This window comes from Pseudorhodoplanes sp. (assembly GCF_050250235.1).
GTDB lineage: Bacteria > Pseudomonadota > Alphaproteobacteria > Rhizobiales > Xanthobacteraceae > Pseudorhodoplanes.
Map to the genome: position 1 here is coordinate 1 of NZ_JBFWPA010000018.1, position 55849 is coordinate 55849.

General features: G+C 64.0%; 61 protein-coding genes (1 of these 61 cut by a window edge). 39 read left to right on the plus strand and 22 right to left on the minus strand.

Going from position 1 to position 55849, the window contains the following annotated elements:
- The 13 genes from AB7F49_RS10615 to AB7F49_RS10675 form a co-directional block, all read left to right on the plus strand.
- Positions 1-182, plus strand: a 182-nt coding sequence (locus tag AB7F49_RS10615; protein ID WP_428522064.1) for a helix-turn-helix domain-containing protein, incomplete at its 5' end; no start/stop codon positions are given.
- A 117-nt stretch (positions 183-299) separates the two neighbouring features.
- Positions 300-1202, plus strand: a complete 903-nt coding sequence (locus AB7F49_RS10620) for a helix-turn-helix domain-containing protein (protein WP_428522066.1) — start codon at positions 300-302, stop codon at positions 1200-1202.
- Positions 1203-1437: 235 nt separating this feature from the next.
- Positions 1438-1662: a hypothetical protein gene (locus AB7F49_RS10625; protein WP_428522068.1), complete on the plus strand. Its 225-nt coding sequence runs from the start codon at positions 1438-1440 to the stop codon at positions 1660-1662.
- Between the two features lie 37 nt (positions 1663-1699).
- Entirely contained in the window at positions 1700-2524 is an 825-nt protein-coding gene (locus tag AB7F49_RS10630; RefSeq protein WP_428522070.1) for a hypothetical protein, read from the plus strand.
- Positions 2521-2886 carry a hypothetical protein gene (locus tag AB7F49_RS10635; protein ID WP_428522072.1) on the plus strand — a complete coding sequence of 122 codons (366 nt, stop codon included), beginning with the start codon at positions 2521-2523 and terminating at the stop codon, positions 2884-2886. Before AB7F49_RS10630 ends, AB7F49_RS10635 begins: the two co-directional genes overlap by 4 nt.
- Positions 2887-3121: 235 nt before the next feature.
- Positions 3122-3640, plus strand: a complete 519-nt coding sequence (locus AB7F49_RS10640) for a hypothetical protein (RefSeq protein ID WP_428522074.1) — start codon at positions 3122-3124, stop codon at positions 3638-3640.
- Between the two features lie 5 nt (positions 3641-3645).
- Positions 3646-3957 carry a hypothetical protein gene (locus AB7F49_RS10645; RefSeq protein WP_428522076.1) on the plus strand — a complete coding sequence of 104 codons (312 nt, stop codon included), beginning with the start codon at positions 3646-3648 and terminating at the stop codon, positions 3955-3957.
- The gene (locus tag AB7F49_RS10650) at positions 3951-4217 is read left to right on the plus strand and encodes a hypothetical protein (protein ID WP_428522078.1); all 267 of its coding nucleotides are present in this window, start codon (positions 3951-3953) and stop codon (positions 4215-4217) included. The genes AB7F49_RS10645 and AB7F49_RS10650 overlap by 7 nt, the downstream gene beginning before the upstream one ends.
- Positions 4214-6091, plus strand: coding sequence for a hypothetical protein (locus tag AB7F49_RS10655; protein ID WP_428522080.1), 1878 nt, complete (start codon positions 4214-4216; stop codon positions 6089-6091). The genes AB7F49_RS10650 and AB7F49_RS10655 overlap by 4 nt, the downstream gene beginning before the upstream one ends.
- A complete protein-coding gene (locus AB7F49_RS10660) occupies positions 6060-6893 on the plus strand; it encodes a hypothetical protein (protein ID WP_428522081.1) in 834 nt (277 codons plus the stop codon). Before AB7F49_RS10655 ends, AB7F49_RS10660 begins: the two co-directional genes overlap by 32 nt.
- Positions 6890-7189 carry a hypothetical protein gene (locus tag AB7F49_RS10665; protein ID WP_428522082.1) on the plus strand — a complete coding sequence of 100 codons (300 nt, stop codon included), beginning with the start codon at positions 6890-6892 and terminating at the stop codon, positions 7187-7189. Before AB7F49_RS10660 ends, AB7F49_RS10665 begins: the two co-directional genes overlap by 4 nt.
- 976 nt (positions 7190-8165) lie before the next feature.
- Positions 8166-8396, plus strand: a complete 231-nt coding sequence (locus tag AB7F49_RS10670; protein ID WP_428522084.1) for a hypothetical protein — start codon at positions 8166-8168, stop codon at positions 8394-8396.
- Positions 8393-8668 (plus strand): hypothetical protein, encoded by a 276-nt coding sequence (locus tag AB7F49_RS10675; protein ID WP_428522086.1) that lies wholly within the window; start codon positions 8393-8395, stop codon positions 8666-8668. The genes AB7F49_RS10670 and AB7F49_RS10675 overlap by 4 nt, the downstream gene beginning before the upstream one ends.
- A 288-nt stretch (positions 8669-8956) precedes the next feature.
- Here AB7F49_RS10675 and AB7F49_RS10680 read toward each other — a convergent pair whose 3' ends face one another.
- Positions 8957-9217 carry a hypothetical protein gene (locus tag AB7F49_RS10680; RefSeq protein ID WP_428522087.1) on the minus strand — a complete coding sequence of 87 codons (261 nt, stop codon included), beginning with the start codon at positions 9215-9217 and terminating at the stop codon, positions 8957-8959.
- 198 nt (positions 9218-9415) lie between these two features.
- Between AB7F49_RS10680 and AB7F49_RS10685 the strand changes: the two genes are divergently transcribed.
- The gene (locus AB7F49_RS10685; RefSeq protein ID WP_428522235.1) at positions 9416-10699 is read left to right on the plus strand and encodes a ComEC/Rec2 family competence protein; all 1284 of its coding nucleotides are present in this window, start codon (positions 9416-9418) and stop codon (positions 10697-10699) included.
- Here the strand turns inward: AB7F49_RS10685 and lexA are convergent.
- The 9 genes from lexA to AB7F49_RS10730 all read right to left on the minus strand — a co-directional run bounded on the left by lexA (position 10682) and on the right by AB7F49_RS10730 (position 19655).
- A complete protein-coding gene (gene lexA / locus AB7F49_RS10690) occupies positions 10682-11377 on the minus strand; it encodes a transcriptional repressor LexA (RefSeq protein ID WP_428522089.1) in 696 nt (231 codons plus the stop codon). The two genes, AB7F49_RS10685 and lexA, sit on opposite strands and share 18 nt — an antisense overlap.
- A gap of 133 nt (positions 11378-11510) precedes the next feature.
- Positions 11511-12722, minus strand: coding sequence for a molybdopterin molybdotransferase MoeA (locus AB7F49_RS10695; RefSeq protein ID WP_428522091.1), 1212 nt, complete (start codon positions 12720-12722; stop codon positions 11511-11513).
- Between the two features lie 11 nt (positions 12723-12733).
- On the minus strand, positions 12734-13225 hold the full coding sequence (gene moaC, locus AB7F49_RS10700) for a cyclic pyranopterin monophosphate synthase MoaC (RefSeq protein WP_428522093.1): 492 nt from the start codon (positions 13223-13225) through the stop codon (positions 12734-12736).
- Between the two features lie 3 nt (positions 13226-13228).
- Positions 13229-14044, minus strand: a complete 816-nt coding sequence (gene trpC, locus AB7F49_RS10705; protein WP_428522095.1) for an indole-3-glycerol phosphate synthase TrpC — start codon at positions 14042-14044, stop codon at positions 13229-13231.
- A gap of 7 nt (positions 14045-14051) precedes the next feature.
- Entirely contained in the window at positions 14052-15068 is a 1017-nt protein-coding gene (gene trpD, locus AB7F49_RS10710; protein ID WP_428522097.1) for an anthranilate phosphoribosyltransferase, read from the minus strand.
- 8 nt (positions 15069-15076) lie between these two features.
- Positions 15077-15676, minus strand: a complete 600-nt coding sequence (locus AB7F49_RS10715; protein WP_428522099.1) for an anthranilate synthase component II — start codon at positions 15674-15676, stop codon at positions 15077-15079.
- A gap of 25 nt (positions 15677-15701) precedes the next feature.
- Positions 15702-16196, minus strand: a complete 495-nt coding sequence (locus AB7F49_RS10720) for a GNAT family N-acetyltransferase (protein ID WP_428522101.1) — start codon at positions 16194-16196, stop codon at positions 15702-15704.
- A 5-nt stretch (positions 16197-16201) separates the two neighbouring features.
- Entirely contained in the window at positions 16202-17719 is a 1518-nt protein-coding gene (gene trpE, locus AB7F49_RS10725; protein ID WP_428522103.1) for an anthranilate synthase component I, read from the minus strand.
- Positions 17720-17747: 28 nt separating this feature from the next.
- Positions 17748-19655: a peptidyl-prolyl cis-trans isomerase gene (locus AB7F49_RS10730; RefSeq protein ID WP_428522105.1), complete on the minus strand. Its 1908-nt coding sequence runs from the start codon at positions 19653-19655 to the stop codon at positions 17748-17750.
- A 173-nt stretch (positions 19656-19828) separates the two neighbouring features.
- On the opposite strand from AB7F49_RS10730, the gene tpiA reads away from it, so the two are divergent.
- The 8 genes from tpiA to AB7F49_RS10770 all read left to right on the plus strand — a co-directional run bounded on the left by tpiA (position 19829) and on the right by AB7F49_RS10770 (position 26506).
- Positions 19829-20578, plus strand: a complete 750-nt coding sequence (gene tpiA, locus AB7F49_RS10735) for a triose-phosphate isomerase (protein WP_428522107.1) — start codon at positions 19829-19831, stop codon at positions 20576-20578.
- Positions 20579-20687: 109 nt separating this feature from the next.
- Positions 20688-21077 (plus strand): preprotein translocase subunit SecG, encoded by a 390-nt coding sequence (gene secG / locus AB7F49_RS10740; RefSeq protein WP_428522109.1) that lies wholly within the window; start codon positions 20688-20690, stop codon positions 21075-21077.
- 131 nt (positions 21078-21208) lie between these two features.
- On the plus strand, positions 21209-22837 hold the full coding sequence (locus tag AB7F49_RS10745) for a CTP synthase (protein ID WP_428522111.1): 1629 nt from the start codon (positions 21209-21211) through the stop codon (positions 22835-22837).
- Between the two features lie 78 nt (positions 22838-22915).
- The gene (locus AB7F49_RS10750; protein ID WP_428522237.1) at positions 22916-23134 is read left to right on the plus strand and encodes an AbrB/MazE/SpoVT family DNA-binding domain-containing protein; all 219 of its coding nucleotides are present in this window, start codon (positions 22916-22918) and stop codon (positions 23132-23134) included.
- Positions 23134-23511, plus strand: coding sequence for a type II toxin-antitoxin system VapC family toxin (locus tag AB7F49_RS10755; RefSeq protein ID WP_428522113.1), 378 nt, complete (start codon positions 23134-23136; stop codon positions 23509-23511). The genes AB7F49_RS10750 and AB7F49_RS10755 overlap by 1 nt, the downstream gene beginning before the upstream one ends.
- A 57-nt stretch (positions 23512-23568) precedes the next feature.
- On the plus strand, positions 23569-24435 hold the full coding sequence (locus tag AB7F49_RS10760; protein ID WP_428522115.1) for a VOC family protein: 867 nt from the start codon (positions 23569-23571) through the stop codon (positions 24433-24435).
- A 34-nt stretch (positions 24436-24469) separates the two neighbouring features.
- Positions 24470-25309: a 3-deoxy-8-phosphooctulonate synthase gene (gene kdsA / locus AB7F49_RS10765; protein WP_428522117.1), complete on the plus strand. Its 840-nt coding sequence runs from the start codon at positions 24470-24472 to the stop codon at positions 25307-25309.
- A 30-nt stretch (positions 25310-25339) separates the two neighbouring features.
- Entirely contained in the window at positions 25340-26506 is a 1167-nt protein-coding gene (locus tag AB7F49_RS10770; protein WP_428522119.1) for an MFS transporter, read from the plus strand.
- 60 nt (positions 26507-26566) lie between these two features.
- Here the strand turns inward: AB7F49_RS10770 and queF are convergent, their stop codons facing one another.
- Positions 26567-27034: a preQ(1) synthase gene (queF, locus tag AB7F49_RS10775; RefSeq protein WP_428522121.1), complete on the minus strand. Its 468-nt coding sequence runs from the start codon at positions 27032-27034 to the stop codon at positions 26567-26569.
- A gap of 95 nt (positions 27035-27129) precedes the next feature.
- On the opposite strand from queF, the gene eno reads away from it, so the two are divergent.
- Complete coding sequence (gene eno, locus AB7F49_RS10780; protein ID WP_428522123.1) at positions 27130-28407, plus strand: phosphopyruvate hydratase; 1278 nt, start codon at positions 27130-27132, stop codon at positions 28405-28407.
- Between the two features lie 25 nt (positions 28408-28432).
- Here the strand turns inward: eno and AB7F49_RS10785 are convergent, their stop codons facing one another.
- Complete coding sequence (locus AB7F49_RS10785; RefSeq protein WP_428522125.1) at positions 28433-28648, minus strand: hypothetical protein; 216 nt, start codon at positions 28646-28648, stop codon at positions 28433-28435.
- Positions 28645-28971 (minus strand): DUF4258 domain-containing protein, encoded by a 327-nt coding sequence (locus AB7F49_RS10790; RefSeq protein ID WP_428522126.1) that lies wholly within the window; start codon positions 28969-28971, stop codon positions 28645-28647. The genes AB7F49_RS10785 and AB7F49_RS10790 overlap by 4 nt, the downstream gene beginning before the upstream one ends.
- Positions 28972-29163: 192 nt before the next feature.
- Between AB7F49_RS10790 and AB7F49_RS10795 the strand changes: the two genes are divergently transcribed.
- The 6 genes from AB7F49_RS10795 to lpdA all read left to right on the plus strand — a co-directional run bounded on the left by AB7F49_RS10795 (position 29164) and on the right by lpdA (position 35323).
- On the plus strand, positions 29164-29481 hold the full coding sequence (locus AB7F49_RS10795; RefSeq protein WP_428522128.1) for an FtsB family cell division protein: 318 nt from the start codon (positions 29164-29166) through the stop codon (positions 29479-29481).
- A 152-nt stretch (positions 29482-29633) separates the two neighbouring features.
- Entirely contained in the window at positions 29634-30656 is a 1023-nt protein-coding gene (pdhA, locus tag AB7F49_RS10800) for a pyruvate dehydrogenase (acetyl-transferring) E1 component subunit alpha (protein WP_428522130.1), read from the plus strand.
- A 13-nt stretch (positions 30657-30669) separates the two neighbouring features.
- Positions 30670-30966, plus strand: coding sequence for a hypothetical protein (locus tag AB7F49_RS10805; RefSeq protein WP_428522132.1), 297 nt, complete (start codon positions 30670-30672; stop codon positions 30964-30966).
- Positions 30967-30979: 13 nt separating this feature from the next.
- Positions 30980-32404, plus strand: coding sequence for a pyruvate dehydrogenase complex E1 component subunit beta (locus AB7F49_RS10810; protein ID WP_428522134.1), 1425 nt, complete (start codon positions 30980-30982; stop codon positions 32402-32404).
- Between the two features lie 13 nt (positions 32405-32417).
- Entirely contained in the window at positions 32418-33791 is a 1374-nt protein-coding gene (locus AB7F49_RS10815; protein ID WP_428522136.1) for a pyruvate dehydrogenase complex dihydrolipoamide acetyltransferase, read from the plus strand.
- 110 nt (positions 33792-33901) lie between these two features.
- Positions 33902-35323, plus strand: a complete 1422-nt coding sequence (gene lpdA, locus AB7F49_RS10820) for a dihydrolipoyl dehydrogenase (RefSeq protein ID WP_428522138.1) — start codon at positions 33902-33904, stop codon at positions 35321-35323.
- A 34-nt stretch (positions 35324-35357) separates the two neighbouring features.
- On the opposite strand, the gene AB7F49_RS10825 is transcribed toward lpdA, so the two are convergent.
- Together AB7F49_RS10825 and AB7F49_RS10830 are read right to left on the minus strand one after the other, a co-directional pair.
- A complete protein-coding gene (locus AB7F49_RS10825) occupies positions 35358-35672 on the minus strand; it encodes a hypothetical protein (RefSeq protein ID WP_428522140.1) in 315 nt (104 codons plus the stop codon).
- Positions 35673-35808: 136 nt separating this feature from the next.
- Positions 35809-37275, minus strand: coding sequence for a hypothetical protein (locus AB7F49_RS10830; RefSeq protein ID WP_428522142.1), 1467 nt, complete (start codon positions 37273-37275; stop codon positions 35809-35811).
- 120 nt (positions 37276-37395) lie between these two features.
- Between AB7F49_RS10830 and lipA the strand changes: the two genes are divergently transcribed.
- Together lipA and AB7F49_RS10840 are read left to right on the plus strand one after the other, a co-directional pair.
- On the plus strand, positions 37396-38346 hold the full coding sequence (lipA, locus tag AB7F49_RS10835; protein ID WP_428522143.1) for a lipoyl synthase: 951 nt from the start codon (positions 37396-37398) through the stop codon (positions 38344-38346).
- An 8-nt stretch (positions 38347-38354) separates the two neighbouring features.
- Positions 38355-38816 carry a type II toxin-antitoxin system RatA family toxin gene (locus AB7F49_RS10840; protein ID WP_428522145.1) on the plus strand — a complete coding sequence of 154 codons (462 nt, stop codon included), beginning with the start codon at positions 38355-38357 and terminating at the stop codon, positions 38814-38816.
- A gap of 11 nt (positions 38817-38827) precedes the next feature.
- Here the strand turns inward: AB7F49_RS10840 and AB7F49_RS10845 are convergent, their stop codons facing one another.
- Positions 38828-39346 carry a CinA family protein gene (locus AB7F49_RS10845; protein ID WP_428522147.1) on the minus strand — a complete coding sequence of 173 codons (519 nt, stop codon included), beginning with the start codon at positions 39344-39346 and terminating at the stop codon, positions 38828-38830.
- 4 nt (positions 39347-39350) lie between these two features.
- On the minus strand, positions 39351-40523 hold the full coding sequence (locus AB7F49_RS10850; protein ID WP_428522149.1) for a bifunctional 2-C-methyl-D-erythritol 4-phosphate cytidylyltransferase/2-C-methyl-D-erythritol 2,4-cyclodiphosphate synthase: 1173 nt from the start codon (positions 40521-40523) through the stop codon (positions 39351-39353).
- A 148-nt stretch (positions 40524-40671) separates the two neighbouring features.
- Here AB7F49_RS10850 and dusB point away from each other — a divergent pair, with 148 nt between their 5' ends.
- The 8 genes from dusB to hflX all read left to right on the plus strand — a co-directional run bounded on the left by dusB (position 40672) and on the right by hflX (position 50915).
- Entirely contained in the window at positions 40672-41727 is a 1056-nt protein-coding gene (gene dusB / locus AB7F49_RS10855) for a tRNA dihydrouridine synthase DusB (protein WP_428522151.1), read from the plus strand.
- A complete protein-coding gene (locus AB7F49_RS10860; RefSeq protein ID WP_428522153.1) occupies positions 41724-42881 on the plus strand; it encodes a two-component system sensor histidine kinase NtrB in 1158 nt (385 codons plus the stop codon). The genes dusB and AB7F49_RS10860 overlap by 4 nt, the downstream gene beginning before the upstream one ends.
- 20 nt (positions 42882-42901) lie before the next feature.
- Entirely contained in the window at positions 42902-44344 is a 1443-nt protein-coding gene (gene ntrC, locus AB7F49_RS10865) for a nitrogen regulation protein NR(I) (protein WP_428522239.1), read from the plus strand.
- A 100-nt stretch (positions 44345-44444) separates the two neighbouring features.
- On the plus strand, positions 44445-46715 hold the full coding sequence (locus AB7F49_RS10870; protein WP_428522155.1) for an ATP-binding protein: 2271 nt from the start codon (positions 44445-44447) through the stop codon (positions 46713-46715).
- Positions 46712-48082: a sigma-54-dependent transcriptional regulator gene (locus AB7F49_RS10875; RefSeq protein WP_428522157.1), complete on the plus strand. Its 1371-nt coding sequence runs from the start codon at positions 46712-46714 to the stop codon at positions 48080-48082. The genes AB7F49_RS10870 and AB7F49_RS10875 overlap by 4 nt, the downstream gene beginning before the upstream one ends.
- Before the next feature lie 19 nt (positions 48083-48101).
- Positions 48102-48959, plus strand: coding sequence for a D-amino-acid transaminase (locus AB7F49_RS10880; protein ID WP_428522159.1), 858 nt, complete (start codon positions 48102-48104; stop codon positions 48957-48959).
- Between the two features lie 178 nt (positions 48960-49137).
- Entirely contained in the window at positions 49138-49395 is a 258-nt protein-coding gene (gene hfq / locus AB7F49_RS10885) for an RNA chaperone Hfq (protein ID WP_428522161.1), read from the plus strand.
- Positions 49396-49553: 158 nt separating this feature from the next.
- A complete protein-coding gene (hflX, locus tag AB7F49_RS10890) occupies positions 49554-50915 on the plus strand; it encodes a GTPase HflX (RefSeq protein ID WP_428522163.1) in 1362 nt (453 codons plus the stop codon).
- On the opposite strand, the gene mazG is transcribed toward hflX, so the two are convergent.
- The 5 genes from mazG to metG form a co-directional block, all read right to left on the minus strand.
- The gene (mazG, locus tag AB7F49_RS10895) at positions 50873-51757 is read right to left on the minus strand and encodes a nucleoside triphosphate pyrophosphohydrolase (protein WP_428522165.1); all 885 of its coding nucleotides are present in this window, start codon (positions 51755-51757) and stop codon (positions 50873-50875) included. The genes hflX and mazG overlap by 43 nt on opposite strands.
- Positions 51758-52543: 786 nt before the next feature.
- Complete coding sequence (locus AB7F49_RS10900; RefSeq protein ID WP_428522167.1) at positions 52544-53338, minus strand: MBL fold metallo-hydrolase; 795 nt, start codon at positions 53336-53338, stop codon at positions 52544-52546.
- Positions 53335-54129 (minus strand): TatD family hydrolase, encoded by a 795-nt coding sequence (locus tag AB7F49_RS10905; RefSeq protein ID WP_428522169.1) that lies wholly within the window; start codon positions 54127-54129, stop codon positions 53335-53337. Before AB7F49_RS10905 ends, AB7F49_RS10900 begins: the two co-directional genes overlap by 4 nt.
- Before the next feature lie 5 nt (positions 54130-54134).
- Complete coding sequence (locus tag AB7F49_RS10910) at positions 54135-54572, minus strand: hypothetical protein (RefSeq protein WP_428522171.1); 438 nt, start codon at positions 54570-54572, stop codon at positions 54135-54137.
- 7 nt (positions 54573-54579) lie between these two features.
- Positions 54580-55849, minus strand: partial view of a methionine--tRNA ligase gene (gene metG, locus AB7F49_RS10915; protein ID WP_428522173.1) — the 3' portion only. The gene runs 308 nt beyond the window's last position; only the last 1270 of its 1578 coding nucleotides appear in the window; the start codon falls outside the window, past its right edge — the gene reads right to left on this strand; its stop codon occupies positions 54580-54582.

Sequence of the window (55849 nt, forward strand, 5' to 3'; positions counted from 1 at the left end):
TGGCTGTGCCCCCGCAGGTCTATGACAGTCCGGAAGCGGGCCGGATGCTAGGGCTAAGCCGCAATGCGGCTTACGCGGCGGCGGCCCGCGGTGAAATTCCGATAATCGAGATCGGCCGATTGAAGAAGGTGCCCAAGGCGGCGCTTCACAAGATGCTCGGTATCGAGACCGCGGTGGCCTGACATGGCCGCGTCGACAAGCCGGCGTCTGCCGCCGGCGCGGCCGATCGGGCGCCTGATCCCGGTTACCGACTGTGAGCTCTACATCGCTCTTGGCTGGCGTCTTTGCGATGAGCCTGTGTGCGGGTTCGTCCGCATGATCCCGCCGGCCTGCCTGCAGACCGCAGCAGACAACGCGAGGCGGCAGCGATAGTGGCCGCTCCGCAATACGATCGCCGCAAGTTCGGCTGGTTGGATCGCATGATGTTCGACATCACGCTGTCACCGGCTTCGCGGCTGGTCGGCTGGGCGATCTACAAGCACTTGAATTCCGTTAGCGGCGACGCCTGGCCATCGCAAGAGACGATGCGGCGGAAGCTCGGGCTCGGCAACATCAAGACGGTCCGACGCGGTATCAGGGCGCTTTACGAGAAAGACTACATCGAGATCGTGTTCGATCCGATCAGCCGCAGCAATTCCTACAAACCGATTTTTCAGCCGGGAGATGGGGGCAATAGTGCCCCTACCGATGGGGGCACAACTGCCCCTATCAATGGGGGCATAACTGCCCCCACCGACGCCCAATCCGCACCCCCGATGGGGGCAATAATGTCCCCATCGATGGGGGCAATTTTGTCCGGGGGTGGGCCCTTTAGTGCCCCACTAAATAATAGAATAAATAAACCAAGAGAAAAAAGCGCGCGCGGTTCGGTCACGGACACGACCAACGGCAATGTCGAGCGGTTCGACCGTCAGGCCGCCGAAGGCGACGGGGTGACGATCGAGGCAGACCCGATCGCCGACACCTGGTTGATGGTCAAGGCAACCGTGGTCGGAAGGCACGGCGACCGCGCCAAGTCCTTTCTCGATCGCCTGAGTGTCCGCAGAGACGGGCACGACATCGTGCATTCAGCGGCCGGCAGCTTCTTCGTCGACACGATACGCAACGACTACCTCGACACGCTGACAGCAGCGTGGCGGTCCGAACACGCGTGGGTGCGCACCGTGCGCTTGATCACCAGCATGCGCGAGGCCGCGCAATGATGGCGTCGCCACCATGGGGGGCACCCCGGAAACATCTGACCGGAAGACCAGCGGACCGCGTGGGTGTTTCAGTCTCAACGAGACGAAATCAAATTGAGAAAGCCCACTTGGGCTTTCTCATCGGTGAACCGGGGGGGTACGTCGAAACATACCGGCCGGGACCGTTCTACCGGCTAGGGGGCGCGCTCGTAATTACGCAAAAATCAGCCAACTTTTTTTTGTGGGGTTGTGCGCAATGAGCCGCCGCCGCGCCGACATGACGCCGGAACAGATTGCGCGCGCGCGCGAGCAGGAGCGGGAGCGGTCGGCGCGGCGGCGCGAGCGCTCAAGGCCTGGACACAAGCTTGTGCTTTTGCCCGCCGATGTTGTCGACGAACTCGGTGACGACGAGAACGTGGCCGCTCGGGCGATCGATATCCTGCGGCGATATCTGGTCAAATCCATGCGTGACCGTGCGTGACGCCACGGGAATTCGGAAAGCGATAGGGTGAATTCCCATGAATGACGAAAACACCCTCCTCCCAAGCGCCGTGCGCGAACACGTCAAGCGGGGCTGGACCGCTGAAAACGAGGCCGAGCTAGCCGATCTCGACTATCGGTGGAAATGCAATGCCTCCAGTTTGCTGCAGGCCGACAAAGATCGCTTTTTCGATCTTCAGCGACAGAAGCGGTTCTTCGAGAGCAAAAAACCGCCTGCCGCCGCCGTCACTCAAGCCGCGTTACCACGGCTGCCGCGCCAAAAGCTCGCCGACGCTGACGAATATCGAAAAGAGGTTGCCGAGATCGTCGCCGACATGTGTGAATTCGCAACCGACCTCACGAAAGATCAAATCCTCGACAGCCTCAAAGCGCGAGAGGATCTGCTCATACGGGTCTGGAACAACTGCTCGAAAAACATCCGCGATCCTTTCCGCGCTATCCTCTCCGTTCTGATCAACAACAACATGTCGCTGGAGTCCGATCGGCTTGCGGCACGCGCTAAGCGCGTCGCGCTTGAAGAGCGCGTTGCCGAGCTGGAGCGCGGCGGGGCCGGCATTTCCATCGAGGGGACTTTTGATGCCACCCGGCAATATGCGCGGCTCGCCGTCGTCGCGCTGGGCGGAGCATCCTTCATTGCGAAGTACAACAATCCCGGCCCGTGTCCCGGCGATGGATGGCAGTTGTTTTGTTCTCAGGGCAAGGCCGGCAAACCAGGCCCGCGCGGCGGCGTCCGGTCAATGCAGGTCGACGGCGAGGGCATGTTTTCGGTCGTCAACGCCGATGGCTCGATCGTGAAGTGCGATTTTTATTCGGTTCTGGCGAAGGTACAGGGCAGCCGATGACGAAGTACGCCGACAACTGCGCTGTCATTGCGATCCACCATGTCACTGGCGAGTCGCCCGATGACATCGTCGCGGGCATCGCGGCCTTTCCCATGCCAGACGGCCGCGCGGCGTTCGTTGGCGATGGCGTCAACGGGGACGCGCTGGGCGCCTATCTGGAATCGCGTGGATGGACCGAGTTGTTTTTCGAAGATCGCCCCGCCATTCCGTGGACATGCATCGTGTCTCTTTGTGATCCGTCACACTGTTTTTCGATCGTGGATGGCCGCATCTACGACCGTTTTAACGGCTGGTATCAGGGCTCGCCGATCATCTCGATCTATGTGCCACCGAAGGGCAGGGACGCAAAGGACCGACGATGACAGACGATCCCAAGCCTGAGATTCCGCCAGAACTGCGAGCCGCGATCATGGAGGTCGGCAACCTCGCAATACTCGCTGGCTGTACTGCCGATGAATTTATTGCGCTGTGCAAGGGGAAAGCCGCTCAATTCGGTTACGGCGTAAGGCACCGGTCTGAGACCGGGGGGGCACCTCCAAAAACCTGAAATCGAAGGACCAAGTAACCGCAGGGGTCTCACTCAGAGATTTTTTCCTTATGAGCGAAATTTTGGACCTGTTTGGTGATCCAATCCCGGAGGGGCATGGCAAGCGTGGCCGGCCACCTCACGTTGTCACCAACCAAAACCGCAACAAAGTCATCATGTTGCTAGCGCTCGGCTGGAGCAATGAGCGCATCGCGAGCGCGATCAGCGTCACGCTTCCCACTTTGCGGAAGCATTATTTTTCCCAGCTCAAGGTTCGCGACATTCAGCGCGACCGTTTGATGGCTTCGCTAGCGATGCGCCTCTGGACGCAGGTCGAGGCCGGCAACGTCACCGGCATGCGGGAATTCCAGCGGTTCCTCGATCGCAACGACGGTCCGATGAAGGCCGGCGATCAAGAAGACGAACTCGATGCGTCGGACTACTCGCACGGCAGAGAGGTCGCGTCTTGGGATGAGGATGATCTGTCGAAACTCGGCAAGAAGGCAGCGGCATCGATAGCTGCAGGCCGCCCGGATGTTGGCTCACCGCTCGGGGCGCTGATGGCGCGCCGCCAGAAACACGGGCACTGACAGCCATGACAGACAACCGCTGGGAAACTGCGACGGACGAAGAGAAGCGCACCATGGCGCGCGGTCTGCTCGAGCTAGCCATCGTCGGTCATACGAAGCTTGCGGCCGCACGCGATCGGCTGCGATGCCTGCCGGCCAGTGCGGAACGGCAGCGGGTGCTCGCCGCTATCGCGTTCCCCGTGGTCGATTTCAGTGACGCGATAGCAATGATCAATTCTGCCGGCCCGGATGTACGGTCGGCACGCAACGCGCGGGCGGCGAGCGGAGCGGATACGCTTGCCGCCCGCGATGATCTCGAAGGAGCGAAGACATGCTGACACCACAGCAACATGCGGCCATCGCGGTCGAAGTATCGGCGACGTACGCGAAGATGGGCCGAGAGCTCGGCGAGGGCGCAGCCAAGAGCCACCGCGCGGCCGGGTTGTCGCTGGGTCTGTCGGAACGGATGGCCTTCAAGACAATGCTGGACGACGCGATCGGCTTGCCGAACGGCATCGGCAGCAAGGCGACGCCTGATCAGGTCGAAGCTTACAAGGTCGCGTTCTGGAAAGCGTTGTCCGAAGGGATGCAGCCATGACGCAGGTCGTTACGCAAATTCGCGTTGATGCCTCCGCCGCAAAGCAAGGCATCGCCGATTATGAGGCCGCGATGCGGCGCGGCAAGGCCGTGACCGAAGCCAACACCGGCGCGCTGACCAGTTTCGAACAAGCGCAGCGGCGCTGGGCGCGATCCCAGACCGATCTGCACCGTCGGGTCGATGACCTGTCCTCCTCGCACGATCGTCTCAACCAGGCCATGCGGGCGGCGAACGACAATGCGAGGCAGGCTCATGCCTCGCATGCCGCGTGGGAAGTCGACATCGTCAAGGTCGCCAATGCGTTGAAGACGGCCGCGACGGCAGCCTATATCTATTCGCCCGCGGTCCGCGCGGCGGTCAATCCGGTGATCGTCACGGTGGCGACTGCGATGGGTGCGGCGCTGGCGACGATCGGGCCTGCGATCGTTGTGGCGGGCGCGGCGCTAGGACGCTTTGGCGTTGCGACCGCTGCGGCTGGCGGCGCCATGTCATCCTTCGCGCCGATGGCGATTGCCGCCGGCGCCGGGCTGACAAGCCTGGGCACGTCGCTCAGCACGGTGAGCGGCACCGCGGCGTTGCTGGCGCGGGTCTTCGCGCCGGTGCTGTGGACGATGGGCCGGCTGACGCTTCTGGGCGCCGCAGTCGGTGGCGTATTCTCTGCGGTCAACTCGGTTGTCGAGCGCGGCTCCGAACTTCTTGAGAAATACGCCAACGCGCATCGCATGGTCGACCGCTCCGATCTCGCGGCGAGCATGGAGGGCCTGACGAAGTATCAGCAAGACACGATCTCGGCAGACCAGGTCCAGCGCGCGGGCGAACTCGGCGCACGGCTCGAGGCCGCGAAGTTCACCATCGAGCAATTTTTCGCCGTGCAAATCGATATCAACGGCGCCGCGCTGCGGCTGCAAGGCATCTGGGTGGGAATTGTGGAATTGATCGCCCAGGCCGTGAATGCCGCGCCGGCCATCGGCGACAAGATCGAGAAGCGCCTTCAGAGCGGTGAGCATCAGGATTTCTTCGCGCGCCTTAACAAGCGCATGGGATGGGATCAGGTTTCCGCGGACGATCCGCGGTTCGTGTCGCCAGCGGTGCCGCCGGAAGCCGCGTCGCAGGTCGACGCGCTCGCGGCGGCTTACGGCCGGCTCGGCGCGGCGATGGGGGCCGCTGGGATCGGCAAGCCCGGCGCGCCGCTCGGCGGCAGCTTTGCCGCCACCTGGGGCGACTACATCAAGCAGCTTGACGAGGTGAACAACAAAGGCACCAGGGCTGCGGAGACGAACCAGAAGCTTGCGGCGAGCGCGCAAAAGGTGACGACGGAATTTGCTCGCGCCGTGCGCTCCGCAGAAAGGCGGGTCGATCTGCAGGAAGCGGAGGCGAAGGCATTCGGCCTTGGCGCCGCTGCCCAAGCCCGGTTCCGCGTGGAAGCCGAGCTGACCGGTGCGGCGCTGCGCTCAGAGCTCGATCCGGCAACGGACGATGTTGCCAAAAAGATCAAGGAGGCGGGCGACCGCGCGGAGGAGGCCGCCGGCAAACTCGAAAAGCTGCGCGAGGGCGAGCGCAGGATGAATGCTGTGCGCGATGCCGTGGTCGACTTCGGACAGACCTTCGCCAGCGCGATGATGGCCGGCAAATCGGCGACGGATGCCCTGATCGCGTCGCTCGACAATCTGGGCAAATCGATGATGAACGACGGCATCAAGAACGCGGTCAACGCAGCGTTCCGTCTCGATGGTCCGGGCGTGCTGATGGGCGCGGCGCAGGGTGGTGTCGGCTTTGGAGGATCGCTGTTCAAGAAGCCGAAGCCGGCCAACGATAACGACGGCGACAAGAAGGAAGCCAAAGATGAGCGCGGTCAATGTGATCGTGCAGCGTGATCGCGCTTGCATCGTCAGTGACGGTGCCAAGTACGATGCTGCCGGCATCCTGAAGGCGATCGGCCCGAAATGCGTGTCGCTGCCGCATCTGCCGGCGCTGATCGCGTCACGCGGCGCGTGCGAGGCACTGCCGATCCTGCAGTACCACGCGACATGGAGGTTCCCGACATTCGACCACCTGATCGCCGGCATCGAGGTGACCGTGGCCGAGATCATGGAGACCTATGATTTCGACAGCGGCATCTCTCCGGAACAACAGTTCACGTTCGTCGGGTGGTCGGAAGCCCGCGGCCGGTTCGCGGCGTTCGGCATGGTGACGCATGACATCACCGATGGCGTGCGCCAGTTCGCCGAAGATACCGGCGGCAACGTCGCAGCGGTGCTGGCGGCAGTGCCGGAGCCGATGAAGCTGATCGAATTCGGAGACGACATGTGCGCCCCGGTCCTGCCGGACGACGTCGCGGAAGCGATATTTTCCGGATGCGCCACGATCGATGATGTTGATCCGGCGGTCGACGGGCTGAAGATCCTCGAGGCGCAACGTCAGCTCAAGGTCAGCGGGCGGCCCGGCTGGCCGGCCGCGCATCATGTCGGCGGCTTCGCGCTGCTGTCGACCGTGACGCGCGATGGCGTGACGGAACGGATCATTCATCGCTGGAACGAGGATCGTATCGGCGAGCCGATCCGGCCGGCCGCGCCGTTCAAGCCCGCGATCGCGCCGGCGCGCGACCCGCTTGCCGGCATGAGCCGCCTGCAGCGCGACATTCTTCGGCGCAAACAACGAAAGGCCGCACGCCGATGACCGACGCCACGCAAGACGAACTGTTCCATCTCGTGCTGGCGCGCGAGACGGTGCGGATGCAGGCGGAAATTCTGAAGGCCACCGGGATGCCGCTGCCCACCATCGCGACCGAGATGATGGTCCAGGCGATCATGATGGTGATCCCGCTGGGCGTCGACGAGACGCGGTCGATGGTGCTGGGAATGTGGGAGACGTTCCTTGCCGATTACAAGGCGAGAACAGCGCCGGCCGCGGCGCTCGGTGGCGGCGTGCTGCCATTCGCGCGGCGCCCGGCGGCGAACGCTGGACCTGAGTAAAATTGACAGAGAGCGCCGCCGCGCGGTAAGTATCCACGAGCGGATAAAGACCCAGCCTGATTCTGAAACGAGCTGGTCACCGGGAGGATCAAGGGTGGTGGCGAGGGATGTAATCCCTTCTTTACCACATTCGGCCGACAATCGGTTCGACATCGAAATTCGACTTTGCGAACTACGGCGCGCCCTGCGCGTTGGTCGCATGTCAACGGTTCCCTGAAAGGGGAAAAAAGAGGAGCCCCCCTTTCGAGGGGCCCCAGTAGTGGCACTTAAATAAGTCCGGGGTTTGCCGTGTGATGACGGCGGCCCCGGCAGTGCTCGCAAACCTGCTCCCATTTGCCATTACGAAAACGGACGTAACGAACAACTGAGACCGGCTTGTTGAGCGGACACGACAGGGGGCGTTTCGTTAAGCGCTCCATGGCGTTTCTCCATCAACCGAAAGACGGACCAGGCCGTCGCCCCTTGGGCGCGGTTACGCGCCCAAACCTTGAAAGAAGGGACGCTGGCTGCCGAATCAGTCGAAGGCCGCTGTGAAATTCTTAGCACTTACTCAAACGGTTTGCCACGCTCGCACCTTACAGAGCGCCCCTCATTTCCATTTTCCGGGCCGTGGACTCGTTTCTCTTCGTCGGGCTTAACCCCGGGCGCTTCTATTCCACGGCGCTCACGGACGGCTGCAATACGATTCTTCGCATTCGTTTCAAGAGGTGCCTCAAGTTTCACTTTAACGATGCGCTTTGATCATGTGGCCGCGAAAGCTGCCCGGGTGAGGGCCCCGGCCATCGCATAGGGAAGCTTGAGTGCGGGCGGTATATGGGTCATCATTCCGATGCGCCCGCTCGGCTGCGCAAACAGCCGAGCGGACGACTTGCCATCCACGCCGTTACCGGGCGACAGATGACCGACACGAATCATATCAAAAAACTGACCGGCATTCCGCCTGGCTGCGGCTCCCTTCCACATAGGAGCATGCACCATGACGACTACCTCGACCGACCTGCACCTCAACGACAGGCTGGACGACATCGCGCGTGTGCGCCACCGCGTCTATGCCCTCAGGACGATGGCCGTCGGCATCGAACTCGAAGGCGACAAGCCCACGGGCCAAGCGCTTTGCGCGATCATCGAAGACATCGACGATCGGCTGAAGGATATCGCCGAACTTCTTGACGAGGCGCGGCCCAAGGGCCCGGAGGCGGTGTCATGAGCGCCGAGATCAGGGCGGCAAAGACCATCGGCGATATCACCGACCGGCTTGGCGAAGCCGAATCCTTCGCCCGCGGGCTTTGGGAGGCGATCAAGGGCCGGGCGGAGATCACCGGCGACGATCCGGAAGGGCTGTATGCCCTTGCGGACGTGCTGGCGGAGCGCCTGCAGGAAATCCGCGAGCGGCTGATCGAGATACACGAAGGCGAAAGCGAGGATGAGGGCGACGGAGGCGAACCGACTGGCGGCGTCACTTTGAAAGTCGTGACCTGAATGCGTTCCTCCGCCGGTCGCCGTTGATCCGCGCGGCCGGCGGGCAACACTCTGAAACACGAGCTTACGAAACCCGGGCCCGCCCACGCCGTTGGCCCAGTGTCCGTCTCGTAAAGAAGGCGCTCTACCCGAGGCCGTGTTGCGTTCTTCCGGCCTTCGGGGTGGGGTCCAACGCTTCACCACAGCCCCAACAGAATCGCGACGATGACGGCGGCCGCAACGGCGCTCGCGATGTAGGAGCCCCAGCCCGGAGGTGGCCCACCGTAGTCGTCGCTGCGCTCATAGCCACTAGCCACGCCACCGCTCCGCAAAAGCTCGCTTCGCTGCATCCTTGCTTTCGGCAAGCCCGTAGAACGGCTGCCGCGCATTCAGGGTGTGAGGGAAGGCCAGTCCCCACCACCAATCAGGATGGCCCATGCCGGCGCTGGTGCGGGCATAGATGCGGCCGATGCGCTCGCCGGAATCGACCAGCACAACGTCGAAGTCGTCAGCCGACCAGGAGCCGCCGGCGCGGCTTTCGGATGCGCGGATCAATTGCAGCGCGGACATAGTGGGATGATAGGCAGGGCGCGCCGGCACTCGCAAGCCGCGCGAACGAGCCGCGAACGCTTTGCTACCATTCTGCTACCCAACTGCCCAATACAGGCCGGTACGAGGCAGCACGGCCGAACCGCTGAAGCGCCGGAAATGCCGATAAATCGGGACTTCCGATAACCAGCCGGTACAGAACAAAACGACATTTCCCCAATCAAGAAATGGGCCGCGCTCCTGGCGCTGCTCGTCGCCGCCTTCTATCTCGTGCTGTCCGGCGCGGAGGTCGCGACCCAGCGCGCCTTCATCATGACCGCGATCGTGTTGATCGGGGTGATGTTCGACCGGCCGGCGCTCACGCTTCGCACCATCTGCGTTGCCGCGCTTGTCCTGCTCGCGATGGCGCCCGAGGCTATCGTGCACCCGAGTTTCCAGATGTCGTTTGCGGCGACGCTGGCTCTGGTCGCAGTCTATGAGGGCGGCATTCGCTGGCTCTCGGCGGAACCCGGTACACCATTCGCCGCACGCGTCGCGCTCTGGGGGGGACGCGAAATTGCGGCACTGGTTCTTGCCTCGGTGGTTGCAGGGCTCGCAACCACCCTATTTGCGGCCTATCACTTTCACCGGCTGGCCCCGTATGGCGTGCTGGCGAACCTGCTGGCGATGCCCGCCGTGTCGATCTGGGTGATGCCTGCCGGCCTTCTTGGCCTGATTGCCCTGCCGTTCGGATTCGACCGCGTGTTCTGGCAGTTGATGGGCGAGGGCATCGACTGGATGATCGTGGTGGCGACCTGGGTCGCCGGTTTGCCCGGTGCGGTGGGGCGGATTCCTGCGTTCGGGGTGGGGGCCCTTCTGCTAGGCACCGCGGGGCTTGTGGTCGTGTGCCTGCTGCGCTCGCCGCTGCGCTGGTGCGGGGCCGGACTTGTCGTACTCTGCCTGCTTGCGGCGTCGGCTGCTCCCCGGCCGGATATTCTCGTTTCGGCGGATGGCGGAATGGTGGCGGTGCGCGATACCGGCGGCGCCTTGCGGGTGATGGCGACCCGTCGCGACGCGTTCGCGCTGCGAGAATGGCTGGCGGCCGATGGCGACGCTCGTTCCGAGAACGACGAGTCGCTTGGTAAGGGTATTCGATGCGACCCAACCGGATGTGTGGCGCCGCTCGGAGACGGCCGGGTGGTCGCTCTTTCGATTGCCGCGGAAGCGATGATCGAGGATTGCGAGATCGCGGCCCTCGTGGTCACGGCGCGCAATGCCCCGACAGCCTGCGAGGCGCCCGTCATCGACAGGAACGCGGTACGGGCAGGCGGCGCGATGTCCGGGCGGTGGATCAACGATGCGCTTCTGGTCGAGGCCGCACGTCCGGAAAGCTACCGACGACCGTGGACGCCGGCACGCTCCGCCAACCCGCCTGCGCCGATCCGTCCGGTCGCGCCGCGAGATGCGACACCGCGGGCCACCGATCTCGATGCCGATGACGTGCCGTCAGTAGCGCCGGAATAGTCCGACCAGCTTGCCCTGAATGCGCACCCGCGTGGGTGGCAGAATGCGGACTTCATACGAGGTATTCGCCGGCTCAAGCGCAATGGAAGCCCCGCGCCGCCGGAAGCGCTTCAGCGTCGCCTCCTCATCGTCGATAAGAGCAACAACGATGTCTCCGGTATCGGCCGCGTCGGCTCTGCGGATCAGGACGGTATCCCCCTCCAGAATTCCGGCGTCGATCATCGAGTCACCACGCACTTCCAGCGCAAAATGCTCACCGGTCGACAGCATGTCCGGCGGAACGCTGATGGTGTGGCTCTTGGTCTGGATCGCTTCGATCGGCGTGCCGGCCGCGATCCGGCCCATGACAGGCACTGAAACCGGGCGGCCGCCATCGTCCTCGGACGCGGTGCGCACGCGGCCGAGATTGCCTTCGATCACGCTTGGGGTGAAGCCGCGGCGGACGGCGGCGTTGTGGTTCACCGAATCGGGCAGCTTGATCACCTCGATCGCGCGTGCACGATTGGGCAAGCGCCGGATGAATCCGCGTTCCTCCAGCGCGGTGATGAGCCGGTGAATGCCGGACTTGGACCGCAGGTCGAGCGCGTCCTTCATCTCATCGAAGGACGGCGGAACGCCGGCCTCCTTTAGACGTTCGTTGATAAATCGCAGCAGCTCGAATTGCTTGCGGGTCAGCATTTCACGTGTCTCCCCGGCGGCATGCTGGCTCGGGAACCAATCCCAGCGATGCGAAACAAATCATGAACGAACACTATATGTTCGATATGTGTTCCGCAACCCCTTAATTTGAAGTGAAGAAAGCGGCCGTTTCCTAAAGCGGAAGCTTTAGGATAACGCAGGCGGATCCTGCGGGAGCCTTGGGCGCATGCGGCTCGCGCACCAGAAGACAATCAGCATCGGCCAGCACCCGCGTCATCGACGAGTCCTGCAACGGGAACGGTGTGGCAACCAGTGCGCCACGGGAGGAACGGGACAGCCGCGCACGCAGGTAATCGGCGCGCTCGTCGTTTTCGGGCAGGTCCGCGCCAAGCAGGGCGTGTTCGGTCGCGTTCTCGACATCGGGCTGCCCGGAAAGCCTGCGAAGCAGCGGTGCCAGAAACAGCAGGGCGCAAACATAGGCTGAAACCGGATTGCCCGGAAGGCCGAGCACTTGAATCGCGCCGATTCGCCCATGCATCAGGGGACGGCCGGGCCGCATTGCGATTTTCCAGAACGACAATTCCATTCCTTCGGTCGTCAATGCCCGCTGCACGAGGTCATAGTCGCCCACCGAGGCGCCGCCCATGGTCACCAGCACGTCCACCTTTCGCATCCGCGCATTCTGGATCGCGGAGACGGTCTCGCTGACCGTGTCGCCCACGATCCCAAGATCGGTCACCTCGGCGCCTTCCTGTCGCGCCAGCGATGCGACCGAGTAGCCGTTCGAATAGACGATCTGACCGGGGCCCGGGTGCCGGCCTGGCGGTACCAGTTCGTCTCCGGTCGCAAGAAGCGCAACGCGCGGCCTGCGGTAGACGGGAAGTATCGGATGGTTCATCGCAGCCGCGAGCCCAAGATCGCGGCCGCTCAGACGTCGCCCGCGCGACAGCAGCGCCTCGCGCTCCCTGAAATCGAGGCCTGCTGGCCGGATGTGACGGCCCTTCTGCGGTACCGTTGTGACGATGACGTTGTCGCCTTCGCGTCTGGTATTTTCCTGGACGACAATGGTGTCCGCACCCGCGGGAATTTCGCCCCCGGTGAAAATGCGCACGGCCTGCCCGGGCCTGACCTGACCGGAGAATCGCCGCCCGGCCGCGACCTCGCCGATCACCCTCAGATCGGTCGGCACGCTGGTGACGTCCTCGGCACGCACGGCATAGCCGTCCATCGCCGACACGTCGGCGGGCGGCTGGGTGCGAGTCGCGTGCACATCCTCGGCGAGCACCCGGCGGTATGCTTCCGTGAGCGGCACGCGCTCCGCGGGAAGCGGGCTCGCGTGCGCCAGCACCTGCTGCAGGGCATCGGCGACGGGGAGCAGGACCATGGGCGGACCCCTCACGTCCGGTCCTTCGAGCGATACGGCCCGGACTTGCCGCCCGTCTTCTCGACCAGGTGCACGCCTTCGATCCGCATCCCCCGTTCGGCCGCCTTCACCATGTCGTAGATCGTCAGGCATGCAACCGAAACCGCCGTCAGCGCTTCCATCTCGACGCCGGTCTGGCCCGTGACCTTCACGGTCGCGCGCACTGCAATTCCAGGCAGCGCGGGGTCCGGCTCAAGGTCGACCGACACCTGGGACAAGGCCAGCGGATGGCAGAGCGGGATCAGTTCATGGGTCCGTTTGGCCGCCATGATTCCGGCGATGCGCGCGGTCCCCAGGACATCGCCTTTCTTCGCATTGCCGGAGAGCACGAGATCGAGTGTCGCCCTGGTCATCACAACGCGGCCTTCGGCCGTGGCCACTCGTTCGGTCGTGTCCTTGTCGGACACATCGACCATGCGCGCTTCGCCGGAAGCGCCGAGATGGGTCAGGACGTTGTCCGTCATTGCCTATCCAGCCGCAGCGCGGACCTGCGGCCGCGCCAGCAGCGTGCGGGTGGCATCTGAAATATCGCTTGCGCGCATCAGACTCTCGCCGATCAGGAAGCTGGAAATTCCAACCTCCGACAATAGCGCGAGATCGCCCGGCGAGAAAATCCCGCTCTCGCCGACGATCCGGCGGTCGCGTGGTACCTTTGGCGCCAGCTTGCGGCTGACCTCGATCGAGGTTTCGAAGGTGCGCAGATTGCGGTTGTTGATGCCGATCAACGGCGAGCGCAGCCTCAGCGCCCGGTCGAGTTCGGCCTCGTCGTGGATCTCGATCAGCACATCCATCCCGTACGACGACGCGGCGTCTTCCAGCTCCTGCGCGGCGGCATCGCCGATCGCGGCCATGATGATCAGAATGCAGTCGGCGCCCCAGGCGCGCGCCTGCGCCACCTGATAGGGCTCGAACATGAAATCCTTGCGGAGCGCGGGCAGGGCGGTTGCGCCGCGCGCCTGCGTCAGGAATTCCGGGCGGCCCTGGAACGACGGGGTGTCGGTGAGCACCGAAAGACAGGCGGCGCCGCCCCGCTCATAGGCCTTCGCGATCGCCACCGGATCGAAATCTGCGCGGATCAGACCCTTGGACGGGCTGGCCTTCTTCACTTCCGCGATCAGCGCATATTGGCCGGCGGCAATCTTTCGGTCGATCGCCGCAGCAAAGCCGCGGGGCGGTGACGCAGCTTTCGCATCGGCTTCCAGAGCCGCCAGTCCGCGCTCGCGCCTGGCGGCCGCGATCTCCTCGCGCTTGTATGCCTCGATCTTTGTCAGAATGTCGGCCATCGGCGTCTCACGCGTTGGACACGGCGATCAGACGGTCGAGCCGGGCCCGTGCGGCGCCGCTCGACAACGCCTTGCGCGCCTGCTCCGCGCCGTCCTTCATGTCCTTCGCCGCGCCCGCTACGACCAATGCCGCGGCCGCATTCATGACAGCCACGTCGCGATAGGCACCGGGTTTGTCTTCCAGCACGCCTTTCAGCGCAGCGGCATTGTGGTCGGCATCGGCACCGCGCAAGGACTCCGGCTTGACCGGGTCAATACCGATATCCCCCGGCGAGATTTCAAAGCTGCGGACCGTGCCGTTTTCCAGCGCGGCCACGGCGGTGGGCCCCGACGTCGTGATCTCGTCGAGTCCGTCGGAGCCGTGCACCACCCAGACCGCTTCGGATCCCAGATTCTTCAGAACGATCGCCAGCGGTTCGATCCATTGCCGCGAGAACACACCGACCAACTGGCGTCTGACATCGGCCGGATTCGAAAGCGGCCCGAGCAGATTGAAGATGGTGCGCGTGCCGAGCTCGACCCGCGTGGCGCCCACATTCTTCATTGCCGGATGATGGGCCGGCGCGAACATGAAGCCGATGCCGGCTTCATAGACGCAGCGGGTGATTTCGTCGGGCCGCAAGTCGATCCTGACGCCAAGCGCCGTCAGGACGTCGGCCGCGCCTGATTTCGACGACAGCGCACGGTTGCCGTGCTTGGCCACCGGCACGCCTGCGCCGGCGACGATGAAGGCCGCGCAGGTGGAAATGTTATAGGAGCCAGACGCGTCGCCGCCGGTCCCGACCACGTCGATCGCGCCCGGAGGTGCTGCGACCCTCGTCATCTTGGCCCGCATCGCGCTGACCGCACCGGTGATCTCGTCCACGGTCTCGCCACGCACCCGCAGCGCCATGAGCAGGCCGCCCATCTGCGATGGCGTCGCTTCACCCGACATCATGCGATCGAAGGCATGCGCCGCCTCCTCGCGCGTGAGCGCCGCGCCCGATGCGGTCTTGGCGATCAATGCCTTGAACTCGTCGGCCATGATGATCCTCAATGCAGGCGACGCTGCGCGCCGTTCCAGGCGGCGGCGAGGTCAAGGAAATTCTGCAGGATGCGATGACCGTGCTCGGAGGCGATGCTCTCGGGATGGAACTGCACGCCATGCAGCGGCAACGTCCTGTGAGACAGCCCCATCACGAGACCATCATCGGTGTCCGCTGTCACCTGAAGCTCCGCCGGCATGGTGTCGCGCTTGACCACCAGCGAGTGATAGCGGGTCGCCCTGAACGCTCCATTGATGCCGCGGAATACGCTCTGGCCGTCGTGGCGAATCTCGGACACCTTGCCATGAACGGGAGAGGGCGCGCGCACCACCTCGCCGCCGAAGGCCTGGCCGATCGACTGGTGGCCGAGGCAGACGCCGAGGACCGGGATGGTCTCCTTCGCGCGGGCGATCAGGTCGAGACAGATGCCGGCCTCGTTCGGGGTGCAGGGACCCGGCGACAGTACGATGGCCTCGGGCTGCGACTGGATGACAGCTTCCGCGCTGGTCGCGTCGTTGCGCTGCACGCGCACGTCCGCGCCGAGCCCGCCCAGGTAATGGACGAGGTTGAAAGTGAAGCTGTCGTAATTGTCGATCAGGACGATCATGCGGCAACCCGGGCGTGCCGCGGGTTTAGACGCGGGGTTCCGGGGGGTCAAGCGGAGCGGATTTCAGGCTAAGCGACATGAATATGCTGTTTGGATCGGGGAGATAGTCGCCGAAAGGCCCGCAAGGCGTGAAGCCAAACCGCCTGTAGAATGCGCGGGCCGGTTCGAAATACGGCCAGGCTCCCGTCTCAAGGCTCAGTCGCGAGAGGCCGCCGTCGCGGGCCGCAGCAATGATGTGCCGCAACATCTCGCTGCCGACGCCCCGACGTCGGCTGGCTTCAGCGGCATACATCGACTTTACCTCGCCGTGATCGGCAGTCAGACGCTTGAGTGCGCCGATGCCGACGAGATCGTTCCCCTCCCACGCCGTCCAGACCTGGACATCCGGGGACTTCAGACCAGACAGGCCGAGCGCATGCGCGCTGCCCGGTGCTGTCTCGGCGCGCGCACGGGTGATGTGCAGATCAAGCAAGTCGATGACGCGCGGATCGTCGAGATCGGCTGGAGCAATCGTCAGCATCCAACCTACTGCCCGCGTCCTGCCTTGCTCGCGAAGCGCCGGGCCTCTTCGGCGGCGCGAAACAGCGCTTTTGCCTTGTTGACGCATTCCTGCTGCTCGGACGCCGGATCGCTGTCGGCGACGATGCCGGCGCCGGCCTGCACATACATGGTGCCGTCCTTGATCACGGCAGTGCGCAGCACGATGCAGGTATCCATCTCGCCGGCGGCGGAGAAATAGCCGACGCTGCCGGCATAGATGCCGCGCTTGTCCTTTTCCAGTTCGTCGATGATCTGCATCGCGCGCACCTTCGGCGCGCCCGATACGGTGCCGGCCGGGAAGCCGGCGATCAGCGCGTCGAGTGCATCGAGGCCGTCGCTGAGTTCGCCCTCCACGTTCGACACGATGTGCATCACCTGGCTGTAGCGCTCGATGAAGAACTTGTCGGTGACCTCGACGGTGCCGATCTTGGCGACGCGGCCGACATCGTTGCGGCCAAGATCGAGCAGCATCAGATGCTCGGCGCATTCCTTGGGATCGGCCAGCAATTCGCGTTCGAGCGCCATGTCTTCATGCGGGCTTGCTCCGCGCGACCGCGTGCCGGCGATCGGCCGGATGGTGACGCGCCTCGCCCGCACACGCACCAGGATTTCCGGACTCGAGCCTGCGATCGCGAGGCCGTCGAGATCGAGGAAGTAGAGAAACGGCGCCGGGTTGACGCGACGCAGCGCGCGATAGAGCGAGAAGGGTGACAGCTCGAAGGGCGTCGAGAACCGCTGCGAAAGCACGACCTGAAAGATGTCGCCGGCCGCGATATAATCCTTGGCGCGCGCGACCATGGCCGCGTATTCGGCAGCGCTCGTGTTGGAGACGGCCTTCGCCGAGATGCTGCCGGCATGGTCCTCGTGCATCGATTTCGGCAGCGGCGCGTCCAGTCGGTCGAGGATCGCTGTCAGACGCTCGGTCGCACGCGCAAGCGCGGTCTTCGCCGGGACCCCGGGTTCCGGGCGCACCGGTGTGACGATGGCGATCTGGTCCTTCACCGAATCGAAAACCACCACAATGGTCGGTCGGATCAGGATCGCATCGGAAGCCCCCAGCGGGTCGGGATTGATCTCGGGCAGCCGTTCCATCTGGCGCACCATGTCGTAGCCCAGATAGCCGAACAGGCCTGCGGCCGGTGGCGGCAGCGCATCCGGTAGCGCGATCCGGCTTTCTGCGATCACGGCCCGCAGCGCCTCAAGCGGCGGCTGCGGACAGGGAAGGAATTCGTGCTCTCCTTGTGGTGCCGTGCGCTTGATTTCGGCCTGCGTACCGCGTGCGCGAAAGATCAGGTCCGGTGCGAGCCCGATAATCGAATAGCGGCCGCGAGACGCGCCCCCCTCGACCGACTCGAACAGGAAGCTCATCGGCCGGCCGGCCGCAATCTTGAGGAAAGCGGAAACCGGAGTTTCCAGATCGGCGACCAGATTTGTCCATACGACCTGCGGCACGCCCTCGGCATAGCGGGCCGCAAAATCGTCAGCTGCGGGTTCGATGATCATCGCATCCGGGACGGCTGTCCCGCGCTCGCTAATTGGTGCCGCCCACCACCTGGTTGAGGGCGGCTTCGTTGATCGAGACGCCGAGCGAGCTCTGCAGATTGGCGAGATATTGCGCGACGATATCCTCCGCCAGGACACTGGCGAGGCCATCACTGATCTTCTTGGCATCCGCGGAATTCGGATCAAGGCTCGGAACGGTTACGCCAGTGACTCGAAACACGATCCATTCGGCGGCGGACGAACCTTGCGCGGTGCCGATGCCGTCCTTCGGCGTCTGGAACACGGCATCGAGAGCACTGGCCGGGAAATCGCCCTGGGTGCGGTCGCGCCGAAGCGCCACGATGAATTGCGGCTTGACGCCGATCGCAGTGGCCGCTTCCGAAATGCTTGTGGTCCTGGCCTTGTCCGCCGTCTCCTTGGCGAGTTCCTTCAGCCGGGCGGCAACCTGGTCGTTGCGCCAGCGCTCGACGACCCGGTCGCGTACCTCGTCGAGGGGCCGCTCGCGCGACGGCGTGCTCGATATGACTTCGTACCACAGATAGCCTTCGCCATTCGCGAGCCGAACCGCGTCATTTTCCGTTCCGATCTCGGCGTTGAAAATCGCGCTGAAGAGATTGGCGCCTTCCGGCAATTGCGAGACCGGGTTGCCATCGGGCGCGCGTCCCGAGCGGTCGATCGCGTCGATGGTTCGCACCGGCAGCCCGACCTTTTTTGCGAGCTCCGCCAGTGTGCCGCCGGCACCTCGCTCGTCTTCAAGCTTGTCATAGAGGGATCGCACCTGGTTTCGGGCGCGATCAAGCGCGAGCTCGCGCCGGAGCTCGGCGGCGACGTCGTCAAACGGACGCACCTGTTCGGGTTCGACCTTTCCGACGTGAATCAGCACCGTCCCGAACCGGCCTTTGATCAGGTCGCTGGTCGAGTCGGGCTGGAGCGCGAAAGCGGCATCCGCGACCGCCGGATCGAGGAGTTGGGCCTTCGTCACCATGCCGAGATTGACATCGCTGCCCTTGTGCCCGGGTGAGGCGGCAAATTCTGCGAATGTCACGTCCGGCTGCTTCAGCTTTTCCAGCGCGGCACGGGCGTCGGCCTCGTCCTGGAACACGATCTGATGCACCTCGCGCCGTTCCGGCGTGACATATTTTGCGCGCGCCGCTTCGTAGGCTTTCTTCACGTCTTCGTCGGAAATCTCGATCGTTTTCGCGAGCGAATCCACCGAAAGCGTGACCACGTCGACTTTGCGATATTCGGGGGCGCGGAACAGCGCCTTGCGTTCGTCGTAGAATTTCGTGATCTGCTCGGGCGTGGGGTCTGCGATTTCACCGGCCTGTTCCGGACCGAGAACGACGTAGTCGAGCGCGCGAAGTTCGTTGGCGTAGCGATTCTGGGCGTCGATTGCGATCTCAGGTGCCTTCAGCTCGCTGGTCAGGCTGCGGATGATCTCCTGCTGCAGCATCTGCCTGCGACGTTCGGCGACGTAGCGCGCTTCGGTATAGCCAAGCTCACGTAGGATCGCGTTGAAGCGGTTGCGGTCGAACTGGCCGGAAATGCCGCGAAAGCTCGGGTCGTTGCGGATCCGCTGGGCGACCAGTTCGTCAGGCAGGTTGAGACCGAGCTGGCGGATGTTTTCGTCGAGTGCGGCTTCTGCGAGCATCTGGGCGAGCAATTGCCGGTGCAGCCCCAGCGCACGGGCCTGCTCGGCAGGGATCGGCTTGCCGACCTGTCGGATCAGCCGCTGCATCTGTTCGGTGTAGGATTGGCGGAAGCGTTCCACGCCGATTTCCGTTCCGCCGACTTTGGCAACGGTCGATGTGCCGAAACCGCGGAAAATGTCGCCGATGCCCCAGATCGCGAAGGAGATCGCGATCAGGCCAAGGACCAGCCCGGTGATGAGCCGGCCGAGCCAGTTGCGGGTAGCGTTCTGAATTCCGCGCAGCATGGTTGCTTAGGGTCTTTCGTGGTCGGCGATGCGGTGGAAAGGCGGCGCATCATAGAGACGGCGATGTGCCGCGGCAACACGCTGACAAGTCACGGGAAAGCTCTGGCACCGCGGGCGCGCCTCTGATAGCCGGGGCGATCTGGGAATCGCAACACCGGAAACACAGAGGGCCCATGGCGCAAGAACCGCGTCCGCTGGTCGCAGGCAACTGGAAGATGAACGGCCTGGCCGCGTCGGTGGCCGAATTGCAGGCTGTCGTCGCGAGGGCGTCGTCGCAGCCGCCCGGCGCCGACCTGCTGATCTGCCCGCCGGCGACTCTGATCGCGCGCTTCGCTGAGGCGGCGAAGGGTTCAATCGTCGCCATCGGCGCGCAGGACTGCCACACCGAGCCATCGGGCGCCTTTACCGGAGACCTGTCGGCAGAAATGCTGAAGGATGCCGGCGCAACGGCGGTGATCGTCGGCCATTCCGAACGCCGCAGCCTGCATGGCGAGACCGACGACACCGTGCGTGCCAAGGCCGAGGCCGCCAACCGCGCCGGGCTTACCGCCATCGTCTGCGTCGGCGAAACCCGGGAGGAGCGCGAGGCCGGCGCCACGATTGCCCGCATTCAGAGGCAGTTGGGCGGATCTCTGCCAGAGAAGCTTGATGGCATTGTTGTCGCTTATGAGCCGGTCTGGGCGATCGGCAGCGGGCTCACGCCGACCGCCTCGGACATCCGCGAGGTTCACGGCATGATCCGTAAATATCTGACTACCCAGGACGAATCGGCCGGGTCGAAAGTCCGCATTCTGTATGGTGGCTCGGTGAAGCCGCAAAATGCCAAGGAACTGATGGCGGTCGCCAATGTGAACGGCGCGCTGGTTGGCGGCGCCAGCCTCAAGGCGACGGATTTTCTTGGCATTGCAGCGGCTTACAGCTAATTCCCGGATGGGTGGAAATTTGCCCTTCGATCGTGTACAGACCCGCCCGCATCCCTATATGGCGGGTTGAACCAAGGCGGCCCAGCCGGGCGCAGCAGGACCTTCAAGCATGCAGACCGTGGTGATCGTCGTTCATCTGCTCATCGTCCTGACGATGATCGGGCTTGTTCTGCTGCAGCGTTCGGAAGGCGGCGGACTTGGCATGGGTGGGGGCGGCGGCTTCATGTCCACCCGTGGCACCACGAATCTCCTCAGCCGCTCGACCGCCTACCTCGCTGCCGGCTTCTTCGTGACGAGCCTGCTGCTGTCGTGGATGGCCGGCTATAGCCGCCAGCCGACCTCGATCCTCAATACCGGAGCGCCCGCGGGCCCCGCGGTCCCCGGACCCGGCGCGCCGGTGCCGCCGCTCGGCACCGGATCCGGCGGGGTGCTGGATCAGCTCCGGCCGCCGGCCCCGCCGGCTCAGCCCGCGGGACCACAGGTTCCGCAATCGCAGTAACCCTCAGTCAAGGGCCGGGAAACCGGCCCTTCGACGTTGTGGGGTCGATTATCCTGGTGGGGCAGTTATCCAGAAGTGGACAGGCCAGTCCCCTCGTCGAATCGAGTTTGGGTGTCTAAAGGTTAAATCCCATGGCGCGGTACGTATTCATCACCGGCGGCGTGGTATCCTCTCTGGGCAAGGGGCTTGCTTCAGCCGCGCTCGGCGCGCTGCTGCAGGCGCGCGGCTACAAGGTGCGGCTGCGCAAGCTCGATCCCTATCTCAACGTCGATCCCGGCACCATGTCGCCATACCAGCACGGCGAAGTCTTCGTCACCGATGACGGCGCCGAGACCGATCTCGATCTTGGCCATTACGAACGCTTCACCGGCCGTCCCGCCAACAAGCAGGACAACATCACCACCGGGCGCATCTATCAGGACATCATCGCCAAGGAGCGGCGCGGCGACTATCTCGGCGCCACGGTGCAGGTGGTCCCGCATGTCACCAACGCCATCAAGGATTTCATCCGGGACGGCAACGACGGCTACGACTTCGTGCTGTGCGAGATCGGCGGCACCGTCGGCGACATCGAGGGCCTGCCTTTCTTCGAGGCGATCCGGCAACTGGGCAACGACCTGCCGCGCGGCGACGCGCTCTACATTCATCTCACGCTGCTGCCATTCATTCCAAGTGCCGGCGAATTGAAGACCAAGCCGACCCAGCATTCCGTCAAGGAGCTGCGCTCGATCGGTATCCAGCCCGACATCCTGCTGTGCCGCACCGACCGTCCGATCCCGCCGGAGGAACGGCGGAAGCTCGCGCTGTTCTGCAATGTGCGCGAGACTGCGGTGATCGAGGCGCGCGACGTCGACAACATCTATGCGGTGCCGGAGGCCTATCACGCCGCCGGTCTCGACACCGAATTGCTGTCGATTTTCGGCATGGATGCGAAGAAGCAGCCGGACCTCAGCCGCTGGCAATCGATCAATGAGCGCATCCGCAATCCGGAAGGGCAGGTGACGATCGCGATCGTCGGCAAATATACCGGCCTCAAGGATGCCTATAAGTCGCTGATCGAGGCGCTGGCGCATGGCGGAATCGCCAACACCGTGAAGGTCAATCTCGACTGGATCGAATCTGAGGTGTTCGAGCACGAGGATCCGGCGCCGTTCCTCGAACACGTCAACGGCATCCTGGTGCCCGGCGGCTTCGGCCAGCGCGGGGCGGAAGGGAAAATCCGCGCGGCGCAGTTCGCGCGCGAGCGGGCGGTCCCGTATTTCGGCATCTGCTTCGGCATGCAGATGGCGGTGATCGAAGCCGCGCGCAATCTGTGCGGCATCGAGACCGCAAACTCGACCGAATTCGGCGCGACGTCCGAGCCGGTCGTCGGCCTGATGACGGAATGGCTGAAGGGCAACGAGCTGCAGCAGCGCGCGGCCGGCGGCGATCTCGGCGGCACCATGCGGCTCGGCGCCTACCCGGCGGCACTCGCGCGCGACAGCCGCGTCGCCGACATCTACGGGTCGACCGAGATTTCAGAACGCCATCGCCACCGCTACGAGGTCAACACCGCCTACAAGGACCGGCTCGAGCAGCACGGCCTGCGCTTCTCCGGCATGTCGCCGGACGGCATCCTGCCGGAGATCGTCGAGTATCAGGATCATCCCTGGTTCGTCGGCGTGCAGTTTCATCCCGAACTGAAGTCGCGGCCGCTGGAGCCGCATCCGCTGTTCGCGTCGTTCATCGAGGCGGCGGTGGAGCGGAGCCGGCTGGTGTAGGGATTTTTCCGCCGAGAGTTGAATCGGCGGCTAGGAATGTTATTTCCTTACCGATCTTCGATCGATGGGAGTTCGGTAATGGCGAGAGATACAGCCAAGCTGTCAGCCAAATTCCAGATCTCCATTCCGAAAGCCATTCGGACCGCGCGGCGTTGGCATGCTGGCCAAGTCTTTGCTTTCATTCCCAAAGGTGAGGGCATGTTGCTCGTGCCGGTGCCCAAGGTGGAGCAACTCGTCGGCTTGGCGCGCGGGGCGAAACCCAAAGATTATCGGGACCGGTCGGAGCGGGGCGTTTGATGCTCCTGGTGGACACGTCCGCTTGGATCGAGTGCCTCATCGACTCTCGACTTGGCGAAAGACTCACGGCAGACCTGCCGGACCGCGCACAATGGTTGGTACCGACCCTGGTCCAACTCGAATTGGCGAAATGGCTTACGCGCGAGATTGGCGAGGATAAGGCCGACAGCGTTATCGCTTTTACCGCAACCTGCGTCGTTGCCGATCTCGATACCGCCACAGTCTTGTCAGCGGCTGAGCTGTCCTCCAAACACAAGCTCGCGACGGCGGACGCCGTCATCTATGCGACCGCCTTGGCTTACGACGCAGAACTTTTAACCTGCGACAGGCATTTCGAAAACCTGCCAGGCGTTCGGCTTGTGTCCAAGGCTGACTGACAACGAAGTCATCCCTTGACTCGACCCACTGACGCACAAGACGGTTGGATATTTCCTATGCCCCGCGGTCTCGACCATATCGTTCATGCCGTGCGCGACCTCGATGTCGGCGCCGAGTTGTACCGTCGGCTGGGCTTCACAGTAGGGGCGCGCAACCGCCACCCGTGGGGCACGCATAACCACATCGTGCAATTGCCGGGTTTCTTCATCGAGGTGCTGACTGTCGCCGAGCCGGACAAGCTGACCGGCGAGGGCATCCCGCAATTGTTCGGTGACTACAACCGGCGCTTTCTGGAGGCAGGCGAGGGGTTCTCGCTGCTCATCCTCGAAAGCCATGACGCCGCGGCCGATGCGCGCGCCTTCGAGGCAGCGAAGATCGCTGCGTCCTCCGCGCTGCGGTTCGAGCGCGAGGGCCAGCGGCCGGACGGGTCGGCGGTGAAGGTCGCGTTCTCGCTCGCCTTCGCACATGATGCGCTTTCGCCGGCGAACGGCTTTGCGATCTGTCAGCAGCATTATCCCGAGAATTTCTGGAATCCGGCGTTTCAGCAGCACGCCAACGGAGTGACCGGGATCGCCGGCGCGGTGATGGTTGCGGACAATCCGAGCGACCATCACATCTTCATGTCGGCGTTCGCGGGAGAGCGGGAGTTGCAGTCGTCGTCGGCGGGGATCACGATCACCACGCCGCGCGGCGACATTCAGGTGATGGCGCCGACAGCGTATTCGGATCATTTCGGAATGGCGGTGCCCGACGTCACAGCGGGCGGGAGACTGGCGGCGCTGCGCCTGACGACGTCCGACCTGGCGGCCACGGACTCCGCCCTGTCCTCGGGCGGGTTTTCACCGGTCCGCCGCATGAGCCGGCTGGTGGTTCCTCCGGATCAGGCGCTCGGCGCGGCCCTCGTATTCGAGGCGGCGCATTGATTCCGCAGCCTGCGCGGCGCATGGTCGAAGGCAAATGGATATGCCTCTGATCCCAAACCCGGTCGTGGATGTCGGCACAGCGCGTTTCGGCAACGATCTGCCGCTCTCGCTGATCGCCGGGCCGTGCCAGCTCGAAAGCCGCGCCCATGCGCTGGAGATGGCCGCCGCACTGAAGGAGATCGCCGGGCGGCTCGGCATCGGGCTCGTCTACAAGACCTCGTTCGACAAGGCGAACCGCACCAGCGGCAACGCCGCGCGCGGTATCGGGCTCGACGCGGCGCTGCCGGTCTTCGCCGAGATCCGGTCCTCGCTCGGGCTGCCGGTGCTGACCGACGTGCATGACGCGGCGCAATGCGCGGCCGCGGCCGAGGCCGTGGACATCCTGCAGATACCGGCATTCCTGTGCCGTCAGACCGATCTCCTGGTCGCAGCGGCCAGAACCGGACGTGCGGTCAACGTCAAGAAGGGTCAGTTCCTCGCGCCCTGGGACATGAAGAATGTGGTCGCCAAAATCACCGGCGCCGGCAATGCGCGGGTGCTGGTGACCGAACGCGGCGTCTCGTTCGGATACAACACGCTGGTCTCCGACATGCGAGCGCTGCCGGAGCTGGCGAAGACCGGCGCACCGGTGATTTTCGACGCCACCCATTCGGTGCAGCAGCCGGGCGGGCAGGGCACGGCCTCGGGCGGGCAGCGCGAATATGTGGCCGTGCTGGCACGCGCCGCAGTCGCGGTCGGCGTGGCGGGGGTGTTCATCGAGACGCATCAGAACCCCGATCATGCGCCGTCGGACGGGCCCAACATGATCGCGCTGAAAGACCTCGCGCCGTTGTTGAAAACGCTGGTCGCCTTCGACCACCTCGCCAAGGGCTGATCGCGCGCGCTTCGGCGCGCCGAAACGACCATGAATCGTGAACTCTTCGTCATTGCGCTGATTGTCTTCGTCACCTCGCTGTTCACCCGCTCTGTCGATCCCGTGGTCCCGCTGATCGCCGACGGAATGGCGGTTCAGGTCGGGACCGCGGCGCTGCTGTCGACCGCATTCGCGCTGCCCTACGCGCTGGTTCAGCCGGTGCTGGGCGCGCTGGGCGACATGATGAGCAAGACGCGGCTGATGAGCGTCAGCCTCGTCATCCTTGTCCTGTCCGCCGCCGTCAGTGCGACCGCACCGAACTTCACCATCCTGATGCTGTCACGGGTCGCGGCGGGCATTGCGTCGGGTGGGATTTTTCCGATCTCGCTTGCCACCGTCGGCGACCGCGTCCCGGTTGCGCAGCGACAGATCGCGATCGGGCGCCTGCTTGCGGCCACGATGACCGGCAATCTGATGGGCGCCTCGCTGGCCGGAATTGTCGGCGATCTCGCCGGCTGGCGCGCGGTTTTCGTCGTCACCGGGCTGCTCGGCCTGATCGTGACGGTCGCGGCGCTGATCGGATTTCGCAAGGCGAGCGACGACAGGCCTTCCGGCTTCGACCTCTCGACCATCGGCCCGAATTATCGCGCCATCTTCGCCAACCCGCATGCGAAAATCTGTTTCGGCGCCGTGTTCGTGGAATCGCTCGTGGTGTTCGGAATCTTTCCGCACATGGCCGCGATTCTTCAGGCAGCCGGCGAAACGCGGGCCTCGATCGCCGGCATCGTGCTGGCGGGCTTTGGAATCGGCGCGGTCGTCTACACGCTGTCCGTGCGCTTTCTGCTCGATGCGTTCGGCGAGCGGCGTCTGATGCTGGGCGGCGGGCTGATCATGGCGGCTTTCCTCCTGATCCTCACGCTCCGGCTGCCCTGGCCGCTGGAATTCGCGAATTTCGTCATGCTGGGTTTCGGCTTCTACTGGCTGCATGGATCGATTCAGGTCTTCGCCACCGAGCTTGCGCCGAAGGCTCGCGGCTCGGCGATGGCGATGCATTCGATGTCGTTCTTTCTCGGACAGGCGGCCGGCCCGGTCATTTACGGGGCCGGTTTCGCAACGATCGGAAAGACGCCGCTCCTGATCGCGGCCGCCGTCATCATTGTTCTGGTCGGCTATGTCTGCTCGCGTACGCTGCGGCGCACGCCGATGGCGACGATCTAGATTCCCGGCATTGACGTGGTTCGTTCACGCGAGCCGTTATCCGCTTCGCTCAAGAACGCATCACCCCCGTCCGCGATAGGGCGCGACCCCCTGATCTGGCGCCCAGACGCCCTTCGGCAGCCGGCCAACCTGCCAGAACACGTCGATCGGCATGCCGCCGCGCGGGTACCAGTAGCCGCCGATGCGCAGCCAGCGCGGCTTGAGAAGCTGGTTCAGGCGCTTGCCGATGCCGACCGTACAATCCTCGTGGAAGGAACCGTGGTTTCTGAATGAGTTCAGGTAAAGCTTGAGCGACTTCGACTCGACCAGGAATTTGTCCGGAACATAGTCGATCACGAAATGCGCGAAGTCGGGCTGCCCGGTGATCGGGCACAAGGCGGTGAATTCCGGCATCGTGAAGCGCGCGACATAATGGGTGTCGGGATGCGGATTCGGGACGCGGTCGAGTCGTGCCGCCTCGGGCGAGGCGGGCAGGACAGCGGGGCGGCCGAGCTGAAGCCCGGGTGGGAGCTTGGATTTGCGAGCCATTCAGCGCTCTTAGCGCGACTTGCGCGCGCGGGTCCATCCTGTACAAGCGGCGCCAATTCAACCCCGCCACCTCTTTTGCAGCCGGATTCTCCGTCATGAGCGCCATCGTCAATATCCTCGGCCGCGAAATCCTCGACAGCCGCGGCAATCCCACCGTCGAGGTGGACGTGCTGCTGGAGGACGGATCGCTCGGCCGCGCGGCGGTGCCCTCCGGCGCTTCGACCGGCGCGCATGAGGCGGTCGAACTGCGCGACGGAGACAAGGCGCGCTATCTCGGCAAGGGCGTGACCAAGGCGGTGGACGCCGTCGAGGGCGAAATCTTCGACGCCATCGGCGGCATGGACGCCGAGGACCAGGTGCTGATCGACGAGACCATGATCAAGCTCGACGGCACGCCCAACAAGGCGCGGCTCGGCGCCAATGCGCTGCTCGGCGTGTCGCTCGCCACCGCCAAGGCGGCGGCGCAAGCCAGCGGCCTGCCGCTCTACCGTTACGTCGGCGGCACGTCCGCGCGCACGCTTCCCGTCCCGATGATGAACATCGTCAACGGCGGCGCGCACGCCGACAATCCGATCGACTTCCAGGAATTCATGGTGATGCCGGTCGGCGCATCCTCGTTCGCGGAGGCGCTGCGCATGGGTGCGGAGATTTTCCATACGCTGAAGGCGGCGCTGAAGGCGGCCGGCCACAACACCAATGTCGGCGACGAGGGCGGCTTCGCGCCCAACCTGCCGAGTGCCGAAGCCGCGCTCGATTTCGTCATGCAGGCGGTGGAGAAGGCGGGCTTCAAGCCGGGCGACGACGTGCTGCTCGCGCTCGATTGCGCCGCGACCGAGTTCTTCAAGGACGGCGTCTATGATTATGAAGGCGAGGGCAAGACGCGCAGCATTGCGCAGCAGGTCGAGTATCTTGCGGGCCTCGTGTCGAAATATCCGATCGCCTCGATCGAGGACGGCATGGCCGAGGACGATTTCGAGGGCTGGAAACTTCTAACCAAAACCATCGGCGGAAAGTGCCAGCTTGTGGGTGACGACCTGTTCGTGACCAACGTCAGGCGCCTCGCCGAGGGCATCAGGACCGGGATGGGCAATTCGATCCTGGTCAAGGTCAACCAGATCGGCACGCTGACGGAGACGCTCGCCGCGGTCGAGATGGCACACAAGGCGGCGTACACCGCGGTGATGTCGCACCGCTCGGGCGAGACAGAAGATTCGACCATCGCCGATCTCGCGGTCGCGACCAATTGCGGGCAGATCAAGACCGGCTCGCTGGCGCGCTCGGACCGCACCGCGAAGTACAACCAGCTCCTTCGCATCGAGCAGGAGCTGGGATCGCAGGCGATCTATCCGGGGCGGAGTGCGCTGAAGGCGTAGTCCCGCCGCTGCTCACAATCTTTCACTACTCCGCCGCGACCGGCTTCAGCTCGAACACGCGGCCATATTTTGCAGCTTCCGCGACGTCACCACGCTTGAGCGCGAGCCGAACGGTGTCGAGCTTGCGAACATCATCGGGCGCGAGATAAGGCGACCAGGCGGTATCGTCCTCGATCAGTTCGACCGGGACCTCCGCGGCGTACTTGCCTTCGTGGACGAATTCTTTCGATGGGCGTGTCATGGCTTCATGCGTCTTTTGAAATCATCCGACCAGCGCTCCGGCGCGGGTCGATAGGCGGTTACGAGTATGGCCGGGCGCCCTGTCTCTCTTGGAACGCCCCACAAGACGTGGATCGGTCTTCCGTCGCGGTCCGGCTGCAATACCAAGACCGACGGCTCCTTACGCGAATTCGGATAGTCTTCGACAACAATGGCTGTCTGGACACCCGCTATCGCGTCTTCGGCAATAATATCATCCGCAGCGAGTTCTCGAAACCCATGGCGTGACACCAAAAAGTCGCCGTTAAGTATGAGCGCTTGCACCCGGCGTAGTGTTTCGCTCATGGCCTTGGCATCTCATTGCTCGCGGCTCACGCTCGCCAGCGCCGTCGGAAACGCGACGAAGTCGTTGTGCTTGCCTCTTACCATGTGCGGCCGCCGCCGTTTAGCCGCCTTGAGACGGAGCGGGTGATCCCAGTTCCGTTGCCGCCTGAGTCCATTAATCCGCCCTTAACATCGCCCGCGCATCTTGCCGCGATGGTTTCGCGCAGACGCGTACGTGGCATCCTGACGGCGCTCGGTCTCTATGTCGTGGCCGGGGCGCTGATCAGCTATTTCGGCTTCCATGCCTTCAACGGACAGCGCGGCCTGCATGCGCGGCACCAGATCGACCTGCAGATGACGGAACTCACCGCCGACCTGGAACGGCTCAAGGCGGAGCGCGTGCAATGGGAGCGGCGGGTTGCGCTGCTGCGGCCCGACCGGATCGATCCGGACATGCTGGACGAGCAGGCGCGCATCCTGCTGAACCTCGCCCATCCCAATGACCTCGTGATGATGGTCAAGCCGCGATAACGCCGCCGGCGTTCAGAATTTCCCGTTGCGACTCAGGCATTTCGCCGCAACCACCGTTGCGCACAGGGCATGGCGCGCGCTTTAATCCGGCCGCGAATTCCGCTAAGTGACTGTCTCGCACAGCGCAGCGCAGGAAGCGCCAGGGTATCCCGATGGCCGTAGCCAAGAAGACGACAACGTCCACCGATCCCGCCGACAATCCGGCCGGGCCTGCCGAGTTCACCAGGGATCAGGAGCTATCCGCCTATCGCGAGATGCTGCTGATCCGAAGATTCGAGGAAAAGGCCGGCCAGATGTACGGCATGGGCCTGATCGGCGGCTTCTGCCATCTCTATATCGGGCAGGAAGCGGTCGTGATCGGCATGCAGATGGCTCTGAAGGAGGGCGACCAGGTCATCACCGGATACCGCGACCACGGCCACATGCTGGCCTGCGGCATGGACTCCAAGGGCGTGATGGCCGAACTGACCGGACGCCGCGGCGGCTATTCCAAGGGCAAGGGCGGCTCCATGCACATGTTCTCCGTGGAGAAGGGTTTCTATGGCGGCCACGGCATCGTCGGCGCGCAGGTCTCGCTCGGAACGGGCTTGGCCTTCGCCAACCGCTATCGCGAGAACGACAATGTCTGCCTGACCTATTTCGGCGACGGCGCCGCCAACCAGGGCCAGGTCTATGAGAGCTTCAACATGGCGGAGCTCTGGAAGCTGCCGGTGATCTACATCATTGAGAACAACCGCTACGCGATGGGCACCTCGGTGCAGCGCTCGTCCGCGCAGCAGGATTTTTCGAAACGCGGCGCTTCCTTCAACATCCCGGGCGAGCAGGTCGACGGCATGGACGTTCGCGCGGTGAAGGCAGCGGGCGACAAGGCGGTCGCCTGGTGCCGCGAGGGCAATGGCCCCTACATTCTCGAGATGCAGACCTACCGCTACCGCGGTCATTCGATGTCGGACCCGGCGAAATATCGCACCCGCGACGAAGTCGAGAAGGTGCGCTCCGAGCAGGACCCGATCGAGCAGGTGCGCCAGCGCCTCCTCAAGAACAAATGGGCGAGCGAGGACGAACTGAAGAAGGTCGATGCCGAAGTCCGCGCCATCGTCAATGAGGCGGCCGAGTTCGCGACCGTCGATCCGGAACCCGATCCGTCGGAACTCTATACCGACGTGCTGCGCTGATCGGTTGTCGCTGATGTCGCCCGTCGCCAAGATCATGGTTGCGATCGCCGCCCTCGGCGCTCTTGCGATCTGGGTCTATGGCGCACTTGCCTATATCCGGACGCTGCAGGCGATCCGTGCGAGCGACGAGAATGCCGGGATGACCTGGCATGCGATATTCAACTGGCTGGGCGCCTCGGGGCGTCTGAAGGGTGAGGCGGCGCTTCATGCCGCGAAAGTCAACAGGGCGGTCTACGGCTTCCTGATCTGCGTGGTGGTCGCGGCCGCCGCCGCGATCTTCACCGCCGTCCCGTCCGAACCGGTGCGATAACGAAAGAGCGTCCATGCCGACCGAAGTCCTGATGCCCGCGCTCTCGCCCACGATGGAGAAGGGCAACCTTGCCAAGTGGCTCAAGAGGGAGGGCGACACGGTCAAGTCCGGCGACGTGATCGCCGAGATCGAGACTGACAAGGCCACCATGGAGGTCGAAGCGGTCGACGAGGGTACGCTCGGCAAGATCCTGGTGCCGGAGGGCACCGCCGACGTCGCGGTTAACACCCCGATCGCGGTGCTGCTGGGCGACGGCGAGGATGTGTCCGCGATCAAGGCCGGGGCGCCGGCCGCCGCCAAATCCCAACGTGCGGAGAGCCAGGAGTTCCAGGAATCGAAGGCCCCCGACGCGCCGGAGTCCGAACAGCCGCAGGAGAAGGGCGAGCCGGTATCCGCGGTCGCCGCGCCGCCGAAGCCGCAGGAAGAGCCCGAGCCCGACGTTCCGGCCGGCACCGAGATGGTGACGCAGACCGTGCGCGAAGCTCTACGCGACGCGATGGCCGAGGAAATGCGCCGCGACGAGAAGGTCTTCGTCATGGGCGAGGAAGTCGCCGAGTATCAGGGCGCCTACAAGGTCACCCAAGGGTTGCTGCAGGAATTCGGCGCGCGGCGCGTGGTCGATACGCCGATCACCGAACATGGCTTTGCAGGGCTTGGCGTCGGCGCAGCGCTCGCTGGCCTGAAGCCGATCGTCGAATTCATGACCTTCAATTTCTCGATGCAGGCGATCGACCAGATCATCAATTCGGCGGCGAAGACGCTCTACATGTCCGGCGGCCAGATGGGCGCCTCGATCGTGTTCCGTGGACCGAACGGCGCCGCGGCACGCGTCGCCGCCCAGCACAGCCAGGACTTCTCGGCCTGGTATTCGCACATCCCGGGTCTGATCGTGCTTGCGCCCTACACCGCGGCCGACGCCAAGGGGCTGCTCAAGTCCGCGATCCGCAATCCCAATCCGGTGATCTTTCTCGAAAACGAGATTCTCTACGGCCAGTCCTTTCCGGTGCCGAAGCTCGACGATTTCGTCCTGCCGATCGGCAAGGCCAAGGTGGTGCGGCCAGGCAACCACGTCACCATCGTCTCGTTCTCGATCGGCATGACCTATGCGCTGAAGGCCGCCGAGGAACTCGCCAAGAAGCACATCTATGCCGAGGTGATCGACCTGCGCACGCTGCGTCCGCTGGATGACGCGACCATCATCGAGTCGGTGAAGAAGACCGGCCGGCTGATCACGGTGGAGGAGGGCTGGCCGCAGAACGGCATCGGCGCCGAGATTTCCGCCCGCGTGATGGAAAAGGCGTTCGACTGGCTCGATGCGCCGGTGATGCGCGTCACCGGCAGGGACGTGCCGATGCCGTATGCCGCCAACCTGGAAAAGCTGGCGCTGCCTTCGGTCGCAGAGATCGTCGATGCGGCCAAGGCCGTGACTTATCGTTGATTGGATACGCACAATGCCGATCGACATCCGCATGCCCGCGCTCTCTCCCACGATGGAGAAGGGCAATCTTGCGAAGTGGCTCAAGAAGGAGGGCGACGCCGTCAAGTCCGGCGACGTGATTGCCGAGATCGAGACCGACAAGGCCACGATGGAAGTCGAAGCCGTCGACGAGGGCACGCTGGCGAAAATTCTGGTCGCCGAAGGCACCGCCGATGTGCCGGTCAACGAGGTGATCGCGGTGCTGGCCGGCGACGGCGAGGACGTGAAGGCGGCGGCCAGCGGCGCGAAGGCGGCTCCTGCCGCGGCGCCGGCGGCGCCGAAAGTCGAAGACAAGCCGAAGCCTGGTCTCGCCCAGAACGCTCCGGCTGCATCACCTGCATCAACGCCTGCAGCGACCTCAAAGCCTGCCGCGCCTCAAACGCAGCCGGTCAAGGCCAACGGGAGCACCCGCATCTTTTCCTCGCCGCTGGCGCGCAGGCTCGCGAAGGACGCTGGCCTCGACATCGCGCGCATCGAGGGCAGCGGTCCGCATGGCCGCGTCATCGCGCGCGACATCGATGCGGCGAAGTCCGGCAAGGGGTTGAAAGCTGCGCCGGCGGCCGCGCCAGCCAGCGCCGCGACATCAGGAGCGGCGGCAACTCCTGCGATGAGCGATCAGCAGATCCTCGGCCTGTACGAGCAGGGCACCTACGAGAGCGTGCCGCATGACGGCATGCGCCGCACCATCGCGCAGCGCCTGACCGCCGCGACCAATTCGATGCCGACCTTCTACCTGACGGTGGATTGCGATCTCGGCAAGCTCTCCGCCGCGCGCGAAGAGATCAACGCTGCATCGGCTAAGAACGCCGAGGGCAAGCCGCTCTACAAGCTCTCGGTCAACGACTTCGTCATCAAGGCGATGGCGCTGGCTTTGCAGAAAATCCCGGAAGCCAATGTGTCATGGACGGAAAGCGCGATGCTCCGTCACAAGCATTCCGACATCGGCGTTGCCGTGGCGTTGCCGTTCGGGCTGATCACGCCGATCATCCGCAAGGCCGAACTCAAGACGCTGTCGGCCATCTCCAACGAGATGAAGGATCTCGCCGCGCGCGCCAAGGCCAAGAAGCTGAAGCCAAACGAGTACCAGGGCGGCTCTTCCTCGGTGTCGAATCTCGGCATGTACGGCATCAAGGACTTCACCGCGGTGATCAACCCGCCGCAATCGTCGATCCTTGCGGTCGGCACCGGCGAGGAGCGTGCCGTGGTGCGCAACGGGCAGATCGTCGCCGCGACGATGATGAGCGTGACGCTCTCGTGCGATCACCGCGCCATCGACGGCGCGCTCGGCGCGGAGCTTCTGGTGGCGTTCAAGAAGCTGATCGAAAATCCGGTGATGATGGTGGTGTGACTTCCTCATGTCCGCGCTGGTCGTGGGCATCCACGTCCTTGTTGATGCGCGCAAGACGTGGATGGCCGGGACCAGCCCGGCCATGACCGTTAGGAAAGCGACGGATTTCAATGGCAGATACCAGTTTCGACATCATCATCATCGGCGCGGGCCCGGGCGGCTATGTCACCGCGATCCGGGCGGCGCAGCTCGGCTTCAAGGTGGCCGTGGTCGAGCGCAGCTATCTCGGCGGCATCTGCAACAACTGGGGCTGCATCCCGACCAAGGCGCTGCTGCGGTCGGCCGAAATCTATCATTACATGCAGCACGCCAAGGATTACGGCCTGTCCGCGGACAATGTCTCCTTCGACCCGAAGGCGGTGATCCAGCGCTCCCGCAATGTCGTCAGCCGCCTCAATACCGGCGTCGGCTTCCTGATGAAGAAGAACAAAATCAGCGTGATCTGGGGCGAGGCGTTCATCGACGCGCCGGGCAAGATCACAGTGAAGGCGTCGGCCGTCGAAGCGCCGAAGGGCTCGCTCGGGCCGGGCAGCTATCAGGCGAAACACATCATCGTCGCGACCGGCGCACGCCCGCGGGTGCTGCCGGGCCTTGAGCCGGACAAGAAGCTCATTTGGACCTACTTCGAGGCGATGAACCCTGACCGGATGCCGAAGTCGCTGCTGGTCGTCGGCTCCGGCGCCATCGGCATCGAGTTCGCGTCGTTCTACCGTACCATGGGTGCGGCGGTGACCGTGGTCGAAGTGCTGCCGCAGATATTGCCTGCGGAGGACGCCGAGATTGCCGCCTTCGCGCGCAAGCAGTTCGAGAAGCAGGGCATGACGATCCTGTCCGGCGCCAAGGTCGCAAAGCTCGACAAGAAGGCCGACAGCGTGGTCGCTACCATCGACGATGGCAAGGGCAAGACGCAGACGATCGAGGTCGACCGCGTCATCGCGGCGGTCGGCGTGGTCGGCAATATCGAGAATCTCGGGCTGGAAAAGCTCGGCGTGAAGACCGACCGCGGCACCATCGTGATCGATGGGATGTGCCGGACGAATGTGCAAGGCATCTACGCCATCGGCGACGTCGCCGGTCCGCCGATGCTCGCGCACAAGGCCGAGCACGAGGGCGTCATTTGCGTCGAGGCCATCAAGGGCCTGCATCCGCACGCGATGGACAAACTGCTGATCCCGGGTTGCACCTATTGCACGCCGCAGGTCGCCTCCGTTGGCCTCACCGAGCAGGCGGCGAAAGGCAAAAAGCTCGACATCCGGATCGGACGCTTTCCGTTCATCGGCAACGGCAAGGCGGTCGCGCTCGGCGAGGATCAGGGGCTCGCCAAGGTGATCTTTGACCGGAAGACGGGACAACTCCTTGGTGCGCACCTGACCGGGCCGGAAGTCACCGAGCTGATTCAGGGTTTCGTGATCGCGATGAATCTCGAGACCACGGAAGAGGAGCTGTTCCACACCATCTTCCCGCATCCGACCCTGTCGGAGACGATGAAAGAGGCCGTACTCGACGCCTATGGTCGCGTGCTGAACATGTAGCTGTCAGTCGGAGGCGAGCGGCGGGTTGCCGTCCTCATCGCTGAGCGGCTGCGATCCGGCGCGGGCGCCTGCTTTCGACCACGACGACCCGCGGCCGCGCAGCGGCGCCGGTGGCGGTCGATATCACGGACCTGCTGAGTTCTTTGCGAGCAGGAGCGAGGGTGAGCAGCGCCGCCCGAACGTCCTGTTGGGGCAAGCCGATCAGCGAGGATGCGATCTCAACCTGTTCGTCGCGGTCGTCCGACAGTCCCTGGGCCGCGGCGATGGCCTCCTCCAGGGTTGGCCCTTCGCGCCGAACACGGCGAGCGCCATATTTCGTCTTCCATGCTGAATCTTTGGCCTTGCTCATCAATCCGCCTTGAACCGATCTGACTTTGAACGACTGGACAAGCCTAGCGGTTCTTTTGTTGCGCCGCAACAATATAATGGTGCGACGCACCATTGCCACCGCTTCCGCATGGAATTGGCGTCACAATGCGCCGCACTCACGCGGCGTCTCGATGCGAAATCTCGATTACGCGCGCGCGCAATGCCAGTTCCTCGACCAATGCGTTGGCAGCCGCGCGGTTCGGGCCGTCGAGATTGGCGTCCCACTCGTCGAGCAGATAGATCGGCGCGTCGGTATGGGCGACGATTTCCTGCAGCGATTTGATCTGGCGCTCGCCCGACGAGAATCCGCTCTTGCGCTTGCGGCGCTTCGGCGCCTCCTCATCCTCTTCTTCCCCCGGCTCCGGCTCCTTGCTGGCGAACTGGAATGCCAGCCGGTCCGTGGTCGGCCAGTAATAGGCGCGGTTCCTGATTTCGCCCTTGAGAGCGGCGAGCAGAGTGGACTTGCCGGAGCCGTTGCCGCCGCGGACGTTGACCCGTCCGGTGGCTGAGCCGAGCAGAAGCCGCAGCGCTTCATCGATCGATGACACCGACTGGATGTCGCCACCTTCGCGCAGCACCAGGCGGTCGAACTTGATGCGCCGGTTGAAATGCGGATCGGGTTCGGGCCGCATGTTGTCTGCGATGCCGCCGACCCGGGTCCATGCCGCGAGCACATCGTTGAAGTCGATCGCGAGCTGATGCACCTCGTTGGTCATGTCGATCTGTCGCGGCAAAGTGGCGGCCATGGCGATCAGCAATGCGATGTCACCGGCATCGCGAAAGGCGATATAGGCGAGCGTCGTGAACACGATCGTGAGGCCGAAAATCGCGCCGGCGGCGCTCAGTCCCTCGCGCGCCACGATCACCCGGATCGCAGCGCGCAGGCATCCGCGCGCGCGATCCTTGAAGCCTGAGAACCACAGACGAAGATTGTAGCGGTTGCCGGCAAAGACATTGTCCCACAGCGTGTAGCCGTGCGCGGTGACACGGTTATTCCAGCGCTGACTGTCCAGATAGATTTCGGTCACGCGCTTGCGCACGAAGAATTGCAGCGCGATCAGGGTCGTGAACACCGTCGCATAGGCGAGGGGCAGGAGCCCGTCGATCTCCATCCCGAGCACGATCGCGTTGAAGATCAACGCCAGTAGAATCTTGAGCTGGCCCTCGACCTCGTACATCAGGCGATAGATGGTATGAAACGTCTCGCCGGTCAGGAACGGCTCGACCTGCTCGCGCGCATGCCGGTCACCCAGCAGGGTGGGGAAGTGGCGGTTGTCGCGCGCGAATTTCGCGATGTAGAGGCCGAAGGCACGCATGCCGGCGCGCTCCGCGTAAACCCAGCTCACCGCGCCGGCGGCGTAGGAGGCGCACTGAACCACCAGAATCCAGATCAGGTCGTAGACCAGGCCGCCCCCGCCACTGGCGACGTCCCGCCCGGCCTTGATCACAAGCCAGGTGGTGGCGGCCGACAGCAGCGCCTCGAACACCAGCAGGACGAAGGTGACGTAGAGTGGTCCGCACAGGAAGAAGCGGACGAATTCCAGCCGGGTAAAGGGCTCGCGGACCGCGGATTCTCGAGTCATGGAAATGGGTGTTCCGGCCAGAATATCCGGGGAGGGTAGCCGTCTTGCGGTGAATGGTTGCAGAACGTAAGTAGAGTCGAGCGCGATATCCTGATGCTTCCTGATATTTTGAGGCCACCGGTGACGGTCGTTATCGACACCATCTCGCAGCCGCGGCCGCGGCACCCGGAAAAGGCGAACCGGCCGGACACTCCAGCGGTTCGCAAGCCGGACTGGATTCGCGTGAAGGCGCCGGTCTCCAAAGGCTATGCCGCGACGCAGGCGATCGTGCGGGAAAACAAGCTCGTCACTGTCTGCGAGGAGGCCGGCTGCCCGAATATCGGCGAATGCTGGGAGAAAAAGCACGCCACCTTCATGATCATGGGTGACACCTGCACGCGAGCCTGCGCCTTCTGCAACGTCAAGACCGGGTTGCCGGGCGCGCTCGACCGCGACGAGCCCGGTCATGTCGCGCAGGCGGTAGCCAGGCTCGGTCTGGCGCATGTGGTCATCACCTCGGTCGACCGCGACGATCTCGCCGATGGCGGCGCCGAGCATTTTGCGCGCACGATCGCAGCGATCCGCAAAGCCTGCCCGTCCACCACCATCGAAATCCTGACGCCGGATTTTCTGCGCAAGGAGCGCGCGCTGGAACAGGTGGTTGCGGCAAGGCCGGACGTGTTCAACCACAATCTCGAAACCGTGCCGTCCCGCTACCTGACGGTGCGGCCCGGCGCGCGCTACTTCCACTCGATCCGGCTGCTGCAGCGCGTGAAAGAGCTCGACCCCACGATGTTCACCAAGTCCGGAATCATGGTGGGGCTGGGCGAAGAGCGCAACGAAGTGCTGCAAATGATGGACGACCTGCGCAGCGCCGATGTCGATTTCCTCACCATCGGCCAGTATCTGCAGCCATCGCGCAAGCATCACCCGGTCGTGCGGTTCATCCCGCCGGATGAATTCAAGTCCTACGAGACCACCGCCTATGCGAAAGGCTTCCTGATGGTGTCGGCCTCTCCGCTGACGCGCTCGTCGCATCACGCGGGTGAGGACTTCGCGCGCCTGAGGATCGCGCGCGACGCAAGAGCCTGAGCCGCCAAATGCCGGAATTCTCGACCACGCGGCGCGTGCGCCACAACGCGTCCGACATGTTCGATCTGGTTGCCGATGTCGAACGCTATCCGGAATTCCTGCCGCTTTGCAGCGGCATGAAACTGCGCAGCCGGAAGGAAGAGGCAGAGGGCGTGGTGGTGATCGTCGCCGACATGACGGTGGCCTACAAGCTGATCCGCGAAACCTTTCGCAGCCGTGCCACGCTTGACCGGGCCAATCTGCGGATTCTTGTCGAATATCTCGAGGGTCCGTTCAGTCGCATGGAAAACCGATGGGAATTTCACCCGGTGCAGGAGCGGGTCTGCGATGTGAAGTTCTTCATCACCTATGAATTTCGCAGCCGGATGCTTGGCCTGCTGATGGGTGCGATGTTCGACACCGCCTTCCGACGCTTCGCGGTGGCGTTCGAGCGGCGCGCCGATGTGATCTATGGACGCAACACCGCCTAGCCGGGTTGCGGTCAGCTTCGGGGCGGCCGCTGGGTTTCGACTTCGGCCAGATCATGCAGCATGCGAAATGCCTGCAAAACCGACTGTTTTCGGACCTCGGCGCGGCCGATATCGCCGAACCGCTTTTCGACATGGATGAGCCGGCCCGAGTGCGTGGCGGCACCGAAATGCACGAGGCCCACCGGCTTCTCCGCGGTGCCGCCGTCGGGTCCGGCGATCCCGGTCACCGAGACCGCCAGATCGACCGGCGCATGGGCGATCGCGCCGCGCGCCATCTGTTCGGCAGTCTCGCGCGAAACCGCGCCGTGCATTTTCAACGTCTCGGCCGCCACTCCGAGCATGTCCTCTTTCGCCTGGTTGGAATAGGTGATGAAGCCGCGGTCGAGGATGCTCGATACACCGGGAATCTCGGTCAGCGTGCCGGCAACCAGACCCGCGGTACAGGACTCGGCGGTCGCGACCGTCAGGTTCTTGCGCTTGCAGATGTCGAGCAGGCGCTTCGCCGCTTCAACGATGTCGTCGTCCAGCATGTGATCAACTCGTGGGAAGCCGGATCGTTGCCGTGGCGTAGGCGACCATGCCTTCGCGGCGCCCGATAAAGCCCATGGCTTCATTGGTCGTGGCCTTGACGCCAACGCGGTCCGGCGTGACCCCGGCAATCTCGGCGATGCGCGCGCGCATGGCGTCGCGATGCGGACCGATCCTCGGCGCCTCGCTGACCACGGTGATGTCCAGATGCGCGATAACGCCGCCGCGCCGGGCGACACGCTCGGCTGCGAATTTCAGGAAGCGGTCCGACGTGGCGCCCTTCCATTGCGGATCGCTCGGTGGAAAGTGATCGCCGATATCGCCCTCGGCAAGGGCGCCGAGAATGGCGTCGACCGCGGCGTGGAGCACCACATCGGCATCCGAATGCCCGGAGAGGCCGTGGTCATGCACGATGCGCACGCCGCCCAGCGTCACATGATCGCCCGGCCCGAATGCGTGCACGTCAAAGCCCATCCCGGTGCGGATGTCGGACAGCCGGTCGCGCAGCATGGTTTCGGCCCGCATGAAATCCTCTGGCGTGGTCAGCTTGAAGTTTCCGCTCTCGCCCTCGAAGGTCGAAACCGGATGACCGGCCCATTCCATCAGAGCAGCGTCGTCGGTGAAGTCGCAGCGTCCGGCCTGTTCGGCGTTGCGATGCGCGGCGATCAAGGGTGCGAAGGCGAATGCTTGCGGCGTCTGAACGGTCCGAAGCGCCTCCCGATCCGGAGTCCCCGTAATGGTGCCATCGGGGCTGACCGACTTCACCGTATCGACAATTCGCAGGGCGGGAATGGCGGCGCCGGAGGTTCTTCCGGCCTCGATGGCGCGAGCGATCAGCGCCGCGGACGCAAAGGGCCTGGCTGCATCGTGGATCAGGACCAGACTGGGGGCTTTCGGCTCGAGCGCAGCGAGCCCGGCCAGGACCGATCCCTGGCGGGTCTCCCGGCCGCTGACCGGCGGCTGAAGATCAAAGCCGCGAACCGCATCTTCGTAAAGGTCACAGTCGTCCGGGTGGATGACGACCTGCACCGCCGACGCCAGGCCGGAATGTGACACCTGGGCGAGACTTCGGCGCAGCGCGCATTGTCCTGCGACCGGTCTATATTGCTTTGGGATGCCGTCTCCGCTACGGCGACCGCGCCCTGCGGCGACGATAATGAAGGCACAGTCTGCAGCCATCAAGCTACCTGGATACCGTTGCTCACAGGTGTCCCTGCTATGCACATATTGTAATCTTTTTTGCACTGCAGCACTTGTGTCATCCTCAGACTTGTCTAAACTCTAAGCATCACACATGCAGCCTAATTTTTGTGCAAATCCTGCAAGCATGAGCGGCACAACAGAGATCGCAGTCGGCGGCAACCGCTTGGCCAATCCGGTGATGCTGGCCCCGATGTCCGGCGTCACGGACGCCCCGTTCCGGCGGCTGGCTGAACGCCTCGGTGCCGGACTAGTCGTATCCGAGATGGTGGCAACATCAAAGCTTGCCGATGGTCAGCGCGACGCCGTGCTGCGCGCGGACGGTCGAGGGGTCTCGATCCACGCCGTGCAACTGGCCGGATGCGAGGCGCGCTGGATGGCGGAGGGCGCGCGGATCGCGGAAAGCGAGGGGGCCGCCATCATCGATATCAATATGGGCTGCCCGGCCAAGCACGTTACCAGCGGGCAATCCGGCTCCGCCCTGATGCGCGATCTCGATCACGCGATGACGCTGATCGATGCCACCGTAGCCGCGGTGTCGGTGCCGGTAACTCTGAAGATGCGGCTCGGATGGGATCGCGATTGCATGAATGCGCCCGAGCTTGCGCGCCGCGCCGAGGCATCGGGCGTGACGCTCGTGACCGTGCATGGCCGCACCCGTAATCAGTTCTACAAGGGAAAGGCCGACTGGGCTGCGGTACGGGCGGTGAAACACGCGGTGTCGATCCCGGTCGCCGTCAATGGCGACATCACGTCGGGTGCCGAGGCGAAGACTGCGCTCGCACAATCGGGCGCCGATCTCGTGATGGTTGGCCGTGCGGCGCTCGGACGGCCCTGGCTGCCGGGCCGCGTCGCTCTTCATCTGGCGAACGGGACCGAGGAGTGCGATCCGCCGCTGCATTTGCAGCACGAGATTGCGGATGCGCTGTACCGGGAGATGGTCGAGCATCATGGCGTCGAGATCGGCCGGCGCCACGCACGCAAGCACCTGGCGGCTGCGATCGACGTTGCAGGCGCGTATGCCGGGGCGACCGCAGAGACGGTGAAATCGCTACGGTCGCGGGTGCTTACGGCGGAAACCCCGGCAGAGACGCTGCGCCGGCTGGCCGCGGCCTTCGAGGTCCTGCAGGCGCTGGCGCAACCGAATTCGCAGGCGAAGGACCGGTGGAGAGTCGCGGCATGAACGTGCGCAGCGCAACCCGCATGCTTCTCGGTACGCCGGATGCAGTCGTGAATGCGCTACCGCTGCCGGTCGTGGTGGTGGCTGCCGACGGCAAGATCGTCGATGCCAATGTTGCGGCGGAGAACTTCTTCGAGGTTTCGGTACCGCTGCTCAAGCGTCACTCGCTGCGCGAGTTGATTCCGTTCGGCTCTCCGCTGCTGTCGCTGGTGGACCAGGTGCGTGAGCACGGCGGGGCCGTGAACGAATATCGCGTCGATCTTTCGACCCCGCGCAATCCGGGCGAGCATGTCGTCGATCTCTATGTCGCTCCCTTGCCCGAACGCGAAGGGCATGTGGTCGTGATGCTGCAGGAGCGGACCATTGCCGACAAGATGGACCGCCAGCTCACGCATCGCGGCGCCGCGCGGTCGGTGAGTGCGCTCGCGTCGATGCTCGCCCATGAAATCAAGAACCCCCTGTCCGGAATCCGTGGCGCGGCGCAATTGCTCGAGCAGTCCGCGGGCGACGAGGATCGCACCCTGACCCGGCTGATCTGCGACGAGGCCGACCGTATCGTGAAGCTGGTCGACCGGATGGAAGTGTTTGCCGACGAGCGTCCGGTCGAGCGCGCGCCGGTCAACATTCACGCCGTGCTGGAACACGTGAAGCGGCTCGCACAGTCCGGCTTCGGCCGCCACATCCGCTTCCTGGAGGAATACGACCCGTCACTGCCGCCGGTCTATGCCAACCGCGATCAGCTCATCCAGGTATTCCTGAACCTCGTCAAGAACGCCGCCGAGTCGATCGGCGAGAGCGCGATCGACGGCGAAATCCAGATGACCACGGCGTTTCGGCCGGGCGTCCGGCTCACGCTTCCGGGCAGCCGGTCGCGGGTGTCGCTGCCGATGGAATTCTGCATCAAGGACAACGGCCCCGGGGTTCCCGCCGACCTGCTGCCGCACATGTTCGATCCCTTCGTGACGACCAAGACCTCCGGATCTGGCCTCGGACTTGCATTGGTTGCGAAGATCATCGGCGACCATGGCGGCATCATCGAATGCGAATCCCAATCGCGGCATACGATTTTCAGGGTCCTGATGCCCATGTATTCCGGCAACGGCTCCGATTCCCACCCGATCGAGGCGCCGGAAGCGGCGGAGGCCCAAGCGCAATGAGCAGCCGAGGCTGAATGCATATGCCTGCGGGAAATATTCTCGTCGCCGACGACGACGCCGCGATTCGGACGGTGCTCAACCAGGCATTGTCGCGCGCAGGCTATGAGGTGCGCTCCACCAGCAACGCGGCCACGCTGTGGCGCTGGGTCAGTCAGGGCGAGGGCGACCTCGTCATCACCGACGTCGTGATGCCGGACGAAAATGCGTTCGAACTCATTCCGCGGATCAAGAAGCTGCGGCCGGAACTGCCGATCATCGTGATGAGCGCGCAGAATACGTTCATGACCGCGATCCGCGCCTCCGAGCGCGGTGCCTACGAATACCTGCCCAAGCCCTTCGACCTCAAGGAACTGATTGGCATCGTCGGCCGCGCGCTGTCCGAGCCGAAGGACCGATCGCGCAATATCGCGAAGCCGGACGAAATCGATTCCTCGATCCCGCTGGTTGGTCGCTCGCCGGCAATGCAGGAAATCTACCGCCTGCTGGCGCGCCTCATGCAGACCGATCTCACGGTCATGATCACCGGGGAGTCCGGCACCGGCAAGGAACTGGTGGCGCGCGCGCTGCATGATTACGGCAAGCGGCGCGGCGGTCCCTTCGTGGCCATCAACATGGCTGCGATCCCGCGCGACCTGATCGAATCGGAACTGTTCGGCCACGAAAAAGGAGCGTTTACGGGCGCCAACACGCGTTCTTCGGGCCGCTTCGAACAGGCCGAGGGCGGTACGCTGTTCCTTGACGAGATCGGTGACATGCCGATGGAGGCACAGACCCGGCTGCTGCGCGTGCTGCAGCAGGGCGAATACACCACGGTCGGCGGCCGCACGCCGATCAAGACCGATGTCCGTATCATCGCCGCAACCAACAAGGATCTGCGGATATTGATTCAGCAGGGCCTGTTTCGGGAGGACCTGTTCTTCCGCCTCAACGTGGTGCCTCTGCGGTTGCCGCCGCTGCGCGAACGCGCCGAGGACGTGCCCGACCTGATCCGCCATTTCCTTGCAATCGCGGAGCGCGAGGGCCTGCCAAGCAAGCAGGTCGATCAGGCGGCGCTGGAACGCATGAAGAAATATTCGTGGCCCGGCAATGTGCGGGAACTGGAAAATCTCGCGCGCCGGCTGGCGGCCTTGTACCCGCATGAGGTGATCACGCTTGCGGTCGTGGAATCCGAACTGACCCAGCCCGCCGTTTCCCACGATATCGATACCGCCGCGCCGGATAACCTCTCGGCGGCGGTCGAGCGCAATCTCGCCCGCTATTTTTCCGGCTTCCCGGAGGGGCTGCCGCCACCCGGTCTGTATCATCGGGTGCTGCGCGAGGTGGAATATCCGTTGCTGACCGCGGCGCTTGCGGCAACCCGCGGCAACCAGATTCGGGCCGCCGACCTGCTCGGGGTCAATCGCAATACCCTGCGCAAGAAGATCCGCGATCTGGACATCCAGGTCATTCGCACCACCAGTTGACAGCGGCTGCCGCGGATTTGTCTCAATTCCGCAACAATGTTGTAGAAATACATCATTGCGGCCTGATCTGGCCGTCCAGCAACGTCGCAAACGGGGGGCGATGGCGAGCGCCGACCAGTCTTTGCCGCTAGAGCGGCCGGCAGCCCTGGGCTCCGGCCGGCGGTTGCCGTGGCGGTGGATCGGCCTCGTTGCGGTCGGCGTGGCGCTGCTCTCCGCGCTGGCGACGTTCCTGGTCTTGTCTGGCCTGACCCCGCTGCCGCCGACACACAACGTTGTCGTCAGCCTGCTTGCCATCAACGGCGCCGCGGCACTGGTTCTCGTCGCGGTGATCGCGCGGGAAATCAGGCAGATCGTGCTGGCGCGACGACATGGCCGCGCCGGCGCTAGGCTGCATGTCCGGATCGTCGGACTTTTCGCGATCATTGCCGCGGTGCCGACCATTCTGGTCGCGACCGTAGCCACCATCACGCTCGACCGCGGGCTCGACCGCTTCTTCTCGAGCCGCACCAAGGCGATCATCGAGAATTCGCTTCTGGTGGCCGAAGCCTATTTGCGCGAGCATGGACAGTTGATCCGCGGCGATATCCTTGCGATGTCGCAGGATGTAACGCGCGCGAAGCCATTGTTCGATTCCGAGCGCGAACGGTTCCGCCAGTTTCTTTCAGCTCAGGCGACCATCCGCGGCCTGCCGGTGGCGGTGATTCTCACGGGCGATCTGGAGATTGTCGAACGCACCAATCTGCGGGTGACGCAGGATTTCGCAATTCCAAACAAGGAAGTACTGAAGGCGATCGGCGAAACCGATCCGCAGATCGCGCTCATCCCGGATGCCAATTATGTGGCGAGCATCATCAAGCTGCGCAACTACGACAACATGTATCTCTATGTCGTTCGCCAGCTCGATCCGCGCGTGGTCCTGCATGTGCGCGATACCCGGGCGAGCGTATCCGATTATGCCCTGATGGAATCGCGCCGTGCCGGCGTCACGGTTGCCTTCGGCCTCATGTACACGGTGATCGCGCTGATCGTGCTGCTGTCCGCGGTCCTGATCGGGCTGAATTTCGCCAATCGCCTGGTCGCGCCGATCCGTCGTCTGATCGGCGCCGCCAATGTCGTGGCAACCGGAAACCTGCATGTCCAGGTCCCGGTCAATCGCTCGGAAGGCGATCTCGGCCAGCTTGGCGAAACCTTCAATCGCATGACCCACGACCTTCGTACCCAGCGCGACGACCTCGTCAGCGCGCGCGATCTGATCGACAGCCGGCGACGCTTCAGCGAAGCGGTGCTTGCGGGGGCGAGCGCCGGCATCATCGGCGTGGATCACGACGGCAAGATCAGCATCCTGAACCGGTCGGCGGAACAGTTGATCGGCTCGCCCGGTTCCGATGTCATGAGCAAGCCGCTGCTCGAGGTGGTCCCCGAGCTTGCCGAACTCGTGCACCAGGCGATCGACAACGGCCAGCGCCTGGCGCAGGGGCAGGTGACGCTGAGCCGCAAGGGGCGCGATCGCAACCTTTCGGTGCGTGTTGCAAGCGAGCAATCGGCCGATGCCGAGCATGGCTATGTTGTCACGCTGGACGACATCACCGAACTTGTGGCCGCGCAGCGCACCTCGGCCTGGGCCGACGTCGCTAGACGCATTGCGCACGAGATCAAGAACCCGCTGACTCCGATCCAGCTGTCCGCCGAGCGGCTGCGGCGCAAATACGGCAAGGTCATCACCGAAGATCGTGCGGTGTTTGAGCAATGCACCGACACGATCGTGCGTCAGGTCGACGACATCCGCCGCATGGTTGACGAGTTTTCGCGGTTCGCGCGAATGCCGAAGCCGGTGATGCAGGCGGAGGATGTCGCCGACACCGTGCGGCAGGCGGTGTTCCTCATGCGGGTCGGGCATCCCGATATCGACATCGAGCTGACGATCACAGAGGACCCGATGCCGGCGCGCTTTGACCGCCGCCTGGTGTCGCAGGCGCTGACCAACATCATCAAGAACGGCACGGAGGCGATTTCGGCATTGCCTGACAATTCGGAAAAGGGCCGCATCGAAGTCACGGCTACCCGCGACCAGGACAATATCTTCATCGACGTGATCGACAACGGCATCGGATTGCCGAAGGAGCATCGCTCGCGATTGCTGGAGCCCTATGTCACCACCCGCGAGAAGGGTACCGGACTTGGGCTCGCAATCGTCGGGAAAATTCTGGAAGAGCATGGCGGCGGCATCGAATTGCACGATGCATCCGAAAAGGAAGCAGGGCGAAGGGGCGCGTGGATAAGGCTGCACATTGCCGTCAATCCGCCGCAACCGAGCGCGACGAATTCGAACGAGGACGACAGGTCCAAGCTTGCAGGTGGCGTGACATCATGACGGCCGAGATTCTTATCGTCGACGACGAACCCGATATTTGCGAACTGGTGTCGGGGATCCTGCAGGACGAAGGCTATTCCACCCGGACGGCGCGCGACGGCGACGACGCGATTGCTGCAATCCGGACGCGGCGGCCCAACCTGCTGTTTCTCGATATCTGGCTGCAAGGCTCCAAACTCGACGGGCTGCAAATCCTGGACGCAGCGAAGGAGCAATATCCCGATCTGCCGGTGGTGATGATATCCGGACACGGCAATATCGAAACCGCCGTCGCCGCCATCAGGCGAGGGGCCTATGATTTCATTGAAAAGCCGTTCAAGGCCGACCGTCTGGTGCTGGTGGCAGACCGCGCGCTGGAGAACTCACGGCTCAAACGCGAAGTGAAGGAGCTGAAGGCGATCGCGCCCCTGCCGTCCGCCCTGGTCGGAAAGTCGCCCGCCATGAATCAGTTGCGCCAGACCATCGACAAGGTGGCACCGACCAACAGCCGCATCATGATCATCGGCACGTCGGGCTCGGGCAAGGAATTGTGCGCGCGTACGATCCACAATCTCTCGAGCCGGGAAAGCGGTCCCTTCGTGGTCATCAACGCCGCCGCGATCACGCCCGAGTCGATGGAAGTCGAATTGTTCGGCGTCGAGCAGACGAATGGCAGCCAGACCCGCAAGGCAGGGGCACTGGAAGAGGCCCATGGCGGCACCCTGTTCATGGACGAGGTCGCCGACATGCCGCGCGAGACGCAGAACAAGATCCTGCGCGTGCTTGTCGACCAGACCTTCCACCGGGTTGGCGGCAACAGCAAGGTCGCTGTCGATGTGCGCATCATTTCCTCGACCGCGCGCAACCTCGAGGCAGAGATCGCTGCCGGACATTTCCGGGAGGACCTGTATCATCGCCTTTCGGTCGTCCCGATCCGCGTACCGCCGCTTGCCGAACGGCGCGAGGATATTCCGCTGCTCGTCGATTACTTCATGGACCAGATTTCACTGGCGACCGGCCTGCCGCGGCGGCAGATCGGCGACGATGCGATGGCCGTTCTGCAGTCCCATGACTGGCCGGGCAACGTGCGACAGCTGCGCAACAACGTGGAGCGGCTGATGATCCTCGCGGGCGGGGATCCGAACGCGGTCATCAGCGCGAGCATGCTGCCGCAGGATGTCGGCTCGATGGTGCCCGCTATGCCCAACGGCAATGGCGGGGAGCAGCTGATGAGCTTGCCGCTGCGCGAGGCTCGCGAAATGTTCGAGCGGGAATATCTGGTGGCGCAGATTAGCCGCTTCGGTGGCAACATCTCGCGAACCGCCGAATTCGTCGGCATGGAACGCTCCGCCTTGCACCGCAAGCTCAAGGCGCTGGGCATCGGCTGACGCGCGAGAGAACGGTCCCGTGTCGCGCATTGCCTATGTAAACGGACGCTACCTGCCGCAGCGCGACGCCGCGGTCCATGTGGAGGATCGGGGATATCAGTTCGCCGACGGAGTCTACGAAGTCTGCGAGGTGAGGGGAGGCCGACTGATCGACGAGCGGCGTCACATCGAGCGCCTGCAGCGATCACTGTCCGAATTGCGGATCGCGTTGCCGATGTCGCTGGCTGCGCTGGGCATCGTGCTGCACGAGACGGTGCGGCGCAACCGCGTGCGCGACGGCATCGTCTATCTGCAGATCACCCGAGGCGTTGCGAAGCGCGACCATGCCTTCCCGGTCGCCGATACGCCGCCGTCGGTCGTGGTGACCGCGAGCCGGATCGACCCGGCCAGGACCGAGCGGGTCGCCGCCGAAGGTATCGCGGTCGTGACCCTGCCGGACAACCGCTGGGACCGCGTCGACATCAAGTCGATTGCGCTGCTTCCCAATGTGCTGGCAAAGCAGCTTGCACGGGAGCAGGGCGCCCGCGAAGCCTGGTTCGTCGCCCCCGACGGCACCGTGACGGAGGGCGCCTCTTCCAATGCCTGGATCGTAACCACCGGAAACGAGGTGGTGACCAGGAAGGCGGACCGATCGATTCTGAGGGGGATCACCCGCACGGTGCTGCTCGACGTGCTGCGGGCGCAGGGTCTGATCCTTGTGGAGCGGGCTTTTACCGTCGCCGAGGCCATCGGCGCGCGGGAGGCCTTCATTACTTCGGCAAGCCAGACCGTCATGCCGGTGGTCCGGATCGACGGGCAGCCGGTCGGAAACGGGGCGCCGGGACTGATCGCAAGCGCGCTTCGCGCCGATTTCCACCGCCATTCCGAAAAATCGTGACGATTTGTCCCTCCGTGGAATGTAACAGGCCCCATGTTGTGCTTGCGCGTGGTCCGGCCGTGCCATCTAATACGTCGCCCCAAGTCCTCGTGGGTGACAAGAACGAGGGACGATGCGACTTGGCAAGAACGTCCTGCGGGTTTCGGGGTCCGCGGGCAAGAAAATGGAACGAACGGCAATGGCCGCCGAAAGAACACAAAACCTCCAGGACACCTTCCTCAACCACGTCCGCAAGGCCAAAATCCCGCTTACGATCTTTCTGGTGAACGGGGTCAAGCTTCAGGGCGTGGTCACATGGTTCGACAATTTCTGCGTTCTGCTGCGACGGGACGGGCATTCGCAACTGGTCTACAAGCACGCTATCTCCACCATCATGCCGGGGCACCCGATCCAGTTGTTTGAGGGGGCCGAGGAAGGCGCCGGGGAAAAGAGCTAGGGCGGCGGATTTGAAGTTCCTGCCAGTATTCGCGGCCGGGTCGGTCGCAGGAACGTCGAAATCCAGAGCCGCACTGGAATAATCGCTTGTGTCCCTTGTCTCCGGCGCTTGCAAGGGCGCGTGCTGAGAAGGGTACAGCCACCGGAACCGGGATACGAGTGCAGCCACGCCGTCGCGACCAGAATTCCGGCCGGCTCAGCCCTGACGATCCGGGCAAGTCCACCGGCCGTGCGCTGGTGATCGGTCCTTATCGCAAGGAGCAAAAGTCCGGTGCGCTCCGCTCGCCTCAGGCGCGCCTCGAAGAGGCCATCGGACTCGCGCTAGCCATCGACCTCGACGTGATCGACACCGGCATCGTGTCGCTGAACGAGATCAGACCCGCGACCTATATCGGCAAGGGCAAGGTCGAGGAGGTCGAGGGGCTCGTCAAAGCCCACGACATCGGTCTCGTGGTGATGGACTGCGCGCTGTCGCCGGTCCAGCAGCGCAATTTGGAAAAGGCATGGGGTACCAAGGTCCTCGATCGCACCGGGCTGATCCTGGAAATCTTCGGCAAGCGCGCCCAGACGAAGGAGGGCGTGCTGCAGGTCGAGCTGGCGCATCTAACGTACCAGAAGAGCCGCCTGGTCCGCTCCTGGACCCATCTCGAGCGCCAGCGCGGCGGCTTCGGGTTTCTCGGCGGCCCGGGCGAGACCCAGATCGAGGCCGACCGCCGGGTGATCGAGGAGCGCATCGCGCGCATCGAGGCCGAACTGGAAAAGGTCAAGAAGCGTCGCAAGCTGCACCGCGACAGCCGGGCGCGGGTGCCGTACCCGATTGCGGCGCTGGTGGGCTATACCAACGCCGGCAAGTCGACGCTGTTCAATCGCATGACGCGGGCCAAGGTGCTGGAAGCCGACATGCTGTTCGCCACGCTCGATCCGACATTGCGGGCGATCGACCTGCCGCACGGAACGAAAGTGATCCTGTCCGATACCGTCGGCTTTATTTCCGAGCTGCCGACCATGCTGGTGGCGGCCTTCCGCGCGACGCTGGAAGAGGTCACCGAGGCCGACGTGATCCTGCATGTGCGCGACATCTCGCATGACGATACCGAGGCGCAGATGCAGGACGTGCAGGAGGTGCTGAAGGCGCTGGGGATCGACGAAGCGCGGCGCGGCCGCGTGATCGAAGTCTGGAACAAGATCGACGTGCTGGATGCGGAAGCACGCGCGCGCGTGGAGAACATGGCGGCGCGGACAGCGCCCGACCATCAGCCGATGGTCGTGTCGGCGCTGACGGGCGAGGGGATTGATGCGCTGTTGTCGGCGATCGAAGGCCGGCTTGCGGAAACGCGCATTGTGATCGATCTGGTGCTGGACGGCACCGATGGCGCGGGCCTGTCCTGGCTGCACCGGAACACCGAAGTGATCGAGAAATCGGTTCAGGACGACGGCAAGGTCGCCGTGTGCGTGCGCGCCGACCCGGTCAAGGCCGCTCAGGTGCGCGCGCGCTTTGCCGGGGCGATCCCGGTGTCCTGAGCATCCGCGCCGCGTCCGGCAGGCTCGGTCGCCTTGGTTTCGGTGGCCTTGGCCTGATCCCAGAGTGCGTCCATCTCGGCAAGCGTCGCCTCGGACGGAGTTTTGCCGACGCGCAGCAATGCAGCCTCGATCGCGGCGAACCGGCGCTCGAATTTGACATTGGTCGCGCGGAGCGCCGCATCCGGGTCCACATCCAGATGCCGCGCGAGATTCACCAGTGCGAACATCAGATCGCCGATTTCACCGGTCGCGGCGTCCCTGTCCTTTGCGTCGAGCGCGGCTTCGATTTCGTCAGCTTCTTCACGGATTTTCGCCAGCACCGCGCGCGGATCGTTCCAGTCGAACCCGACCTTTGACGCTTTCTGCTGCAGCTTGAGCGCGCGAGACAGCGCGGGCAGGGCCGCCGGGACGCCGGCCAGCGCGCCTGCCTCGTCGTCCTTGCCGCGCCTCCGGCGGCGCTCAGCCTTCTCCTCGGCCTTGATCCGGTCCCACAATCCTTTGACCTGGTCCGGCGTCAGATCGGCCGTGTCGCCGAACACATGCGGATGCCGCCGGATCAGCTTTTCGGTTATCGCCTGGACGACATCGCCGAACGCGAACGCGCCTTGCTCCTGCGCCATCCGCGCATGAAACACGACCTGTAGCAGCAGGTCGCCGAGCTCATCCTTGAGATCGTCGAGATCGTCGCGTGCAATCGCGTCGGCGACCTCGCAGGCTTCCTCGATCGTGTAGGGCGCGATGGTCGCAAAATCCTGCTTCAGGTCCCAGGGGCAGCCGGTGCCGGGCGTGCGCAGCGCGGCCATGATTTCGATCAGGCGGGCGATGTCGCGGGAGGGTGTCACAGCCTGGGGAACCTACCGCCTGACGGGAGGCAGTCCTGCGCAGTCGGCAGCTTCCGTTGCTCTCGCTTTCCTGGACTCTCTGCGCACGCAGCTTGAATCACAAACGGCGTCCCATCGACCTTTTGTACAGGCGCGTTCGGCGCGACCCACAACTTGAAGCGTTTCGTTCCAAAAACCTACCATAAATCTCGCAAGGTCACAGAGCGTTTGCTTGTCCTCAGCAGCGGTAGATGTCTTTGTGGAACGCGCTGTGATGGCATCGACGCGGGCTTGCCCTGTCGCCGATTGAGCCTTGACCGCTGCAATGGCCGAGCTGCATGCGTCAGCAGATACTTGCTCCGCCGGGGCAACAGCCAAGACAAATGTTGCGAACACAACTTGCAGCAACCAACGTTTGCTCATCGCCTGTCCTCGATAGGGTCAGCACGCACAGCGGATTGCTGGCGTCGAAATGCGGCCCGGGTAATGTTGGGGCGGGTTGCGGTTGCGGGTCTCACGTCACGCCACGATGTGGCCGGGCAAAGCGTAAGCACAAGCGGTTTCGGGCGCCATCCCCAGGCAAGGAACCTCGGCCATCCAATTCGCATAAGACATATTATGGAACATTGAGTCGGGGTTTGGGAACGGTCCGACGGGGGCCAGCCAGGCGGCCCATGCCCGGCAGAAGATTTGGCGAACGAAACAGTTATCTCGCTATCCTCTGCCTTCATGTCCACTTTTCGATTCAAAAATATCTATTTGAATCAGATTATTATGCCGGATTTCGTAAGCGGGATCATGAGTGGTTCAAGCTGGAATTTGCATTCCATCGAATCCCGGCTCGACCTGGGGCGGCAGCGATTCGCGCAAGGCGTCGTAGTCCAGATCCGTATGCATGTTGGTGAGGATCGCCCGCTTCGGCTTCAGCCGCTCGATCCAGCCAAGCGCATCCGAGAGCGAGAAGTGGCTCGGATGCGGCGTATGGCGCAAGGCGTCCACGATCCAGACATCCAGCCCGGCGAGCGCAGCCGCGCTGTCGTCCGGCAAACCGACCAGGTCCGCGGTATAGGCGACGCCACCGAACCGGAAGCCCAGGCATGGAATGTCGCCGTGATCGAGACCGATCGGCAGCGCCGTGATCACGCCGCCATCGCCTTCGACTGCGAATGGCTCGCCGGGCCTGATCCGGTGCTCGGCCAGGATCGGTGGATACGCACTGCCGGGCGGCGTCATGAAGCAATAGCCAAACCGCGCATGCAGCGACCGCGAGGTTGGCTCGTCGACATAGGCGTCGATACGGCGGCGATGCTTGATGAACAATCCGCGCAGGTCGTCGATTCCGTGGGTATGGTCGGCATGCTCATGGGTAAACAGCACACCGTCGAGCTTGGTGACATTCGCGTCCAGAAGCTGCTCGCGAAGGTCGGGCGAGGTATCGACCAGTACGCTGGTCGTCCCAGCAGGCCCGGTCCGCTCCACCAGAATCGAGCAGCGGCGTCTGCGGTTCTTCGGATTCTCCGGATTGCACGCGCCCCAGCCGAGCGCAGGACGCGGGACGCCGCCGGACGAGCCGCAGCCAAGGATGGTGACGGTCAGGCTCATGCTGCGGCTGAGATGTTGCGCGGGACCTTGTTGAAAAGCCGAAAGAAGTTGTCGGTGGTTTGTAGCGCGATCTGCTCGAATGTCACGTCGCGGGTCTGCGCCAGCATCTTTGCGGTCTCGATGACATAGGCCGGTTCATTGCGCTTGCCGCGATACTTGCCCGGGGCAAGGTATGGCGCATCGGTCTCGACCAGGATGCGGCCGGCCGGCAGCGATGCCGCAATCTCCCGCAGGTTCTGCGACGCCTTGAAGGTCAGGATGCCGGTGAAAGAAATGTGCATGCCTAGCGCAATTGCGCGTCTGGCAAGTTCGGGACTGCCGGTGAAGCAATGCAGCACGGCGGGGAAGGCCCCCTTCCCCGTTTCCTCCTCCAGAATCCGCGCCATGTCGTCGTCGGCATCGCGCGAATGGATCACCAGAGGCAGCCCGGTCTCGCGCGCGGCCGCGATATGCACCCGGAAACTTTGTTCCTGCGCCTCGCGCGGGGAATTGTCGTAGAAATAGTCGAGGCCGGCTTCGCCGATGGCGACCACCTTGGGATGCGCCGATTTGGCAACGAGGTCAGCCGTGCTGATATCGAGTTCCTCGTGCGCGTGATGGGGATGAGTGCCGACCGAGCAGAAGACGTCGTCGAACCGCTCGGTGATGGCGAGGAGTTCCGGCAGGCGCCGCACCCGTGTCGAGATCGTGACCATGCGGCCGATTCCGGCTGCCCGCGCGCGGCTCACCACACCGTCGAGATCCGCGGCAAGGTCGGGGAAATCCAGATGGCAATGGCTGTCGACCAGCATGGCGCTCACAACTTTCCGGCAGCGTCTCGACCGGCAAGCGCCGCGATCGCGTTCATATCGCTATGCTCGGCCTGCAAATCCAGAAGAAAGGGCGTCCGCCGGCCTGCCACCCGGATGATCATGCCGCCGGCTTCCGGCCTCGCGACTTCAAGGATCGCCGTCACCGGAATGCGCATATTGCGGTTGCCGTAGAGGCCAAGCGTCGTGATGTCGGCCATGTCGCCATCCCGGATAATCCGGACGACATACGCGTTGCCGTAGAAGTACAGCGCCACCAGCGGCAGAAATCCGATCACGACCACGATGGCCACCGCCGCCGGCCGCGAGCCACCGCTCCACAGCACATTGGCCCAGTAGAACCAGCCCACCGACCAGACGACAGCGGCAAGAATGCTGAAACGGGCCCGTTTGGCCCGCTGGCGGTTGTCATACAGAACCGTCATTGCCGATCTACTGCCGTGCCTTCTCACCCGTGGCGGCGTCGGGATCAATGTAGCGCGGGAATACCCCGACTGGGGTGGGCAGATTGACGCCGGAGGCCAGCCGGTGCCCACCGCCGAGCCGCGCGAAGTCGCGCTCCTCTGCCGGCACCGCCAGAAGGTCGAGCAGCTTTCCGGCCGAGGCCGGCACGAACGGCTGCGCCAGGATCGCGACCTGACGGATGACCTCGGCTGTGACGTAAAGGACCGTACGCTGCCGCGCCGGATCGGTCTTGGCCAAGGCCCACGGCGCCTCCGCGGCAAAATAGCGGTTGGCGTCGGCGACCACCGCCCAGACCTGGTTCAATACCTGATGCAGTTGTTGCGTCTTCATCGCCTCGCGCGCGCCGGCGATCATGCCATCGGCTTCGGCTAGGATTGCCTTGTCACCGGCGGAGAGTTCACCCGGTTCCGGCATCACGCCGCCCAATTGCTTTCCGATCATCGACAGCGAGCGCTGCGCCAGATTGCCAAGGTCGTTTGCGAGTTCCGCGTTGATGCGGGTTGCGATCGCCTCATAGCTGTAATTGCCGTCCTGACCGAACGGCACTTCACGCAGGAAGAAATAGCGGATCTGGTCGACGCCGAAGGTGTCGGCCAGCGTGAACGGGTCAACGACATTGCCAGTCGACTTCGACATTTTCTCCCCGCGGTTGAACAGGAAGCCGTGGCTGAAGATGCGGCGCGGTACTGCAATTCCGGCCGACATCAGGAAGGCCGGCCAATAGACCGCGTGGAAGCGCACGATGTCCTTGCCGATGACGTGCAGATCGGCCGGCCAGTATTTGCGGAACATCTCGCTGTCGGCGTCGGGATAGCCGATTGCGGTGATGTAATTCGTAAGCGCATCGACCCACACATACATGATGTGCTTGTCGTTGCCCGGCACGCGCACGCCCCAGTCGAAGGTGGTGCGCGAGATCGACAGGTCCTGCAGGCCGCCCTTCACGAAACTTGCAACCTCGTTCAGCCGCTCCTTCGGCAGCACGAAATCCGGGTGCTTCGCGTAGAGGTCGAGCAGCCTGTCCTGATAGGCGGAAAGCCGGAAGAAATAGCTCTCCTCCTCCACCCACTCGACCGGGGTGCCGGTCTCGATCGCAAGCCGCGTGCCCTGCTCGTTCAGGCGGGTCTCGTCCTCTGCGAAATAGCGCTCGTCGCGCACCGAATACCATCCCGCATACTTGGCGAGATAGATATCGCCATTCGCCTCCATCTTCTCCCAGATCGCCTTCGAGGCAGCG

Bases quoted from the DNA above. Each gene is read 5' to 3' on its own strand.
- AB7F49_RS10695 (WP_428522091.1), bottom strand. From the start codon at position 12,722: ATGGTCCTGCTCCCCGTCGCCGATGCCCTGCAGCAGGTGCTGGCGCAC.
- kdsA (WP_428522117.1), top strand. From the start codon at position 24,470: ATGGATATGCCTCTGATCCCAAACCCGGTCGTGGATGTCGGCACAGCG.
- AB7F49_RS10730 (WP_428522105.1), bottom strand. From the start codon at position 19,655: ATGCTGCGCGGAATTCAGAACGCTACCCGCAACTGGCTCGGCCGGCTC.
- AB7F49_RS10745 (WP_428522111.1), top strand. From the start codon at position 21,209: ATGGCGCGGTACGTATTCATCACCGGCGGCGTGGTATCCTCTCTGGGC.
- queF (WP_428522121.1), bottom strand. From the start codon at position 27,034: ATGGCTCGCAAATCCAAGCTCCCACCCGGGCTTCAGCTCGGCCGCCCC.
- trpE (WP_428522103.1), bottom strand. From the start codon at position 17,719: ATGATCATCGAACCCGCAGCTGACGATTTTGCGGCCCGCTATGCCGAG.
- AB7F49_RS10650 (WP_428522078.1), top strand. From the start codon at position 3,951: ATGCTGACACCACAGCAACATGCGGCCATCGCGGTCGAAGTATCGGCG.
- eno (WP_428522123.1), top strand. From the start codon at position 27,130: ATGAGCGCCATCGTCAATATCCTCGGCCGCGAAATCCTCGACAGCCGC.
- moaC (WP_428522093.1), bottom strand. From the start codon at position 13,225: ATGACGGACAACGTCCTGACCCATCTCGGCGCTTCCGGCGAAGCGCGC.
- AB7F49_RS10670 (WP_428522084.1), top strand. From the start codon at position 8,166: ATGACGACTACCTCGACCGACCTGCACCTCAACGACAGGCTGGACGAC.
- AB7F49_RS10875 (WP_428522157.1), top strand. From the start codon at position 46,712: ATGACGGCCGAGATTCTTATCGTCGACGACGAACCCGATATTTGCGAA.
- trpD (WP_428522097.1), bottom strand. From the start codon at position 15,068: ATGGCCGACGAGTTCAAGGCATTGATCGCCAAGACCGCATCGGGCGCG.
- AB7F49_RS10665 (WP_428522082.1), top strand. From the start codon at position 6,890: ATGACCGACGCCACGCAAGACGAACTGTTCCATCTCGTGCTGGCGCGC.
- AB7F49_RS10625 (WP_428522068.1), top strand. From the start codon at position 1,438: ATGAGCCGCCGCCGCGCCGACATGACGCCGGAACAGATTGCGCGCGCG.
- AB7F49_RS10815 (WP_428522136.1), top strand. From the start codon at position 32,418: ATGCCGATCGACATCCGCATGCCCGCGCTCTCTCCCACGATGGAGAAG.
- AB7F49_RS10795 (WP_428522128.1), top strand. From the start codon at position 29,164: ATGGTTTCGCGCAGACGCGTACGTGGCATCCTGACGGCGCTCGGTCTC.
- dusB (WP_428522151.1), top strand. From the start codon at position 40,672: ATGAGCGGCACAACAGAGATCGCAGTCGGCGGCAACCGCTTGGCCAAT.
- AB7F49_RS10870 (WP_428522155.1), top strand. From the start codon at position 44,445: ATGGCGAGCGCCGACCAGTCTTTGCCGCTAGAGCGGCCGGCAGCCCTG.
- pdhA (WP_428522130.1), top strand. From the start codon at position 29,634: ATGGCCGTAGCCAAGAAGACGACAACGTCCACCGATCCCGCCGACAAT.
- lpdA (WP_428522138.1), top strand. From the start codon at position 33,902: ATGGCAGATACCAGTTTCGACATCATCATCATCGGCGCGGGCCCGGGC.
- AB7F49_RS10655 (WP_428522080.1), top strand. From the start codon at position 4,214: ATGACGCAGGTCGTTACGCAAATTCGCGTTGATGCCTCCGCCGCAAAG.
- AB7F49_RS10840 (WP_428522145.1), top strand. From the start codon at position 38,355: ATGCCGGAATTCTCGACCACGCGGCGCGTGCGCCACAACGCGTCCGAC.
- AB7F49_RS10785 (WP_428522125.1), bottom strand. From the start codon at position 28,648: ATGACACGCCCATCGAAAGAATTCGTCCACGAAGGCAAGTACGCCGCG.
- secG (WP_428522109.1), top strand. From the start codon at position 20,688: ATGCAGACCGTGGTGATCGTCGTTCATCTGCTCATCGTCCTGACGATG.
- AB7F49_RS10860 (WP_428522153.1), top strand. From the start codon at position 41,724: ATGAACGTGCGCAGCGCAACCCGCATGCTTCTCGGTACGCCGGATGCA.
- AB7F49_RS10770 (WP_428522119.1), top strand. From the start codon at position 25,340: ATGAATCGTGAACTCTTCGTCATTGCGCTGATTGTCTTCGTCACCTCG.
- AB7F49_RS10640 (WP_428522074.1), top strand. From the start codon at position 3,122: ATGAGCGAAATTTTGGACCTGTTTGGTGATCCAATCCCGGAGGGGCAT.
- AB7F49_RS10790 (WP_428522126.1), bottom strand. From the start codon at position 28,971: ATGAGCGAAACACTACGCCGGGTGCAAGCGCTCATACTTAACGGCGAC.
- AB7F49_RS10635 (WP_428522072.1), top strand. From the start codon at position 2,521: ATGACGAAGTACGCCGACAACTGCGCTGTCATTGCGATCCACCATGTC.
- AB7F49_RS10850 (WP_428522149.1), bottom strand. From the start codon at position 40,523: ATGGCTGCAGACTGTGCCTTCATTATCGTCGCCGCAGGGCGCGGTCGC.
- AB7F49_RS10760 (WP_428522115.1), top strand. From the start codon at position 23,569: ATGCCCCGCGGTCTCGACCATATCGTTCATGCCGTGCGCGACCTCGAT.
- ntrC (WP_428522239.1), top strand. From the start codon at position 42,902: ATGCCTGCGGGAAATATTCTCGTCGCCGACGACGACGCCGCGATTCGG.
- AB7F49_RS10805 (WP_428522132.1), top strand. From the start codon at position 30,670: ATGTCGCCCGTCGCCAAGATCATGGTTGCGATCGCCGCCCTCGGCGCT.
- AB7F49_RS10720 (WP_428522101.1), bottom strand. From the start codon at position 16,196: ATGCTGACGATTGCTCCAGCCGATCTCGACGATCCGCGCGTCATCGAC.
- AB7F49_RS10905 (WP_428522169.1), bottom strand. From the start codon at position 54,129: ATGCTGGTCGACAGCCATTGCCATCTGGATTTCCCCGACCTTGCCGCG.
- AB7F49_RS10630 (WP_428522070.1), top strand. From the start codon at position 1,700: ATGAATGACGAAAACACCCTCCTCCCAAGCGCCGTGCGCGAACACGTC.
- AB7F49_RS10675 (WP_428522086.1), top strand. From the start codon at position 8,393: ATGAGCGCCGAGATCAGGGCGGCAAAGACCATCGGCGATATCACCGAC.
- AB7F49_RS10810 (WP_428522134.1), top strand. From the start codon at position 30,980: ATGCCGACCGAAGTCCTGATGCCCGCGCTCTCGCCCACGATGGAGAAG.
- trpC (WP_428522095.1), bottom strand. From the start codon at position 14,044: ATGGCCGACATTCTGACAAAGATCGAGGCATACAAGCGCGAGGAGATC.
- AB7F49_RS10660 (WP_428522081.1), top strand. From the start codon at position 6,060: ATGAGCGCGGTCAATGTGATCGTGCAGCGTGATCGCGCTTGCATCGTC.
- AB7F49_RS10900 (WP_428522167.1), bottom strand. From the start codon at position 53,338: ATGAGCCTGACCGTCACCATCCTTGGCTGCGGCTCGTCCGGCGGCGTC.
- AB7F49_RS10645 (WP_428522076.1), top strand. From the start codon at position 3,646: ATGACAGACAACCGCTGGGAAACTGCGACGGACGAAGAGAAGCGCACC.
- tpiA (WP_428522107.1), top strand. From the start codon at position 19,829: ATGGCGCAAGAACCGCGTCCGCTGGTCGCAGGCAACTGGAAGATGAAC.
- AB7F49_RS10715 (WP_428522099.1), bottom strand. From the start codon at position 15,676: ATGATCGTCCTGATCGACAATTACGACAGCTTCACTTTCAACCTCGTC.
- AB7F49_RS10910 (WP_428522171.1), bottom strand. From the start codon at position 54,572: ATGACGGTTCTGTATGACAACCGCCAGCGGGCCAAACGGGCCCGTTTC.
- AB7F49_RS10830 (WP_428522142.1), bottom strand. From the start codon at position 37,275: ATGACTCGAGAATCCGCGGTCCGCGAGCCCTTTACCCGGCTGGAATTC.
- AB7F49_RS10755 (WP_428522113.1), top strand. From the start codon at position 23,134: ATGCTCCTGGTGGACACGTCCGCTTGGATCGAGTGCCTCATCGACTCT.
- AB7F49_RS10845 (WP_428522147.1), bottom strand. From the start codon at position 39,346: ATGCTGGACGACGACATCGTTGAAGCGGCGAAGCGCCTGCTCGACATC.
- AB7F49_RS10680 (WP_428522087.1), bottom strand. From the start codon at position 9,217: ATGTCCGCGCTGCAATTGATCCGCGCATCCGAAAGCCGCGCCGGCGGC.
- AB7F49_RS10750 (WP_428522237.1), top strand. From the start codon at position 22,916: ATGGCGAGAGATACAGCCAAGCTGTCAGCCAAATTCCAGATCTCCATT.
- lexA (WP_428522089.1), bottom strand. From the start codon at position 11,377: ATGCTGACCCGCAAGCAATTCGAGCTGCTGCGATTTATCAACGAACGT.
- hfq (WP_428522161.1), top strand. From the start codon at position 49,138: ATGGCCGCCGAAAGAACACAAAACCTCCAGGACACCTTCCTCAACCAC.
- AB7F49_RS10825 (WP_428522140.1), bottom strand. From the start codon at position 35,672: ATGAGCAAGGCCAAAGATTCAGCATGGAAGACGAAATATGGCGCTCGC.